Source organism: Novosphingobium naphthalenivorans NBRC 102051 (assembly GCF_001590985.1).
Taxonomy (GTDB): Bacteria; Pseudomonadota; Alphaproteobacteria; order Sphingomonadales; family Sphingomonadaceae; genus Novosphingobium; species Novosphingobium naphthalenivorans.
The window spans coordinates 1-55,830 of record NZ_BCTX01000021.1 but is presented as its reverse complement, the minus strand read 5'-3'; the positions used below and the strand labels follow the sequence as shown (position 1 = coordinate 55,830).

The 55,830-nt window shown below is 61.8% G+C and carries 58 protein-coding genes (1 of these 58 only partly in view); 24 read left to right on the top strand and 34 right to left on the bottom strand.

All coding sequences use genetic code 11. The features are described from left to right. From NN5_RS09005 to NN5_RS08980, 6 genes are all read left to right on the top strand, one after another. Positions 1 to 586 carry the 3' portion of an XdhC family protein gene (locus NN5_RS09005; RefSeq protein ID WP_084384838.1) on the top strand. Its footprint begins 356 nt before the window's first position, so the window shows 586 of its 942 coding nt (coding positions 357–942); its start codon lies beyond the left edge, outside the window; the stop codon is at positions 584 to 586. A gap of 1,057 nt (positions 587 to 1,643) precedes the next feature. After that, the gene (locus tag NN5_RS09000; RefSeq protein WP_169800970.1) at positions 1,644 to 2,525 is read left to right on the top strand and encodes an FAD binding domain-containing protein; all 882 of its coding nucleotides are present in this window, start codon (positions 1,644 to 1,646) and stop codon (positions 2,523 to 2,525) included. Between the two features lie 17 nt (positions 2,526 to 2,542). Next, positions 2,543 to 3,016: a (2Fe-2S)-binding protein gene (locus NN5_RS08995; RefSeq protein ID WP_067733934.1), complete on the top strand. Its 474-nt coding sequence runs from the start codon at positions 2,543 to 2,545 to the stop codon at positions 3,014 to 3,016. Further along, a complete protein-coding gene (locus NN5_RS08990; RefSeq protein ID WP_084384836.1) occupies positions 3,013 to 5,373 on the top strand; it encodes a xanthine dehydrogenase family protein molybdopterin-binding subunit in 2,361 nt (786 codons plus the stop codon). Before NN5_RS08995 ends, NN5_RS08990 begins: the two co-directional genes overlap by 4 nt. A gap of 20 nt (positions 5,374 to 5,393) precedes the next feature. Then, positions 5,394 to 5,951 carry an SRPBCC family protein gene (locus tag NN5_RS08985; RefSeq protein WP_084384835.1) on the top strand — a complete coding sequence of 186 codons (558 nt, stop codon included), beginning with the start codon at positions 5,394 to 5,396 and terminating at the stop codon, positions 5,949 to 5,951. 78 nt (positions 5,952 to 6,029) lie between these two features. Continuing rightward, positions 6,030 to 7,880, top strand: a complete 1,851-nt coding sequence (locus NN5_RS08980; protein ID WP_084384834.1) for an FAD-dependent oxidoreductase — start codon at positions 6,030 to 6,032, stop codon at positions 7,878 to 7,880. A 202-nt stretch (positions 7,881 to 8,082) separates the two neighbouring features. Here the strand turns inward: NN5_RS08980 and acs are convergent, their stop codons facing one another. Further along, entirely contained in the window at positions 8,083 to 10,026 is a 1,944-nt protein-coding gene (gene acs, locus NN5_RS08975) for an acetate--CoA ligase (RefSeq protein WP_067733930.1), read from the bottom strand. A gap of 555 nt (positions 10,027 to 10,581) precedes the next feature. Between acs and NN5_RS08970 the strand changes: the two genes are divergently transcribed. The 7 genes from NN5_RS08970 to NN5_RS08940 all read left to right on the top strand — a co-directional run bounded on the left by NN5_RS08970 (position 10,582) and on the right by NN5_RS08940 (position 17,726). Beyond that, entirely contained in the window at positions 10,582 to 11,748 is a 1,167-nt protein-coding gene (locus tag NN5_RS08970) for an FAD-dependent oxidoreductase (protein WP_084384833.1), read from the top strand. Between the two features lie 48 nt (positions 11,749 to 11,796). Then, entirely contained in the window at positions 11,797 to 12,663 is an 867-nt protein-coding gene (locus NN5_RS08965) for an alpha/beta hydrolase (RefSeq protein WP_067733929.1), read from the top strand. Positions 12,664 to 12,848: 185 nt separating this feature from the next. Further along, positions 12,849 to 14,066, top strand: a complete 1,218-nt coding sequence (locus tag NN5_RS08960) for an MFS transporter (protein WP_281190409.1) — start codon at positions 12,849 to 12,851, stop codon at positions 14,064 to 14,066. 648 nt (positions 14,067 to 14,714) lie between these two features. Beyond that, a complete protein-coding gene (gene tnpA / locus NN5_RS27270) occupies positions 14,715 to 15,077 on the top strand; it encodes an IS66-like element accessory protein TnpA (RefSeq protein WP_067733952.1) in 363 nt (120 codons plus the stop codon). Next, positions 15,074 to 15,433 carry an IS66 family insertion sequence element accessory protein TnpB gene (tnpB, locus tag NN5_RS08950; protein WP_373280331.1) on the top strand — a complete coding sequence of 120 codons (360 nt, stop codon included), beginning with the start codon at positions 15,074 to 15,076 and terminating at the stop codon, positions 15,431 to 15,433. Before tnpA ends, tnpB begins: the two co-directional genes overlap by 4 nt. Before the next feature lie 119 nt (positions 15,434 to 15,552). Then, positions 15,553 to 17,082: an IS66 family transposase gene (tnpC, locus tag NN5_RS25060; protein WP_217998626.1), complete on the top strand. Its 1,530-nt coding sequence runs from the start codon at positions 15,553 to 15,555 to the stop codon at positions 17,080 to 17,082. After that, positions 17,079 to 17,726 carry a YecA/YgfB family protein gene (locus tag NN5_RS08940; protein ID WP_067733927.1) on the top strand — a complete coding sequence of 216 codons (648 nt, stop codon included), beginning with the start codon at positions 17,079 to 17,081 and terminating at the stop codon, positions 17,724 to 17,726. Before tnpC ends, NN5_RS08940 begins: the two co-directional genes overlap by 4 nt. A gap of 86 nt (positions 17,727 to 17,812) precedes the next feature. Here the strand turns inward: NN5_RS08940 and NN5_RS08935 are convergent, their stop codons facing one another. Continuing rightward, positions 17,813 to 18,304 carry a MarR family winged helix-turn-helix transcriptional regulator gene (locus NN5_RS08935; RefSeq protein ID WP_245656369.1) on the bottom strand — a complete coding sequence of 164 codons (492 nt, stop codon included), beginning with the start codon at positions 18,302 to 18,304 and terminating at the stop codon, positions 17,813 to 17,815. A 112-nt stretch (positions 18,305 to 18,416) separates the two neighbouring features. Beyond that, positions 18,417 to 19,406: a DODA-type extradiol aromatic ring-opening family dioxygenase gene (locus NN5_RS08930; RefSeq protein ID WP_217998624.1), complete on the bottom strand. Its 990-nt coding sequence runs from the start codon at positions 19,404 to 19,406 to the stop codon at positions 18,417 to 18,419. Positions 19,407 to 19,828: 422 nt separating this feature from the next. Between NN5_RS08930 and NN5_RS08925 the strand changes: the two genes are divergently transcribed. Next, positions 19,829 to 20,848: a carbon-nitrogen hydrolase family protein gene (locus NN5_RS08925; RefSeq protein ID WP_067733925.1), complete on the top strand. Its 1,020-nt coding sequence runs from the start codon at positions 19,829 to 19,831 to the stop codon at positions 20,846 to 20,848. Positions 20,849 to 20,918: 70 nt separating this feature from the next. Then, a complete protein-coding gene (locus tag NN5_RS08920; protein WP_067733924.1) occupies positions 20,919 to 21,680 on the top strand; it encodes a maleate cis-trans isomerase family protein in 762 nt (253 codons plus the stop codon). A gap of 47 nt (positions 21,681 to 21,727) precedes the next feature. On the opposite strand, the gene NN5_RS08915 is transcribed toward NN5_RS08920, so the two are convergent. Beyond that, positions 21,728 to 22,396, bottom strand: coding sequence for a flavin reductase family protein (locus NN5_RS08915; RefSeq protein ID WP_067733923.1), 669 nt, complete (start codon positions 22,394 to 22,396; stop codon positions 21,728 to 21,730). Between the two features lie 208 nt (positions 22,397 to 22,604). On the opposite strand from NN5_RS08915, the gene NN5_RS08910 reads away from it, so the two are divergent. Genes NN5_RS08910 through NN5_RS08900 form a run of 4 tightly spaced genes read left to right on the top strand, consistent with a single transcriptional unit; the run spans position 22,605 to position 26,165 of the window. Further along, positions 22,605 to 23,732: a cupin domain-containing protein gene (locus NN5_RS08910; protein ID WP_067733922.1), complete on the top strand. Its 1,128-nt coding sequence runs from the start codon at positions 22,605 to 22,607 to the stop codon at positions 23,730 to 23,732. A 29-nt stretch (positions 23,733 to 23,761) separates the two neighbouring features. Continuing rightward, complete coding sequence (locus tag NN5_RS08905) at positions 23,762 to 24,676, top strand: fumarylacetoacetate hydrolase family protein (RefSeq protein WP_067733921.1); 915 nt, start codon at positions 23,762 to 23,764, stop codon at positions 24,674 to 24,676. A gap of 60 nt (positions 24,677 to 24,736) precedes the next feature. Next, positions 24,737 to 25,192: a hypothetical protein gene (locus NN5_RS25755; RefSeq protein WP_157081066.1), complete on the top strand. Its 456-nt coding sequence runs from the start codon at positions 24,737 to 24,739 to the stop codon at positions 25,190 to 25,192. Positions 25,193 to 25,238: 46 nt separating this feature from the next. After that, positions 25,239 to 26,165: a LysR family transcriptional regulator gene (locus tag NN5_RS08900; protein ID WP_245656367.1), complete on the top strand. Its 927-nt coding sequence runs from the start codon at positions 25,239 to 25,241 to the stop codon at positions 26,163 to 26,165. A 93-nt stretch (positions 26,166 to 26,258) separates the two neighbouring features. Here the strand turns inward: NN5_RS08900 and NN5_RS08895 are convergent, their stop codons facing one another. The 11 genes from NN5_RS08895 to trbB all read right to left on the bottom strand — a co-directional run bounded on the left by NN5_RS08895 (position 26,259) and on the right by trbB (position 35,958). After that, positions 26,259 to 26,495, bottom strand: a complete 237-nt coding sequence (locus tag NN5_RS08895) for a DUF2274 domain-containing protein (protein ID WP_067733920.1) — start codon at positions 26,493 to 26,495, stop codon at positions 26,259 to 26,261. Position 26,496: 1 nt separating this feature from the next. After that, positions 26,497 to 27,642 (bottom strand): TraB/TrbI/VirB10 family type IV secretion system protein, encoded by a 1,146-nt coding sequence (locus tag NN5_RS08890; protein ID WP_084384842.1) that lies wholly within the window; start codon positions 27,640 to 27,642, stop codon positions 26,497 to 26,499. Between the two features lie 113 nt (positions 27,643 to 27,755). Beyond that, entirely contained in the window at positions 27,756 to 28,814 is a 1,059-nt protein-coding gene (gene trbG, locus NN5_RS08885; RefSeq protein ID WP_084384830.1) for a P-type conjugative transfer protein TrbG, read from the bottom strand. Beyond that, positions 28,811 to 29,494, bottom strand: coding sequence for a conjugal transfer protein TrbF (trbF, locus tag NN5_RS08880; RefSeq protein ID WP_084384841.1), 684 nt, complete (start codon positions 29,492 to 29,494; stop codon positions 28,811 to 28,813). The genes trbG and trbF overlap by 4 nt, the downstream gene beginning before the upstream one ends. Before the next feature lie 9 nt (positions 29,495 to 29,503). Further along, entirely contained in the window at positions 29,504 to 30,838 is a 1,335-nt protein-coding gene (trbL, locus tag NN5_RS08875; RefSeq protein WP_067733917.1) for a P-type conjugative transfer protein TrbL, read from the bottom strand. A gap of 1 nt (position 30,839) precedes the next feature. Beyond that, entirely contained in the window at positions 30,840 to 31,130 is a 291-nt protein-coding gene (trbK-alt, locus tag NN5_RS08870) for a putative entry exclusion protein TrbK-alt (protein WP_067733916.1), read from the bottom strand. A gap of 9 nt (positions 31,131 to 31,139) precedes the next feature. Beyond that, positions 31,140 to 31,913, bottom strand: coding sequence for a P-type conjugative transfer protein TrbJ (gene trbJ, locus NN5_RS08865; protein ID WP_067733915.1), 774 nt, complete (start codon positions 31,911 to 31,913; stop codon positions 31,140 to 31,142). After that, complete coding sequence (gene trbE / locus NN5_RS08860; RefSeq protein WP_067733914.1) at positions 31,910 to 34,348, bottom strand: conjugal transfer protein TrbE; 2,439 nt, start codon at positions 34,346 to 34,348, stop codon at positions 31,910 to 31,912. The genes trbJ and trbE overlap by 4 nt, the downstream gene beginning before the upstream one ends. Before the next feature lie 13 nt (positions 34,349 to 34,361). Continuing rightward, positions 34,362 to 34,643 (bottom strand): VirB3 family type IV secretion system protein, encoded by a 282-nt coding sequence (locus NN5_RS08855; RefSeq protein WP_067733913.1) that lies wholly within the window; start codon positions 34,641 to 34,643, stop codon positions 34,362 to 34,364. Next, complete coding sequence (locus NN5_RS08850) at positions 34,643 to 34,975, bottom strand: TrbC/VirB2 family type IV secretion system protein (protein WP_067733912.1); 333 nt, start codon at positions 34,973 to 34,975, stop codon at positions 34,643 to 34,645. Before NN5_RS08850 ends, NN5_RS08855 begins: the two co-directional genes overlap by 1 nt. Beyond that, the gene (gene trbB, locus NN5_RS08845; protein ID WP_067733911.1) at positions 34,972 to 35,958 is read right to left on the bottom strand and encodes a P-type conjugative transfer ATPase TrbB; all 987 of its coding nucleotides are present in this window, start codon (positions 35,956 to 35,958) and stop codon (positions 34,972 to 34,974) included. Before trbB ends, NN5_RS08850 begins: the two co-directional genes overlap by 4 nt. Positions 35,959 to 36,319: 361 nt before the next feature. Between trbB and NN5_RS08840 the strand changes: the two genes are divergently transcribed. Genes NN5_RS08840 through NN5_RS08830 form a run of 3 tightly spaced genes read left to right on the top strand, consistent with a single transcriptional unit; the run spans position 36,320 to position 38,428 of the window. Then, positions 36,320 to 36,685, top strand: a complete 366-nt coding sequence (locus tag NN5_RS08840) for a helix-turn-helix transcriptional regulator (protein WP_217998622.1) — start codon at positions 36,320 to 36,322, stop codon at positions 36,683 to 36,685. Further along, positions 36,675 to 37,985, top strand: a complete 1,311-nt coding sequence (locus NN5_RS08835; protein WP_084384829.1) for a type II toxin-antitoxin system HipA family toxin — start codon at positions 36,675 to 36,677, stop codon at positions 37,983 to 37,985. The genes NN5_RS08840 and NN5_RS08835 overlap by 11 nt, the downstream gene beginning before the upstream one ends. Next, positions 37,982 to 38,428 (top strand): hypothetical protein, encoded by a 447-nt coding sequence (locus tag NN5_RS08830; RefSeq protein WP_245656365.1) that lies wholly within the window; start codon positions 37,982 to 37,984, stop codon positions 38,426 to 38,428. The genes NN5_RS08835 and NN5_RS08830 overlap by 4 nt, the downstream gene beginning before the upstream one ends. Here the strand turns inward: NN5_RS08830 and NN5_RS08825 are convergent. From NN5_RS08825 to NN5_RS08785, 9 genes are all read right to left on the bottom strand, one after another. After that, positions 38,415 to 38,882 carry a CopG family transcriptional regulator gene (locus NN5_RS08825; RefSeq protein ID WP_444543909.1) on the bottom strand — a complete coding sequence of 156 codons (468 nt, stop codon included), beginning with the start codon at positions 38,880 to 38,882 and terminating at the stop codon, positions 38,415 to 38,417. The genes NN5_RS08830 and NN5_RS08825 overlap by 14 nt on opposite strands. Next, the gene (locus NN5_RS08820; protein ID WP_067733909.1) at positions 38,882 to 40,873 is read right to left on the bottom strand and encodes a conjugal transfer protein TraG; all 1,992 of its coding nucleotides are present in this window, start codon (positions 40,871 to 40,873) and stop codon (positions 38,882 to 38,884) included. The genes NN5_RS08825 and NN5_RS08820 overlap by 1 nt, the downstream gene beginning before the upstream one ends. Before the next feature lie 27 nt (positions 40,874 to 40,900). Continuing rightward, complete coding sequence (locus tag NN5_RS08815) at positions 40,901 to 42,640, bottom strand: relaxase/mobilization nuclease domain-containing protein (RefSeq protein ID WP_067733908.1); 1,740 nt, start codon at positions 42,638 to 42,640, stop codon at positions 40,901 to 40,903. 231 nt (positions 42,641 to 42,871) lie between these two features. Beyond that, the gene (locus tag NN5_RS08810) at positions 42,872 to 43,594 is read right to left on the bottom strand and encodes a lytic transglycosylase domain-containing protein (RefSeq protein ID WP_067733907.1); all 723 of its coding nucleotides are present in this window, start codon (positions 43,592 to 43,594) and stop codon (positions 42,872 to 42,874) included. Continuing rightward, positions 43,581 to 43,928 (bottom strand): DUF736 domain-containing protein, encoded by a 348-nt coding sequence (locus NN5_RS08805; protein WP_067733906.1) that lies wholly within the window; start codon positions 43,926 to 43,928, stop codon positions 43,581 to 43,583. The genes NN5_RS08810 and NN5_RS08805 overlap by 14 nt, the downstream gene beginning before the upstream one ends. Positions 43,929 to 43,996: 68 nt before the next feature. Next, positions 43,997 to 44,554, bottom strand: coding sequence for a S26 family signal peptidase (locus NN5_RS08800; RefSeq protein WP_067733905.1), 558 nt, complete (start codon positions 44,552 to 44,554; stop codon positions 43,997 to 43,999). Then, the gene (locus tag NN5_RS08795; RefSeq protein WP_067733904.1) at positions 44,551 to 45,072 is read right to left on the bottom strand and encodes a DUF2840 domain-containing protein; all 522 of its coding nucleotides are present in this window, start codon (positions 45,070 to 45,072) and stop codon (positions 44,551 to 44,553) included. Before NN5_RS08795 ends, NN5_RS08800 begins: the two co-directional genes overlap by 4 nt. 103 nt (positions 45,073 to 45,175) lie before the next feature. After that, complete coding sequence (locus NN5_RS08790; RefSeq protein ID WP_067733903.1) at positions 45,176 to 46,321, bottom strand: replication initiator protein A; 1,146 nt, start codon at positions 46,319 to 46,321, stop codon at positions 45,176 to 45,178. Positions 46,322 to 46,339: 18 nt separating this feature from the next. Further along, positions 46,340 to 46,621 (bottom strand): helix-turn-helix transcriptional regulator, encoded by a 282-nt coding sequence (locus NN5_RS08785; RefSeq protein WP_067733902.1) that lies wholly within the window; start codon positions 46,619 to 46,621, stop codon positions 46,340 to 46,342. Positions 46,622 to 46,815: 194 nt separating this feature from the next. On the opposite strand from NN5_RS08785, the gene NN5_RS08780 reads away from it, so the two are divergent. Continuing rightward, positions 46,816 to 47,157 (top strand): hypothetical protein, encoded by a 342-nt coding sequence (locus NN5_RS08780; RefSeq protein ID WP_067733901.1) that lies wholly within the window; start codon positions 46,816 to 46,818, stop codon positions 47,155 to 47,157. 21 nt (positions 47,158 to 47,178) lie between these two features. Here the strand turns inward: NN5_RS08780 and NN5_RS08775 are convergent, their stop codons facing one another. The 7 genes from NN5_RS08775 to NN5_RS26280 all read right to left on the bottom strand — a co-directional run bounded on the left by NN5_RS08775 (position 47,179) and on the right by NN5_RS26280 (position 50,538). Then, positions 47,179 to 47,694, bottom strand: coding sequence for a DUF2285 domain-containing protein (locus tag NN5_RS08775; protein ID WP_067733900.1), 516 nt, complete (start codon positions 47,692 to 47,694; stop codon positions 47,179 to 47,181). Continuing rightward, positions 47,645 to 47,932, bottom strand: a complete 288-nt coding sequence (locus tag NN5_RS26840; protein WP_281190410.1) for a transcriptional regulator domain-containing protein — start codon at positions 47,930 to 47,932, stop codon at positions 47,645 to 47,647. Before NN5_RS26840 ends, NN5_RS08775 begins: the two co-directional genes overlap by 50 nt. A 114-nt stretch (positions 47,933 to 48,046) precedes the next feature. Continuing rightward, positions 48,047 to 48,319, bottom strand: a complete 273-nt coding sequence (locus tag NN5_RS08770) for a DNA -binding domain-containing protein (protein ID WP_067733943.1) — start codon at positions 48,317 to 48,319, stop codon at positions 48,047 to 48,049. A 114-nt stretch (positions 48,320 to 48,433) separates the two neighbouring features. After that, positions 48,434 to 48,688, bottom strand: coding sequence for a helix-turn-helix domain-containing protein (locus NN5_RS08765; RefSeq protein WP_067733899.1), 255 nt, complete (start codon positions 48,686 to 48,688; stop codon positions 48,434 to 48,436). Positions 48,689 to 48,885: 197 nt separating this feature from the next. Beyond that, a complete protein-coding gene (locus NN5_RS08760; RefSeq protein ID WP_067733898.1) occupies positions 48,886 to 49,212 on the bottom strand; it encodes a DUF736 domain-containing protein in 327 nt (108 codons plus the stop codon). Positions 49,213 to 49,791: 579 nt separating this feature from the next. Then, the gene (locus tag NN5_RS08755; protein WP_444543908.1) at positions 49,792 to 50,301 is read right to left on the bottom strand and encodes a hypothetical protein; all 510 of its coding nucleotides are present in this window, start codon (positions 50,299 to 50,301) and stop codon (positions 49,792 to 49,794) included. A 72-nt stretch (positions 50,302 to 50,373) separates the two neighbouring features. Further along, complete coding sequence (locus tag NN5_RS26280) at positions 50,374 to 50,538, bottom strand: hypothetical protein (RefSeq protein WP_169800969.1); 165 nt, start codon at positions 50,536 to 50,538, stop codon at positions 50,374 to 50,376. Between the two features lie 304 nt (positions 50,539 to 50,842). On the opposite strand from NN5_RS26280, the gene NN5_RS08750 reads away from it, so the two are divergent. Further along, positions 50,843 to 51,460 carry a plasmid pRiA4b ORF-3 family protein gene (locus NN5_RS08750; RefSeq protein WP_067733896.1) on the top strand — a complete coding sequence of 206 codons (618 nt, stop codon included), beginning with the start codon at positions 50,843 to 50,845 and terminating at the stop codon, positions 51,458 to 51,460. Between the two features lie 13 nt (positions 51,461 to 51,473). Here NN5_RS08750 and NN5_RS08745 read toward each other — a convergent pair whose 3' ends face one another. The 3 genes from NN5_RS08745 to NN5_RS08735 form a co-directional block, all read right to left on the bottom strand. After that, positions 51,474 to 52,400 (bottom strand): DUF2493 domain-containing protein, encoded by a 927-nt coding sequence (locus NN5_RS08745; protein ID WP_067733942.1) that lies wholly within the window; start codon positions 52,398 to 52,400, stop codon positions 51,474 to 51,476. 307 nt (positions 52,401 to 52,707) lie between these two features. After that, entirely contained in the window at positions 52,708 to 53,742 is a 1,035-nt protein-coding gene (locus NN5_RS08740) for a DUF7146 domain-containing protein (protein WP_067733895.1), read from the bottom strand. Beyond that, a partial coding sequence (locus tag NN5_RS08735; protein ID WP_174523883.1) for a strawberry notch C-terminal domain-containing protein occupies positions 53,742 to 55,830 on the bottom strand: 2,089 nt, incomplete at its 5' end. The genes NN5_RS08740 and NN5_RS08735, both read right to left, overlap by 1 nt.

Below are 55,830 nucleotides of genomic sequence, written 5' to 3'. Positions count from 1 at the left end.
GCGGATTCCGGTCGCACTCGTCATCGGCCGCGATGGGAGCCTTGCGACCGAGCAGTTGGGGGCTACTGGAACCGGCTGGCATGGAGATGAATTCGTAGCGCGCCACCATCCCGATCTGCGCCTCATGATCGTTGGCCATGGCACTGAGACCGATGCGCTCGCGAGACTTGCTTCGGCCTATGGCGCAGAGGTCGCGGTTTTTTCGCCCGACGCAGATATCATCGCGCGACTTGCAGACTCGGGGATGTCGGCCGCGCTGCTCAAGACGCCCGCTCGGTCCGACCTTCTGAGCACTGATGCCTTCACAGCCGTAGTGATGCTGTTTCACGATCACGATTGGGAACTGGACCTGATGGGGCAGGCGCTGGAGCAAGAGGCCTTGTTCATAGGCGCGATGGGCAGCCGGTCGACGCAGGCTCGACGATTGGATGCCCTGCGGTCGCGTGGCTTGTCCGACGCGATGCTTGCGCGACTCCATGGACCGATCGGCCTGATCCCGGCGACACGCGATCCCGACACGCTCGCGCTGTCCGTGCTGAGTCAGGTCGTTGAACTCTATCAATCGCAGATTTTGGCAGCCCCGTGATCCGAAAACGAAGCCTAACTGCCCGAGGCCGGATTGTGCTCTCTTCCATCTGAGCAGTCCGCCGGAAAGGTTCCGACATCTCCGACGCCAATCGGAACCACGAATATGGATCGTGGCCACTAATGAACGATCCAAGGCGGCCAGGAGGCCCCCTGTATCGGGCGCTCAGCCATCAGGCTTATCGTAGCCGCTTCACAAAAACGCTTGCACATGCAACTTTTTTGACGTATGAATTATGATAGCAATAACTAGAGGGGGTGATGCTTTCGGCTGGCAGCGGCAGATGATGTCCTTGCCGGAAATTTTAGGCTTCAGCAGAAACGTTTCGTGCGCTTTCGTTCTTCGGTCTCAAGTGCGGCACGCTAAATGACTGTCATGCTTCTTCGAATAATCCTGAAAATGTTGAATATTGCCATTCAGGAGTGTGAAGAAACTCAACGATGGCGCTCTGGTTCAGGTGAAGGGATCGCCAGATCTTCACTGTCCATGATCAAAGCATCTTCGCAAAATTTCAAAGCATAGCTGGTTCTAGTTCCGAACATCGGCCATAGCATACCGAAGAATATATTTTATGCATAAAGCACATTGATCTCTAAAGCTTAGCGCATCGCGCATTTCTAGCATTTGGCACAATGAAGCATGGGATGTTCACATGCCAAAATTATCGGAAAAATAACGGAGAGGTTGTTCATGTCAGAAGTGCATCTCAGCCAGTCATCTCTCGCAGGCGGCGTTGTCCCTGTTGCTGCGAACTTCGCAATGCAGGCTAAGGGTCTGTTCGCAGACAGATGGAAGACGGGCAGGGAGTGGATGAGATTGCCGTCATGATCGAGACGGGCGATCGTCAAACCGGCGTTTTTGGCAACTCCCGCGCTGTGGTGATCCGGTTGTCTTCGGGATGCCGGTCACTCCTCGCCCACGCCCGTACATGGGTGCCTACCGCCCGTTGGCTATTCGGAGATGTCGAAACTGGCGCGAGGAGATGTGGGCGCCATGCCCGGATGGGCCCGTAGGTTTATCGCCATGCGATTCCAACGCCGCCATCGACCGGTGGAGATTGTCTTACCTCGGTTCGGCCGAAGGATGTGATGAGATGCAGTATTACCGACCCTCTACTCTGGAACAAGCGTTGGCGTTGCTTGCCGAAGATCCCGATGCCCGCTGCATCGCGGGTGGCGCGACGCTGGTGGCAATGATGAATGCAGATCTGGTGCAGCCCTCAGCTCTCGTCAGCTTGAAGGGAATCTCTGAACTGCAAGGGATTCGGGCAACCTCGGATGGCCTGACCATTGGTGCCATGACGAGGCACGAGGTAGTATCGAAGGAAGTTCGGCTCACCGGACGGCTGGAGGTAGTTCGCATGGCGGCCGGCAATATCGGACACCCTCCGATCCGTTCGGTCGGGACGATCGGCGGCTCGATCTCCCATGCTGATCCGGCAGCGGACTATCCAACGGCGCTCGTAGCTGCCGAAGCTCAGATCGAGATCATGAGCCAGAATGGCAGGCGGCTAGTACCTGTGCACGAGTTTTTCATCAGCTATTATACGACCGCGCTCGAGCCGGGTGAAATGGTCACGGCGATTCACCTCGCCGCCCCGCCGTCGGGTTCGGTTTCCGCTTATTGCAAGGTAGGCAGGACGGAAGGCGATTTTGCGACCGTTTCGGTCGCTTTCAGCGGGGCATTTGTCGATGGGCAGTGCACCGCCGCCAGTGTGGCGATAGGCGGTTGTGGGGAAGCCCCGATCCGAAGTCCGGAAGCCAATGCTCTGCTGATTGGCGCATTCGTAGATAGCGACTGCGTCGCTCAGGCAGCGGAAGCACTCGTAAATGCGTGCGATCCGCTGGATGATGTTCGTGGATCGGCCGACTATCGGCGCTTGCTGGTGCGACGCCTACTGCCACGAGTTTTTAGTCAAGCCTCTCAAAATGCGGCGTAGTGGACTGGATAAGCGTTATGGCCGAACGACAGAGCATTGAGCTTCACATAAACGAAGAAACGCATGTTGTTTCTCCTGATACCGGGAATACGCTGCTGCAGGTCCTGCGGAGCACATTGTCCCTGACAGGAACGAAGCGAGGTTGCAATCAGGGGGTGTGCGGTGCCTGCACTGTGTTGCGCAATGGCGTTCCGGCGCGCTCCTGTCTTACGCTTGCCGTCGAATGTGACGATGAAGAGATCACGACCATCGAGGGCCTGGCGCCTAATGGCAAGGCGTCGATCGTCCAGCAAGCGTTCGTGAAGGTCGGGGCGCCCCAGTGCGGGTTCTGCATGCCAGGAATGGTGTTGGTCGCGACTGCCCTTCTGCGGGAGCACTCGAATCCCGATCAGGCGGAGATCCGTGAAGCTCTCAGTGGAAATCTCTGCCGCTGCACGGGGTATGTGAAGATTGCAGAGGCCATCGAACTGGCGGCGGAGCAATTGGTATGACTGGATATGACAATTTGACGCCAAGAATGCCCGGGGAAGCGCCTGAACAGGAGCCGCGCATCGACGCAGTGATCGGGCAGTCGGTACTCAAGATCGATGGTCCTGCGAAGGTATCTGGCGCTGCGGTATATACTGACGATCTCAAGCGTCCGCGCATGCTCCATGGCGCGCTGCTCGGCAGTCCCTATCCCCATGCCCGCATATTGGGATACAACACGTCGGCGGCGCGGGCACTGCCGGGCGTGAAGGCGGTCTTGACGGCCGAAGATCTTCCTGTGCAGAATATAGGTGCGGCTGTTTGCGATGAGCCGATTCTTGCTCGCGGAAAGACGCGGTACGTCGGCGAACCGATTGCCGCCGTCGCCGCCGTCAGCGTCGCAATTGCGCGAGCAGCGGTGCAGCTTATCGAGATCGAATACGAAGAACTTCCGGCTGTCTTTGATGCCGAGGAGGCCATGGCTCTCGGTGCCCCCATCATCCATGAGGACGCGGGCTCCTACGCGCGGGCTACGGAGGCACCGTTCGCCGACAATATGGTTGCCCACATGGAGTTGGAGACGGGCGACGTAGACAAGGTCTGGGCCGAGTGCGACCATATCATTGAAGGCGAGTACGCTATACCAGCCATCCATGCCCAGTATATGGAGACTTGCGGCGCGCTTGCGGAACTCGACAACAGCGGGAAGCTGATCGTCTGGTGCTCGACGCAGTCGATCTTCTTGACGCAGCTCTCGATCGCCAGTGCGCTCCAGATCCCGATGAGCAAGGTCCGTTGCATCACACCGGCGGTTGGTGGCGGCTTCGGCGCGAAGTTCGGATCGGTCGAGCCGATCACGGCCGCACTTACGCTGGCAACGCGGCGACCCGTCAAGCTCGTGCTCTCACGCGACGAGGACATGAGCATGATGCGTACGCGGCATGCCGCGAAGATCCGGATGAAAACGGGTGCGCGGGCGGATGGCACCCTGCTCTGCCGCGACATCGATATCATCCTGAACGGCGGGGCCTACGCCGATCTCAGCCCGCTCGTTCTTGAATGCAGCATCCTACTGGCTCACGGTCCCTATCGCATCCCCAATGTGCGTACAGTTGGGAGAGTAGCCTACACGAACCGGTTGCGAGCCGGAGCATTTCGGGGGTTCGGCGTCATGCAGCCGACCTTTGCGGGCGAAAGCCAGCTCGATGAATTGGCAGCCAAATTGCAGATCGATCCGATCGATTTCAGAATCCGTAACGCAATGCAGTCGGGTGACTACAACATGGGTAGTCATCACATTCCCTCCTGCCATTTGGCGGAATGCTTGGAGAGCATCCAGAGCCATCCGGACTTCATTGCCGCCAGCGCGGAGCGCGTTGGCCCCACGGGGCGCAAGCGCGGTGTCGGCATCTCGAGCGTGACTCAGCAGAGTGGACTTTTCTCGTCGAGCGCGGCGGTGCGCGTGGCGGAAGACGGAACGCTGGTGCTCAACACTGGTTATATCGACATTGGCACGGGCAGCGACACTTCGCTTGCGCAGATCTGCGCGGGCACGCTCGGGTTGGGCGTCGAGCATGTCAATGTCGTCGCGCCGGACACTGACGGCGTCGCCTACGATTTCGGAACCGCTTCGGACCGAGCTTCCCGCGGCGTGTCCGAATCCGTGTACCGGGCGTCGCTCGCTGTGAAACAGAAATTGTTCGAGTTCGCGAGCGTGATGCTGCAGTGCCCTCCCGACAGGCTCGAGCTTCGGCCTGGCGGTCGCGTCGGCATCATAGAGGCACCGGAGGCCGAACTGCCTTTCAGCGCGATTGTGCAATGGGGGCTTTATGCGGGCAACGGCCCGATCATCGGCACGCATGCCTATTACATGCAGGAGCAGAAGATCAATCACGTGCAGACGCGCAGCGTCGGCTTCAGAATGGGCGGCGGCGTCTGGTATGGCTATGGCGCAACGGCCGTGCAGGTGGAGGTCAACGAAGATACCGGCCAGGTCGAGGTCATCGCCGCATGGCACGCGCACGATGTGGGCCGTGTTATCAATCCTGACGGAGCCCGCGGCCAGGTATATGGTGGGGTCGCACAAGGCATCAGCGGAGCTCTGTACGAGGAACTGGTTTGGGACAACGGCCACCTTACGAATCCGTCGCTCATGGATTACAAGATCGTTGGCGCTCCGGAGGTGCCACATCGGATCCATGCCATTCTTCTGGAAAATCGGCTCCCTGACTCCCCATACGGCGCGAAAGGGTTTGCAGAACCCACCATCATCGGTGTCGCGCCGGCTATCGCGAACGCCGTCGCCAACGCTGTCGGTGCCCGCGTCAGAACGCTGCCAATCACGGCCGAACGTGTCCTCAACACGTTATCAGTAAGCTAAATTCCGAGCGAAAGGTAAGCATGAAAATCGAAAAGCGCTTCACGGTCGCCGCTTCACCCGACCGTATCTGGACATTTATCACTGACCCAGAACAAGTTGCCCCTTGCATACCTGGATGCAAGGAGGTGGTACTTCTGTCCCCCGGCAAGTACCGCGCCGTCATCGGCGTCCAGGTCGGACCGATCAAGGCGTCCTTCGCCGGCGTCGCGGAAGTGCGCGAAGAGCGCCCCCCAGACTTTGCGGAATACGCGATCCAGGCTGAAGAAGGCGGGAATTCTAGCCGTATCAGCGCCGTGGCAAGGCTTGCTATCACCCCGCTTACCGGCGACGACTGCGAGGTCAGCTGCGTTGCTGAAGTAAATATCAGCGGACGCCTCGGTAAGTTCGGCGCAGGCGTTATGCAAAAAATCGCAGACAATCTCGGAGACAAGTTCGCTGCCGCGATGGGCAACGCTCTTCAGCAAGAACGGGGACCGACTGCGCAGGCCGAGCCAGTGGTAGATACTGCCTCAAAAAAATCAGGAAGTATCTTCGGAATCATCAAGCGTATCTTCAACGCCATTCTGGGCCGCGGCTGAGTGCCCGAGCCAGAGCACGATTACAACAGACGCCTTGCCTGAAGGTCCCTGAAGCGGGCGTGGGATGGAGGGCACCTGATGACGATGATAAATACCGAGGTTCTGGTAATCGGGACTGGACCGTCCGGCGGAGCCGCCGCTTTGGCCCTGGCTAGATCTGGTGTACCGGTCATAGTGGTCAACCGCTACGGCTGGACGTGCCGAACGCCGCGCGCGCACATCACCAATCCGCGCACCATGGAGGTGCTGCGCGACCTTGGTGTCATGGACGACGTGCTGCACTACTCCGTCCCGAACGACATGATTGGCGAAACGGTGCTGTGCCATTCGCTTGCCGGCAACGAATATGGCCGGGTGCGCACTTTCGGTATCCATCCTGACCGGCGCGCGCTCTACGCGGCGGCCTCGCCCGAAACGACCGTCGACCTCCCACAGAATTTTCTTGAGAAAATCCTGATCGGTGCGGCAGCACATCAGGGTGCGCAGGTGCATTTCCATACGGAATTCACCCGCTTCGAGCAGGACGCTGATGGGGTAACATCCTATCTATTCAACCGTTTGACGGGGCACGAGTTCACCATCCGGTCGAAATATCTGATAGGCGCTGATGGAGGCAATTCCTTAGTCGCGAAGCTGGCAGGGTTGCCCTTCCTAGGTGAGAGGGCCAAGGGGGGAGGAGCCGCAAATATCGTCTTCGATGCCGATCTAACCCACCTCACCGCATATCGCCCGAGCGTGCTCTACTGGATCGTCCGCGACCACGACGGCCAAGGCTATATAGCACCGCTGCGGATGATCCGGCCGTGGAAGCGCTGGTTAGTAATCGTTCCTTGGGATCTGACAGCGAACGGGGCAGACATGACCGAGGCTTGGGCGATCAGGACGGTGCATGATTTGATCGGCGACGATTCTATCCCATTGAATATCGATTCCTTATCGCTCTGGACGATCAACGAGCAATGGGCGACCCGGCTTCGGGAAGGTCGGGTCTTCTGCATGGGCGATGCTGTGCATCGTCACCCGCCAACCAAGGGACTTGGTTCGAACACATGCATACAGGATGCCTATAATCTGGGATGGAAGATCGCGCACGTCATGAAAGGCTGGGCCGCGCCCGGCTTGCTTGACAGTTATGATGTTGAACGAGCGCCAGTGGCCGAACAGATCGTCAAGGCGGCGTTCGGCTCGCGTGACTACTTCATCCCCACCTTCACCGCCCTTGCGGAGGCGGCACGGCGCACGGGTGGACCAGGAAATGCAAGTGACATACTGAACGACAACAGCGACACATCCGAAAATCTCCGCACCATGATGCGGGAGAGCATCGTAAACTCGCACCGTCTATATGATTCTCCAGCGCTTGAGATCGACCAACGCTATGTGTCGGCGGCTGCCTTGCCCGAGCCTGGAGAAGTGATGCCACCGCCAGTCAAGGATACCGAACTGGAATATAAGTCGACCACCTTCCCGGGAGCGCGGCTGCCGCATGGATGGGTATTCAGAAACGGCCGCAGAACGTCATTGCTCTATTTGTGCGGAGATGGCAGCTTCACACTGCTGACGGGAAATAGCGGCCTCCCATGGCGCAATGCCGCTGCGGGTCTGACGGAAATGCTAGGCGTCCCCATCAATGTGCGGATCATCGGCCCCGGCCAAGATTATGAGGATCTCTACGGCGACTATAGCCGCCTTTCCGAGGTGGAGGAGAGCGGTGCCGTGCTGGTCCGTCCCGACATGCATGTCGCTTGGCGCTCGAAAAGGTGGAATTGCTCCGCTGCCGACGATCTATTGCAGGCGATGACATCAATCCTCGGCTGGACCTCCGTCGAGCAGGCGCGGGCCGCTATTCCAGTCGGCGGCAGGCTAGGGCAGTGGAAGAAGTTTGACGAGATGGAAACAGCCGACCTTCGCGAAGGGCGCTCGCCCTGACACGCCTGGTCGCGAAGCGCGCCCGACAATTCCCATTCGCCGCTTTTCTCCAGCGAACACAACCAGCCATGCCGAGGCGATGTTTGTGCCAGCCATGGCCGACAGTGCCAAGCCACTGTCGAGTGATGTCGCGATAGAGGTTGAGGTGAGAGGCATGCCGTATCTGAGCCTTCATTTCGCATTCATATGTCGACGGCGGCTTTCACCCCTGTCGATTGGCGACCAGAATATCGACCACTGAGGGATCGGCAAGGGTGCTGGTGTCTCCCAGCGCCTGCGCCGAAACGTCACCCTCTGCGATCTTGCGCAGGATGCGGCGCATTATCTTGCCGGACCGTGTCTTGGGCAGGCCCGGCGCGAACTGGATAACATCGGGGGTGGCGATGGGGCCGATCTCTGCGCGGACCCATTGGGTCAGCGCTTGGCGCAGCGCATCGCTCGTCTCCTCGCCGCTGTTGAGCGTCACATAGGCATAGATGCCCTGCCCCTTGATGTCGTGGGGGAAGCCGACCACCGCCGCCTCGGCCACAGCCTCGTGCAGGACAAGCGCGCTCTCGACCTCGGCCGTGCCCATGCGGTGGCCCGACACGTTGATGACATCGTCGACCCGGCCGGTGATCCAGTAATAGCCGTCCGCGTCGCGCCTTGCCCCGTCGCCGGTGGTGTATTTGCCGGGGAAGGTGGTAAAATAGGTCTGGAAGAAGCGCTCATGATCGCCCCAGACGGTGCGCATCTGCCCCGGCCAGCTGCGCGCGATGACCAGATTGCCTTCCGCCGCACCGTCCAGGACGTGGCCTTCGCCATCGACGATCTGCGGCACCACGCCGGGCATGGGGAAGGTGGCGGATCCGGGCTTCAGGTCGGTGGCGCCCGGCATCGGCGCGATCATCGCCGCGCCGGTTTCGGTCTGCCACCAGGTGTCGATGATCGGGCAGCGATTTTCGCCCACGACATGATGATACCAGCGCCATGCCTCGGGATTGATCGGCTCGCCCACCGTGCCCAGCAGTCGAAGCGAGGCGCGGCTGGTGGAGCGGACAAAATCGTCCCCCTCCTTCATCAGCGCGCGCAGGGCGGTGGGCGCCGTGAAGATGGTCTGCACCTGATGCCGGTCGACCACTTCCCAGATGCGCGAAGGCGTCGGGTAATTGGGCACGCCCTCATACATCAGCGTGGTCGCGCCGTTCGCCAGCGGACCATAGACGATGTAGCTGTGCCCCGTGACCCAGCCGATGTCAGCCGCGCACCAATATATGTCGCCGGGTCGATAGTCGAAGCAAAGTTCATGGGTCAGGCTCGCCCAGAGTAGATAGCCGCCGCTGCTGTGCAGCACGCCCTTGGGCTTGCCGGTGGAACCGGAGGTGTAGAGGATAAACAGCGGGTCTTCCGCGCTCATCGGCTCTGGCGGACAGTCGGCGGACACCTTTGCCGCTTCCTCATGAAGCCAGAGATCGCGTTCCGCCTGCATCGTCACGTCGCCGCCGGTGGCCTGCACCACGATCACCTTGTGCACGCTGGCGCAATGGTGGAGCGCGGCGTCAACATTGGCCTTCAAGGGCAACTTCTTGCCCGCGCGACGGCCTTCGTCGGCGGTGATGACAATGCTGGAATCGCAGTCAACGACGCGCCCGGCGAGCGCTTCGGGCGAAAAGCCGCCGAACACGACCGAATGAACCGCGCCGATCCGCGCGCAGGCGAGCAGGGCAAAGGCCGCCTCAGGGATCATCGGCAGGTAGACGGTAATGCGGTCACCCTTCTTCGCGCCCGCACCCTTCAGCACATTGGCGAAGCGGCAGACCTCTTCATGGACCTGCCTGTAGGTATAACGGCGCGGCTCGCCCTCGGGCTCATCCGGTTCCCAGATGATCGCGGTCTGCCCCCCCCGCTCGGCCAGATGGCGGTCAATGCAGTTGGCGCTGACGTTGAGTTCACCGTCGGCGAACCATTTCACCCCGAAATCACCTTCGGCAAAGCTGCTCTCGTCGGTTTTTATCGGAAAGCGCAGCCAGTCCAGCCGCTCCGCCCGGTTCAGCCAATAGGCGTCGGCATCCTCGATTGAGCGTGCATAATCCGCAGCCCTGCTTTCCTTGTCGAGCAGCGCCGAGGCCGCCCAATGGGAAGAAACTAGGAAGACATCATCAACCATCAATGCGCTCTCCAAAACTCTCTAGCAATGTTGCAGACTAGGCATTGGTATCCATCGATGCTCTGGCATGGCATCGCCCTAGTTTTTTCTAAAAATCGTCCTGAAAATTCAAGACAAGTTATTAAAAAATAATCTTATTTGGAAGTATTTATTCAGCCTCAAAGGATCGTGTCGCATTTCAACAAAGATAAGCCCGACGCCCATCTATCGAGCGCCCCCTCATGACTGCCTCACTCCTCTGGTATAAGGCCTACCCCAGAATCGCAAGATAGTTTATGCTTAAACATGACGCGCGGATGAGTGGGAGATACGCTCAACCTCACAAACGCGCCATATTTCCCTTTTTTCGGACTTACTAGCGCATGAGCGCAAGTTGGGAACCGTAGTCCTGACAGTCGCACCTTACCTATGGGGATCTCTCGCGACGCTAGATTGTTTAAGCATAAAATTACTTGACATATGGCGCCCATGCTGGTTGCATTTAGGCCATCAAATTGACCGCAGCGTCGGGCGAGAGTGCGTCCGTTTCGTGTTTGCGGCACTGAGGATTGAGAGATGGCTCTGAAAGCGATAATCAGCGGCGGTGGTATCGGGGGTTTGACGACGGCGACTGCCTTGGCCCAGCGCGGCTGGGACGTTTCGGTGTACGAATCGCAGCCGCAACTGCGCGTGAACGGATCCGGGATCTACACTTGGTCAAATGGCCTTCAGGTTCTACGTGAACTGGGGGCCTACGAGCGAGCGATGCAGAATCCTTTCAAGGGGCTTGGAATCGAGCAGCGCGACCATAACGAAGAGGTAATCCTGCCGCCCCACCTCCCGGCGGGTGTAGAGGTGGTGACGATCCATCGCGCCGACCTTCTTGCAGCGCTTGAAGGTGCCGCGCGCAAGGCCGGCGTCCGCATCGAGACGGGTAAGAACGTGGTCGATGCCGCGTCGGACGGAACCTTCCGGTTAGCCAATGGCGATCGCGTAGCGGCCGATCTCGCAATTGGCTGCGACGGTGTCAATTCACCTGTTCGCGCAGGGCTTGGGATTGAGCTTTTCCACGAACGAACCGCAGAAGGAGCACTCCGAACGACGGTCTTGGCGACGCAGGATGAATTTCACCCTGACGATCGCAACCGGTGCATCGAGAACTGGAACGGGAAACGCCGCTTGCTGGTAACTCCGATCAACGACAAGGAAGTTTACCTCGCACTTTGTTGCCCCGAGGTCGATTCTCAAGCACGTGATATCCGCGTGCTGCCTGTTTGGGCGGAGAGCTTTCCGCATTGGAAATTCCTCCTCGATCGGATCGAGGCCGAGGTTACGTGGAACGTCTATAGCGTGATCAAATGCAAGGCGTGGTCATCGGGCCACTCCTGTGTCTTGGGCGATGCCGCTCACGCGCAGCCGCCAAACCTCGGTCAGGGCGGCGGAATGGCCATGCAGAATGGGCTGGCGCTCGCAGCTTACATGGCGAATGTTAATGACGCTCGTGACGTTCCCACCGCGCTGGCGGCATGGGAGGCGGCGATGCGCCCGCTTGTCGATACGACCCAGCATTGGGCGATCCTGTTCGGTGAACTTGCAAACATTCCGAACGAGTTCCGCCCGGAGATGATACGGAACATCGTAGCACACCCCTTTATAGATCAGATGCTTGGGCTAGCTGCCGGATCTACGCCGATAAGCGCCGTTCCGACGCCCTCGGACGGTAGCGCTGTCACCGCGGAATAACAGCGAGAGCAGAATAATTGCTCCGCTTCGGGCATTGAAAGTCATTCCATGTCATTCGAGGATTTACCGCCGCAAGTAGAGCTCGTGACCGAAGCGGGGAGCCGCTATGCCAAGGCGGTCATCAGTATGTCGAGGCCGGTGTTCGAAACTGCGGACACGGCGCTTCTCGATCTTCGCTACGGCGAGGATTATTATCAGAAGATCGACATCTACCTTCCAGAAGGCATGGATCCGATTGGCCTTCCGTCGATCGTTTTCGCTCACGGAGGGTCGTGGATCGCTGGATACAAGGAATGGATGGCGTTCATGGCGCCGACCATTCATCAGCTGCCAGCGATTTTCGTGTCGATCTCCTATCGCCTCGCTCCGGCGGCAAAGATGCCGGCCCCACTCAAGGACTGCGCCAACGCGTTTCGGCTTGCCTATAGCGAAATCCAGAGATTAGGCGGCGATCTCGACCGCATCTTTGTCGGTGGGCACTCGGCCGGAGCCCATCTGACTTCGCTTCTTGCTCTTCAACCCTCGCTTCTCGTCGAGCGCGGATTGCCGGCCAATGCGATTAAAGGCTGTCTCGCCGTCAGCGCTCCTTTCGATCTCTGCGATAATGGGTCGGGGAATGCGTTTCTCGCCACGTCACGCAGCAATCTCTTGCGGGATGAGGCTGACGCCTTGAGCGCCAGCCCGATTGCGCTCGTGGGAGCCGGAAGTCCCCCGTTTCTGATCACCGTCGGACAGAATGATTTCCCGTTCATCGTGGAGCAGGCGTCTGCGATGGCGCGGGCGCTGGAGGGGGCAGGGATTGGGTGCGAGTTTCAGGATCTCGCCGATCACGACCATTTCGAGACGAACACTCGCATGGTGGAGTCCGGGCACCCCTGGCTCCAGGCCGTGAAGCGGATCGTCGACGGCAAGTGACCCGCACAGCATAATTGGGAGCGGATGATGGCATTGTGTTTTGCAGAATGGCCCGGATATGCCCACGACTGTCCGCTGACACTCTTTCAGTTCTTCCATAGCTTTCGTCGGTCGGCCACCGACCAGACGACCGACCTTCGCGACGGGAGGAAAGATTGCGTCGCCCGCGGAGAAGGCTTTGTCGCGTGAGGGACGTCTCACATCGGGTCGCGGGCACTGCCCAGGGAATTTTGATCCTCGTCGCCGCGGCTCTGCCTGTGATGGGCGTCGTTCTCCTCTCGCCGATCGCCCCGCGGCTTTCCGCCGCAGTCGGCACCGGTCCCGGCGGCATCGACCTGGCGCCGCTTCTGCTCACCGCGCCGGCGCTCGCCATTGCTCTCCTCTCGCCGCTAGCCGGTTACTGTCTCGATAAGTTCGGCCGTCGGCACTGCTTTCTCGCGGCACTTTTCGCCTACGGCCTCCTTGGGACCATGCCGCTGTGGATCGATAATAGCTACGCGATCATAGCGTCGCGCTTCGGCCTCGGCACGACCGAGGCGATAATCATGGCAGCGACCATGGCCCTCATCGGAGACTATTTCACCGGATCGCAGCGTGATCGCTGGATCGCCTACATGACCGCCTTCGTGGCGTTTGCGGCTACTGGCTTCTACATTCTGGGAGGAATGCTGGGAAACATCAGTTGGAAGGCGCCCTTCACTGCATACGGCTTCGCCATGCTGATTTTCCTCGCCGCACTCCCAACCATTTTCGAGCCGGACAGGAGTGCCGTACCAACTGCCGCAATAGCGCGGAATGGTGCCAGAGCCGAACGGGCATCGGGAGCGCTGTTACTGGTTCTCCTGATCACCTTCTTCTGTTCGATCGTCTTTTACATCATCCCGCTGCAACTCGGACGCTTTCTCGAAACGCGGGGCGTGACATCGCCGACGCAGATCGGGCTACTTATCGCGATCGCAGGTCTGGGGAACCCGATCGGAGCCCTCGCCTATCGATTCCTACGGAACATCCGGTTCGAGGTACTGCTCGCAGCAAGCCTAGCGCTGGCGGCCGTGGGACTCGGAATCGGGGTCGCCGCCGAAGGTGTCCAGCCGCTGGTAATCGGTGGCTTCATCAACCAGCTAGGATGCGGCATGCTTCCCCCGCTTACGATGGCAGCCGTACTGCGCCTCGCTCCGCCACATCGCCGTGGAACGAACAGCGGCGGCTGGAGCACCGCATTCTTCATCGGTCAGTTCTTTTCGCCCCTCGTGGTGTCCCTGCTTGTCGCAGTTGAAGGAGGCAACGATGTGCTGCTCCTACTCACCGGTGCGAATATCTTGGTCTGCGGTTTCGCCCTCGCAATGTTCTTGAGCGACTCGATCGAACGTGGAACGGCGGATGCCGCCACAGGGGCGGCCTGACGAGCAAGGCACATATTTGACAGCCCCCAGTTTCCGGAGATCTCGGCACGAGGGCAAGCGACAGGCTCCGCGCGGATAACGCAGATCCAGGACCTCGCCAGTGCCATCAAGGCGCGTTGGATCTGCGAATAGTCTCATCAGCAACTCAAGGAAGAACTCGGCCTCCCGTGCAAACGCAGCAATGTTCTCGCAACGCTCCATCTCAGCAACCAGCGCCAGCTTCTGCTCCAGCGTCCAGACCCGCCGCCGCCTCGCCATCCCGCTCAGCAGTTCAACTCGCCGAACCGGCTTCAGAGGCGCTCCAATGTGGGTGTCCAATGCGCTCGTAAGCCTGGCGTCGTCCATTCCCCCACCTCTGCCTCAGCTACGAAATCAGGCAGCCACACCATGCCATCAGATCCTCAAGCCGGCAGGTCTGCGAACTGGTCCGCTATGAAATCGACGACATCAGGGCGCATCCCGCCGCTGCCGTTGAGCGGATGGCAGCCACCCTGGCCGAGCTTCAGCCTCCGCTGTCAGTGCCAGAAGTAGAGGGATTTTTCGTAAGCGCCGACGGAACCCGGCCTTGCGAGGGGCGGTGTCAGGGTGAAGTTCGTGAGGCGAATGGAGGCCTTGCGAGTGGAGATAGAGCAGTCAAACGAGCCTCGTATGGGCAGCTTCCCGGAAGGCGGAGCGGTTGTACGAGTGGAGCGGCGTCGGCGTTGGAGCGATGAGGAAAAGCTCGCGATCCTGAAGGAAACGACGCAGCCGGGCGCGATCGTTGCGGTCGTCGCGCGCAGGCATGGGATAGGGACTGGTCAGCTTTACACCTGGCGCAAGCAGTTGCTGCGAGGAGCGATGGCCGGATTTGCGCCCGTTGAACTGGTCTGCTCGGAACGGACGGCCCCATCGCCGCCGATCGGGCGGATCGAGATCAGGCGGGACGGCGCCTTCACGGTGTCGATTGACACATGTGTCGACCGGGAAGCGCTGAGGTTGGTTCTTGAGGTGGTGGGGGAGATCGATCGTTGAGCCTGACGCTTCCGCCGTCGGCGAAGATCTACTTGTCACTGGCGCCCTGCGACATGCGCAAGGGCTTCGACGGGCTCTCGGCGCAAGTCCGCAATATCCTGCAGCTTGATCCCTTTTCCGGCGCCGTATTTTTGTTCCGAGGGAAAAGAGGCGATAGGCTGAAGGCCCTGGTCTGGGACGGATCGGGGCTGTGTTTGTATGCAAAACGCCTTGAGCGCGGAAAGTTCGTATGGCCGCGCACCCGCGAGGGAGCGGCGGCGCGGCTCTCATCTGCGCAGTTGGCGATGCTGATCGAAGGGCTGGATTGGCGGCAGGCGATCGTGCACGACGAGATTGTCACGCCGAGCCTCGCATGAGCGATAAACCGCAAGAAAACTGCGGTTTTATATAGGTCTGCGGCGGCGGTTGCGCTACAAATCCGGGCATGCGGTTCGAGCTTGATCGCCTCCCCACAGACCCGGTTCTTCTGCACAAAATGCTGCGGGAGATGGCTGAGGTCATGGAGCGGGAGCACGCCGAACTGGAGGCGGCGAAGGCGATCGTCAAATCCCAGAAACTGACGATCGACAAACTCGAACATCGTCTGGCGCGATTGCTGCGCGTTCAATTTGGGCGCAGCTCGGAAAAGATGGACATGGCGCAGTTGCGCTTGATGTTCGACGAAGTCGACGTTCCCGAGCCGGCCAACGATGACGCGCCGCCGGCGGCCAATCAGCGGTCAGCGCGTCAGGCTGGCGTTCGTGCGCCGATCCCCGCGCATATCCCGCGCCACACGACGGAACATCATCCGGAGCCGTGCGGCTGCGGCGGCGCGGAAACCACGCTTCGCGAGGACGTCACCGAGGTTCTGGATTACGTTCCCGCCCGCTTCCGCGTGCTGCGGCATGTCCGCCCCCGCATCGCCTGCCGGACGTGCGAGCGGATCCGCCAAGCTCCGGCGATCGATCTCCCGTTGCCCAAGGTCATGGCGAGCAGCGCCTTGCTCGCGCATCTTGTCGTCAGCCGCTTCGTCGATCATCAGCCCTGGCATCGCCAGTCGGCGATCCTACGCCGGCGGGGTGTGCACATTGATCGCGACGTGATGGGCCGTTGGGCGCGCAAGCTGGCGTGGCTGATGGAGCCGCTTGGCGAACGGCTGCTCGCCTATATTCTCCAGGCGCCAAAAGTGCATGCCGACGAAACGCCAGTCACTTTGCTGGGCGGGAAAGACGGAAGCCGCACCGCCTATTTCTGGGTCTATCTGCGCGACAGTCGCTCCAGCGGCGATATGAGCCCGCCGGCCGCCGCCTACCGCTTCACCACAGGTCGCGGCGGCGAGCACCCGGCGGTCCATCTCGCCGGCTATCGCGGATACCTGCAGGCGGATGGCTATGCCGGATACAACGGGCTGTATCGCGATCCCCGCACCAAGGCCGCGCGCGCGGTGACCGAAGTGGGGTGCTGGTCCCACGCCCGGCGCAAGTTCACCGATATCCTCGACAAGAACCCGTCTCCGCTCGCGGCTGAGGCGGTTGTGCGCATCGCCGAACTCTTCGCTGTTGAGCGCGACATCAAGGGCGCGCCGCCCGATGAGCGATGGCGGGTGCGCCAGAAACTGGCGCGCCCCAAGCTGGCGGCCTTGCGGCTCTGGCTTGAAGCGCAGCTCAAAGGCCTCTCCTCGGACAGCCCGCTGGCCAAAGCCTGCCGCTACCCGCTTAACCGCTGGGCGGCGATGAACCGCTATTGCGATGACGGACTGCTCGAGATCAGCAACAATCTGGTCGAGAACGCGCTGCGCGGCGTTGCTCTCGGTCGCCGCAACTGGATGTTCGTCGGCTCCGTCAAAGGCGGCGACACCGCAGCGCTGTTCTATTCGCTGGTCGAGACATGCAAACTCAACGGCGTCGAGCCCGAGGCCTGGTTCACCGATGTCATCGAGCGTATCGCAAGCCATCCCATTAATCGGATCGACGACTTGCTGCCATGGAGTTGGCAAGCGCTACGCGATATTGCTGAGGCCGCATGACGACCCCGCAGCCTCACTCCGCCGTCCTTCCCGCGCTGAACTGGGATGCGGACCTTCTGCCACCGCTGGAAATGGACGGCTACCTGACGGGAACTTTGCTGATCCCCGACCTGGAGGCATCGGAATGGATCGCTGGCCTGTGGGGAACGGTTCCGAGCCTGGCGGATGACAGCAGGTTGCTTCAAGCTTTCACCACTGCGCTGACGCGGCGCAAGGAAATCGAGGCCGATCTTCAGCGCGGTTGGCCCGGCTTCCGCACCAGCTTCTGTGAAACGAGGCCGGGACACAAAGCCGATCACGGCAAAGTTCGCGCGTGGGTCAAAGGTTTCTGGAAAGCGATGCGGCTTGATCCGCAATATTGGTCGGATCTGGTCGATGACGAGCGCACCGCAGACCTTGTTGGTCTCTTCGTCGGCTTCATCGAAATCGGCGAAGGTATCGACGAGCGCGACGACGCCGATGCAATCCGCGATGAACATGCACAGCTCCTACCGCGGGCGCTCGTCAGCCTACGCAAACTGGCTTTGCTTCAAGTAGGAAACGCCACCGCGTTACAAACTATGCAGGCGAACAAAGTCGGCCGCAATCAGCCGTGTCCCTGCGGATCAGGCAAGAAGTTCAAACGCTGCTGCGCAGCAGACTGACAGCAACATATCAATGCCGCCTTCCGTCGGCGCTTACGATTTTTCGGCGTTCTCGAGCAGACCACGCGCAGGAACCTACCCGCAGCCTATCGAGAGAGGTCCTTCAGAAGCGTCGCCTTCAGGCTCGAAAGCAGCCCTAGGAGCTGTTCCTGCTGATACTCGGGAAAGTCGCGTAAGGCTTCCTGTACCCAGCCGTGATGCGCGGCAGCGAGTTTCGCGAAGTAGACGTTCCCTTCGGGCGTCAGCGATACGATCGACGAGCGGCTATCGTTGGGATCCGGCCGCGACCGGAGCAATCCCTGTTCCTGCAGCTGCCGGACGATAGCGGTTACATTGCCGTTCGACACGAGCAGAGCTCGCGAGAGGCTTCCCATGCTCTGACCTTCGGGAGCACGGTATAGCGTCGCCATTACATCGAAGCGTGGTAACGTCGTGTCGAACTGCTCCTGAAACTTGCGCCGCAGCGTCTTCTCGATGATCTTTGCGCAGCCCAGAAGCCGCACCCAGAGCCGCAGGTCGACCGATGCGGCGTGCGGCGGTGGGGCGGCGAACTCTAATTCCATCATTTCCCTGTCCATATCGCGTCTATTTTATCAACCACCTAGGCGAAGTGAAATGGTTATGTCATTGCCATTTCAGGCGCGACAGTGGCGCGCCGCGGGCGGAAGATCCGTGCGCGCCACCCAGATATCAATTGTCGATCGAACGAGCGTAGCTCAACAAGCCCACGCCACCCATCCACTCTTTGACTGCCTCGTAGAGGACGATGTCGGCTTCGCGGTCCTTCATCGCTCCCATGAGCGACACCCACATCAGCATCTCGGAACCGCCTGGCCCCGCAATTTCGCGTACGCTCTCGTGATCTAGAGCGGTCAGTGTGGACACATCGGCCCGCGCGAGCTGGTCAAGGATTTCCTTGTCCCACTCGATGTTGATGAGTTCGCGGCCGGATTGCGCCATCTCGCGCTCGCGCTCGAGAATCGCCCCGGCGAGCGTCGGATCCTTGTCCCAGATCGCGCGACCATGCTTGTTGAAGGCGCGAACGCGCTCAACGAACGGATCGTTCGGATCGTCGTGATCGAAGACGATGGGCGGCCAGTGAGAGATGCCGCCCGTCGCGATCAGCGCGACTCGCTCGGGACGTCGGTCGAGCACGGCTCGGACTGCCCTGCCCAGCGCGTGCGCCCGGCGGAAAGTCGGAAGCGGCGTGATGAAGCAGTTCGTGAAGATGGGGACCACGGGAATGTCGTAGTCAGGCCATATGAACTTCTTCGCGAGGAGCACATTATGCACGAGTTCCGCAGAGTCCGACCGGAAGAGTTCAAAGCCGTCCTCCATAAGCGAGCCGTAGATATCGTGCGCAAGATCGGCGTTGCCCGGAATGGGCGCGCGCTTCATTTCGATCCAGTTCTCGGTCTCGGGGGTCGGTCCCCAGTGGGTGTCGTTCAGCGCGATTGCGAACCCCGGCATGCCCTGGGTCGTGTACATATCGAAGTGATCGTTGACGAAGGCCACGACGACATCGGGCTTGGCTTCCTCGAGTCGCTGCCTGATTACGCCGAATCCTGCCTCGATGCGCTCGATCTGATCCCTGGGCGGCAAGTGCATAAGGTTGCCGAGACCAGGCGTATGGGTCATCGCAAACGCGGCGACTACGCCCCCATTCCTCTTTTCATCCACAATCGTGTTCCTCTCGCTGACGCTGTGAAGCGAGCATAAGACGGGACGCGCTACAAAGAAAGACGTTTTAGGCCTAAAGTTATTGCGTATTGTTTTGGGGCTACAGCGCGGCGGTCTCCAGCGCTCTGGCCGATAGTGTCGCGGATCTCCCCTCGTGACACCGAGAGAGCTTCTCCGATCAAACTGCTGCCGCATGATCAGGTTCGGACATGGCGATAGAGACCGGTCAACGTGGACTTTCTACGTTTTTTATGCCGTCGAGATTGTCCGGCGCGATAGGAGTCATCTGCCCCATTTACATATGCTATAGGCTTAAACTATAGTCCTCGTGCGGCGAGCAGCCATCCATCAGGAGGGGCGCGTTGCGACTTGGCGGTCGTGATTTGCATTCCGTCGCCGTCCAAAATTGCCGGAGGCCCCCGATGTTGAATATTCCACGCTTCAAGGCAGCCGCCGTTCAGGCCGCGCCGGTGTTTCTCGACGCAGATTCCACGATCGATAAGGCGATCTCGTTGATTCGGGAGGCGGCACGGCATGGGGCGAACATCGTCGTGTTCCCAGAGGTATTCGTACCGGGCTATCCCTACTGGAGTTGGATCGCGGATCCGGTAGCGGGCAGTCCCTGGTTCGATCGTCTGGTCCGAAGCTCCATTCTCGTCCCGGGTCCCGAAATCGACCGCGTCTGCAAGGCCGCCCGTGATGCGGAGGTCCATGTCGTGATCGGCGTGAACGAGCGCAGCCCTACTTCGATCGCTACGCTCTACAACACGCTCGTCTTCATCGGCCCCGACGGCTCTATCCTGGGCAAGCACCGCAAGCTGGTTCCGACCTGGGCCGAGAAGCTGACTTGGGCGAACGGCGACGGCTCCTCGCTCCGCGTCTACGATACCGCGATCGGGCCCCTGGGCGGTCTCGCTTGCGGTGAGAACACCAACACTCTCGCGCGGTTCAGTCTGCTGGCTCAGGGCGAACTCGTCCATGTGGCGAGCTATATCTCTCTACCGGTAGCCCCCAAGGACTACGATATGGCCGAGGCGATCAAGGTTCGTGCCATGGCGCACTCGTTCGAGGGTAAGGTCTTTACGATCGTTTCCTGCTCGACCGTATCCGAAGAAATTATCGCGGCGATGGAAACGCTGGTGCCTGACGCGCGCGCTCGGTTGGAACGCAAGAACAGCGCGTTCTCGGGTGTGATCGGACCGGACGGCCGGATTGTGGGCGAACCGCTGATCGACGAAGAGGGCATCGTCTATACGGATATCGATCTGGGCGCATGCATCCAACCCAAGCAGATGCACGACATCATCGGCCATTATAACCGCTTCGACGTCTTCGATCTGCGCATCGATCGAACGCCGCGCATCGCCGCAACTTTTCACGGTGACGTCGCGGCCAGCGATGCTGGCGACGACCGTCCGGCCGATGCCGGCATCGCTGGCTAACTTCGCCTCTCTTCATCCCACTGGCCGCGACGAAGCGACGGCCCAGCCTTGCCGACAGGAGAATTGTAGTATGACCGTGGAAAACATATCCTTCCGGATCGGACAGATCGTGCCGTCGTCCAACACGACCATGGAGACCGAAATCCCAGCGATGCTCCGCGCCCGTGAGGGGATATTGCCCGAACGCTTCACCTTCCACTCGAGCCGCATGCGGATGAAGAAGGTGGTCAAGGAAGAGCTTGAGGCGATGGATCGCGACAGCGACCGCTGCGCGGTCGAACTCTCGGACGCCCGAGTCGATGTTCTCGGCTACGCCTGCTTAGTGGCGATCATGAGCATGGGACATGGCTATCATCGCATATCGGAAAAGCGGCTCCACGAGCGCACGGTCGAGAACGAGGCAGCTGCTCCCGTCGTTACTAGCGCCGGTGCCCTGGTCGATGGCCTCAAGCTTCTGGGAGCGAAGAAGATTTCGGTCATATGCCCGTACATGAAGCCGCTGACCCAGCTCGTTGTCGACTATATCGAAAATGAAGGTATTGCCGTGCACGATTTCGCGGCACTCGAGATTCCCGACAATCTCGAAGTCGGACGCCACGATTCCGAACGGCTGCTGGAGATCTACAAGAGTGTCGACCGGACGGGGATCGATGCCTTCGTCGCCTCCGCCTGCGTCCAAATGCCCTCGCTCGGCATCATCCAGCGTCTGGAAGACGCGATCGGCGTGCCGGTGGTGTCGGCAGCCGTCTGCACGACCCATCAGATGCTTGATCGGCTGGGCCTCGAGCGCCGCGTTCCCGGTGCGGGCGCTCTGTTGGCGGGTTCTTGCTAAGGGATATCGGGGCGCCGGCGAGGGGCTCTCTCGCCTGCGCCCCGGATTTACGCCCCGGTCCGTTGTGCGGCGAATGCCTCCGCGCCGCCGGCCGCCACGACATCGCTCCACGCCGGCCGCAGCATCTCGAACTTGTCGGTTTGGCGACCGTACCAGCCCGCACCGTGAAGGCGCGAGACCAGCTTCATCGCCGGCACATCGATATGGATGCGCTCGCGGTCGAGAAGGAATTCGTCGCCGACATGCGCGTGCAGCACTTCGGCCAGAATCGCAACCTGATTGACGCCCGTTTCCAGATAATGCCGCACCACGCATTCGAAACTTGCAGGTGCCTCGGCAACCCGCGGTGGGGCTACGGCGATACTCGGGACCATCAAGAGATCTGCAAGTGCGATCTCGTCGATCTCCGGCGGCGCGTCGATCGACGTCAGATTCATGGCTTCGGCGGATGATTCGCCGACTAGATTCACCACGAACTCTCCTGTCTCGCGGATGTTGGCAGCTGTATCCTTTAGCCTTTTTTCCGTATGGGCGACCAAGCCAAGCGCGATGATCGGCGGGTCGCTTCCGAGCGCATTGAAGAAACTGAACGGTGAAAGATTCAGTGAGCCGTCAGCGGCCTGTGACGTGACCCATGCGATCGGGCGCGGCGTGATGCAGGCGCCGATGATCTTGTATCGATCGCCGGCCCCGAGCGCCCGCATGTCGAAAATCATCCTCTTGCTCCGTTTTTTGCCGACGCGCCAATGATGCGCGCGTAGAGACGCAGATCGCTCAAGCCTAAATGAATTTCAAGACTCAAAGCCATAGAGAGTGATCCAAAATGTCGGAATAAGCCGGTAATGCAGGCAATATCCCGAACGGGTCGAGTTGACAGGCGCCGCATTTTATTTTAGGCCTATAGCATTTCAGAGGAGGTAGAGTATGACCGATCGGAGCTACGATCAGTACCGCGAGGATGTTGCCGGACGCGCAAATGTCGCCGACACTCCCGAACTGCTGGCATATTACCGGCGCCTCCAGGCAATCGGGACCGGTGCACTCTGGACCGTCGCCAACAAGATCGAGCCCTGGGAGCCGGTCTCGACGTCGGTTCCGATGCTGTGGCGGTACGACGATCTGCGTGAGGACGTCCTCAAGGCCCTTGATCTGGTCACGCCCGAGCAGGCGGGACGCCGCGTAATTTACCTTGAGAACAACGGACGAAGCGACGTCGTCGCGGCGGTCGGCTGGCTCTATTCCGGCCTTCAGGTGATGCGCCCCGGCGAGTGCGCGTCGAGCCACCGGCACAGCGCGTCGGCGCTCCGTTTCATCATGGAAGGATCCGGCGCCTTCACCAATGTCGACGGTCACAAGATGACGCTCGGTGCTAATGACTTTGTACTGACCCCGAACGGCACGTGGCACGAGCATGGCGTTGCAAACGATGGCACCGTGTGCATCTGGCAGGACGGGCTCGACATCCCGCTGATGAATGCGCTCGAAGCCAACTTCTACGAGGTGCATCCTGATCTCAGCCAGGCGATTTCCTTCCCGGTCAACGATTCGACGGCAATCTGGGCGAACGGGGGACTCCGGCCTGCCGGCCAGCCCTGGTCGAAACGATATTCGCCGCTTCTGAAATATGAGTGGGGGCCGACCTACGAAGCGCTCAACCGATATGCGCAAATGACCGATGGATCGCCGTACGACGGCGTACAGATGGACTATGTCAATCCGCACGACGGCAGCCCGGTCATGCAGACGATCGGCGCCTCGATGCAGCTGCTGCGGCCAGGCGAGCGCACCAAAGCTCACCGCCAGGTCGGAAGCTTCGTCTATCAGTGCGCCAAGGGCTCGGGCTGGTCAGTCATAAACGGGAAGCGCTTCGACTGGAAGGAGCGGGACATCTTCGTCGTCCCGGCCTGGATGTATCATGAGCATGCGAATGGTTCTGACAGAGAGGACGCGTGCCTCTTCTCGTTCCACGACCTGCCCACGATGCGCGCGCTCGGTCTGTATCGGGAAGAAGCCTTCGGAGAAAACGACGGCCACCAGCCGGTAATCGCCTGACATTTAGCCAACAGATAAGAGAGAGATTCATGCGCCTAGTCACATACCGTTCCACTGTCGAATCCGAAGCCAGGCTGGGTGCCATCGTCGGCGATCTCGTCGTCGATCTCGCCTTGCTCGGGGCAGCGGACGGCATCGTCCTTCCCGCGACGATGCTGGAGTTCATCGACCATGGCCCTCAGGCGGTAAAGGCGGCTGACGCGCTCGTCGGGAAATTCGCGGATGGTTTCCCGGTCGGGACAGCTTGGCCGCTCGCCAACGTGACACTGCTGGCGCCGATCCCTCGCCCGCGCAAGAACATCTTCGGCATCGGACTCAACTACACCGAACATGTCGCTGAGTCGGCCAAGTCTCTCGACACGTCGCCAGACCTGCCACGTCAGCCGGTCATCTTTTCGAAGCCGCCGACGACTGTCGTCGGGCCTGGCGACCCGATCCTCCACAACAAGAACATCACCCAGCAACTCGACTGGGAGGTGGAGCTTGCTACGATCATTGGGACGCGTGCTAAGGGCGTTTCGCGCGAGAACGCCCTTGCCTATGTTTTCGGATATACCGTCCTCATCGACATGAGCGCGCGAGATTGCCGTCGTGCGGGTCAGTGGATTTATTCGAAGGGGCAGGACAGCTTCGCACCAATGGGTCCGTGGATCGTGACAGCAGACGAGATTCCCGACCCGCAGACGCTCGATCTATGGCTCACCGTCAACGGGGCTGAGAAACAGCGGAGCAACACTGCCTACATGCTGTTCAAGGTCGACGAGCTCGTGGCCGACATCAGCCAAGGCATCACCCTCGAGCCCGGCGACATCATCGCCACCGGGACGCCCGCCGGCGTCGGCGCGGGTCGCGAGCCTCAGGAATGGGTATGGCCGGGCGACACCATCGTCGCGACCGTCGAAGGCATCGGCACGCTCCGGCACCCCGTCGTCGACGCTAGCTGACCGCACGGCGCTTTTTTCCGCATCAGTGAAGGGGTGCCTCGGTCGAGGCACCCTTTTTCAATGAAGGTCTATATGCAGGACGGCTTGGCGGGATGCGATCTGCTCGGGCCGCAAAATCGTCGCTTCCGAAACGCCCGTCACGTGGACCATCCCGACGTACGCAGCCTCTCTGGCAACCCGATGCCCGACACACCGGTCACCCTTCGCGGCGGTATCAACCAGATCACCAACCGGGTGCTTGTGGGTGGCAGCGACGTACTCCTGCCTGCCTATCTATGCGCTTGCCTCATCCTCGTTGCCAGTATTGCTGCTGGCCTGACCCTCTGGTGGAAGCGCAGGCCGCAAGGGAGGCTTGGTGAGCCACAGCTTAAAGTGGGCGACCGGATACCGGGCGGTGTGAAGGCGCTGATCGCTACCCTTGCCATCCTGTTTCCTCTGGTCGGTGCGACCATGGTGCCGGTCTTGGCTTGGGGCATGTGGCGTCAAAAATGTCGGGCTAGCAGTCGAACGGGCTGAAATCAAAGCGAGGGAGGAAACGGCACTGCCCGGATCGCGAATTGAATTGCGGCACATCCGCTATGTGGTCGCTGCTGCGGACCATGGCAGCTTTCGCCGCGCTGCGGCCGCTCTTGGCATTCAGGAGTCGGCTGTAAGCCGCCGGATTCGTGATCTTGAAGATCGACTGGGCACGGCCTTTTTCATCCGCTCTCCGGGCGGCGTAAAGCTCACACATGCAGGCAAGCAATTCGTCCAGCGTGGGCGCAAAGCGTTGTCCGAGATTGGCATGGCGAAGGCTGAAATCTCGGCGATCGGTCGCGGAGATGACGGCCACCTGAAGATCGGTATCTTCTCGTCATTGGCTTCGGGGTTTCTTTCAGAGCTCGTCCAGGCCTTTGGCGAGCAACATGCGGCAGTCCAACTCACTTTCATCGATGGCAATCCGGCTGAGCATCTTGCGGCAATCCGCCAGCACCAGTTGGATGTCGCCTTCATTACCGGCTCCGGCTCTTGGCCGGGATGTACCAGTCAGCATCTCTGGTCGGAACGAATTTTCGCGGTTCTGCCCACGCATCATCCCCGCGCAGGCGACCTCAAGGTCAATTTCGAGGATCTGGCCCATGAGCCGTTCATGGTGAGCGAGGCTGCGCCGGGCGAGGAAATCCACGACTATCTGGTGCAGAGACTCGCCAGCCTCGGAAGACATCCTGACATCCATCAGCATCTGGTTGGGCGGGACAATCTGATGCAATTGGTTGCCTTGGGGCGCGGGCTTACGGTCACGAGCGAAGCCACCGCGGGAGCACAGTTCCCTGGCGTGGTGTTCAGACCCATCGAGGATGAAGTACTCCCCTTCTGCGGAGTTTGGTCGGGAAGCAATGACAACCCTGCGCTGGCGGGCCTACTGGACTTGGCCCGATCGATGACCAGCGCCGTCGAACAATCCGCCTTCAGTTTCCTGTTCCCTGACAAGGGGGACGGCGATCCTTAGGATCTTTTGGTCTCGAGGGGGTCAACAGTGCGCGTACCGATTGCGCCATGTCCGAAATATGTATGCAAATTTCGGACATGCCGGTCCAGACTATCATTCGCCGGTTCGGCGTTCGGCATCGCGCCGGGCTTTGGCAAAACCTCGGTCCGAGGCGACGAAGCGCTCGAGCATAGGAACGATCAGGCGGATGGGGTCGCCGTTCGCGTGCCCCGCTTCGCGACCCAGAATAGCCGCATAGGCTACGAGGTCGCGGTGTAGGCTCGCCGGCAATTCCAATGTGACCTTGACCGGCTTGTCGTCTGCGATCGGCCCAAGTTTCAGCTTTGCCATCTCAGCCTCCGTAGGGTTCAAGGACAAGGTCGTGGGTCACCATCACCCGGACTGGAAATCCGGGCCTGATGGTCAAAGTGGGCGCGATTCCGAGCTGCCGGCTGACAATCTGCTGGCCAGTTTGGCTGATGCTGTTCGAGGCCCCCGAGCGCAGCGCCTGCACCAGGCTGCTCTCGTTCTGGCTGGTGCCCGCCTCAGCACCCACCGAAAGCAGCGTCGAAAGCGCCGCTGCCTTGAACATCTCACCCCAGTGGAAATCGACGCCATCTTCGAGGCCCGCATAGCCTTCGGCGTTGGCGCCGGGTTGCCGTTCAAGGACGATGGAGCGTCCGTCTGGCATGATGAGGCGGCTCCAGACCAGCAGGACCCGGCGCTGGCCGAAGCCGACGCCGCTGTCATACTGGCCGATGATCCGCGTTCCTTGAGGCACCAAGAGGATGCGACCAGTGGGGCTGTCATAGACGTTTTGCGTGACCTGCGCGGTGATCTGGCCGGGCACGTCGGAGCGGATTCCGGTGATCAGGGCAGCGGGAATGACCGCGCCCGCCTGAAGGACATTGGCAGAGGCAGGCGCCATGACCCGGTCGGGCGCAATGGTGCGCTTGTCAGGTGTTTGCCCGAGGAACGCGAGTTGGCGGTCCTGCGCCGTCGGTGTGGCCGGTTGCGGCGCAAGACCGAGACCGGCAAGGTCGGTCGGGGCTGCACCGGACTGCGGGGCAGGCGAAGCATTCCCGGTGACCGACTGGGAAGCCGAGAACAGGCGAGCCGTCCGTGCCGCCTCCAATTCCTGACGGCGGCGTTGAATTTCAGGATCGGGACCGGTTGGCGCGGCAGCCTGCGGCGCCATGCCAGGTGCAGGAACGGGCTGGCCGTTATTCTGGGCATTGAGAATTGGTCGCCCAAGGTCGCCCGGAAGCGGTGGCCCAAGCCGCGGGACCGCACTGTAGTCCTTGGGTAGCCCCGCCAAGCCATCCGGAGCGCTGCGACCATCCGTCGTGTAGAGTTCCTCGGTCGCCTTGCCGCCGTGCTGGGCCTGGAGCGCGTAGATCAGCGTGCCCCCAATCCCGAGGCCGGTCACGATTCCGACGCCGGCCAGCACCTTGCGCGACAGACGTGTCACACGAGGCGGTTCGGGCCGCAGTCGCATGCGGGCGACCGGCTCGCCGACAAGCGGCAGTGCGTTATCATCAACGTCCGCGTCCGGCAGGGCAGAACCCTGCGGCGCTCCACCATCTCCTTTTCCGGGTTCATGCTGTTCGGTCACGATGCCGGCCTCCCGTCGGTACGGGAGATCCGGACCCGCTGCTGGTGCTTGCCGGACCCGAAGCGCAGTTCCGCGGCTGCAAAGAGCCGGTCAACGATCATGTAGTTGGCGCGGACCCGGTAATTCACCAGTTCGGAGGTGTCGCCTTCAGGGCCGACCACGAAGATCGGCGGCATCTCCCCTTGGGCAACACCGCGCGGGAATTCGATGAAGACCTGGCGACCATCGTCAAATGCCCGCAGTGGCTTCCACGCTGCCCGATCGCCCACGATCTCGTAGCGGAAATTGACGCGGGCAAGATCAATGCCCGACGCGACGGGCTCGGCGGCCCTTGCCTCGGCATTCTGGCGGCGGAGCGCAATGAGCTGGTCTTGCGGATACTGCCACGAGACCGACGCCATGTAGGTCTTCTCGGTGGACCGCAGCTCGATGTGGTAGGTGCGGGAGGTGGTGTTGATGACGAGGTTGGTCATCAGCGAGGCGCGCGTCGGCTTGACGAGGATGTGGACCTGCCGGGATGCGCCGACGCCGCTCTCGGTATCGCCGATGATCCAACGAACGGTGTCGCCAGCGGCAACGGGGCCTGTGCCGACGAGTTGTTCGCCCGGTTGCAGGCTGATGTCGGTGATCTGCCCTGGCGCGGTATAGACCTGATAGAGCGCCCCATCGACGAACGGGTAGACCTGAATGGCATTGATGAAGCCGTTCCTGACCGGCTGCATGCGCGCGGCGGCATTGGCAGCGTTCACGCGGGAGGCTGGATTAGTAAGCTCGGACGGGGACGGCCCGTCCCTGCCGACCGGCTTCAGCTGTCCTGGTAGCGGCAGCACCTGCGGCAGTTCGACGACGCGGACGGGTGCCGGTGGTTCGACCGCTTGCACGGCGGCGGGCGCATCGTCGAAATTGATGGTAGGCGGTTTCTGCACCGTGGCGCAGCCGCCCAGCGTGGACGTGGCCAGCAGTACAGCCAGCGCAGATCTGCGAACGGCGGGCATGGCTGCGAGCAGGAAAGCCGGGAACCCCCGGCTCGCGGCTAGGCGCAAGGTGGGTATCATTGTCCAAGCTCCTTCGACCAGTTGATGGCGTTGACGTAGATGCCGAGCGGATTGGCCCGGAGTTTCTCGGGATCGCGGGGCGGTTGCACGGCGATGGTGAGGATGGCGGTCCAGCGTTCGGTCGCTGCGAGCGCGCTGTCCTGATAGGTGCGCTGGACCCAGGCGACGCGGAACGAGTTGGGCGAGGCCCTGATCACGCTGGAGACGTCGATCGCCACCTGCGTCTTGCCGACTTTGGCGAAGGGATCGTTGGCACGGGCATAATCGCCCAGCGCCAGTGCCCCGGCCTGAGTGGTGAAGTCGTAGGCCCGCAGCCAGTTCTGGCGCACGATGATCGGGTCAGCGGGGATGCTCCTGACCTGCTCGATGAAGCGCGCGAGATAGAACGCGATCTGTGGGTCGCTCGGCTGATAGTCGGCGGTCGCTGGAGCAACAGCCTGAGCCTGTCCCAGATGATCGACCTGCACCACCCAGGGCACGATCGAGCCGCTGGAGGTCTGCCAGACCAGTGCCGCAGAAAGGCCCACCGACAGGGTGAGTGAGCCGAAGGCCATGAGCCGCCAGTTGCGGGCCTGGACGCGGGCCGACCCGATGCGGTCGTCCCAGATCTGCGCTGCGCGCTGATAAGGCGTCTCGGACGCGGGCGATTTGCCATAGTGGGTCGAGGGTCGTTTGAAGATGCTCATGGGTCAGTCGCTTTCGGAGAGGTTGATGGACGCGCCACCGCCGTGGCTGTCGCCGGCTTTGACGGCGTGCGCGGCGACCTGGACGCCTTGGGAAAGTTGCTGATTGCGCTTCATGCGCTTGGCCCAATCGGGCTGACTTTCCGGGGGCGGCGATGAAGCAGTTGCGGCGGGGGCGCCTTCGGTGGCTCCGCCAGCGATCCCGGCAGTAGCATCGGCGCCCGCCTGATAGCTGGACTTGAAGCTGTCGGCAGTTTTCGAAGCGGCCCGTTTAAGCGGCGAAGCGGCGGCTTGAGCGCCAGTGCTGACGACATTGGCGAGACCAGAAGCCACGCTGGCAACGCCGGTCTTTTCGGCCGCACCCAAACTATAGGCGGTCGATGCTCCTCCTGCGAGCGCTGCACCGCCGCGCGCGGCGGCGGCGGCCCCGCCTGCCAATGCGGCTCCGCCTGATGCGACGGCTCCTGCAGCGCTGGCCCCGGCAACGACCATGCCGCCAGCGGCAAGGCCAGTCCCCACGGCGGCGCCGGCGCCCAACTGCGGTCCGCCCGAGACGATGCCGTTCGCAATGCCCGGTCCGAAAATGCCAAGGCCGAGCAGCGACAGGGCGGCAAGAACGATGGCCATGGCCTCGTCGATCGTTGGCGTCGCACCGCCGAAGCCTGCTGTGAACTCGGAGAACAGCGTCGAGCCGATGCCGACGATGACGGCGAGCACCAGCACTTTGATGCCAGACGAAATCACATTGCCGAGCACGCGTTCAGCCATGAAGGCGCTTTTGCCGAAGAGGCCGAAGGGTATGAGCACGAAGCCTGCGAGCGTCGTCAGCTTGAACTCGATCAGGGTCACGAAAAGCTGGATAGCAAGGACGAAGAAGGCGAGCAGCACCAGCGCCCAGGCGAAGAGCATGACGGCGATCTGGATGAAGTTCTCGAAGAAGGACCAGTAGCCCATCATGTTGGAGATCGAGTCGAGCAGCGGTCGCCCGGCATCGAGCCCTGTCTGCGCGACCTTGCCGGGGCTGAGGAGGTCGGCGGTGCTGAAGCCCGACCCGCTAGCCTTGAGACCAAGGCCGGCGAAGCTTTCGAAGACGATACGGGCGAGGTTATTCCAGTTGCCGATGATGTAAGCGAACATGCCAACGAACAGCGTCTTCTTGATCAGGCGCGCCATGATGTCGTCGTCGGCGCCCCACGACCAGAACAGCGCGGCAAGCGTAACGTCGATAACCACCAGCGTTGTCGCAATGAATGCGACTTCGCCGTGCAGGAGACCGAAGCCACCATCGATGTAGCGGGTGAAGACCTCGAGAAAATGGTCGATGACGCCGGTGCCGCCCATGTCAGCGGACCTCCGTGGGATCGGATGCAGACTGCTCCGGCTCAGATCCGAGGAAGCGACGGCGATTGTCGGCCCAAGCCTTCAGGCATTGCGGATCGTGTGCACCGGCCTCGCCCGCTTGCCCGCAGCGGGCAAGCTGCGCGTCGAGCGGATCTTGGGTAACGATGGACGGCACCTTTGCCGGTGCTGTTTCCGGCGCTGAATCGCGGCGGCTCATATCGATCGCGGTTGCCGTGACCGCGAGGGCCACGAAAACAACGGCGCCGATGCGTGCGAGGGTCTTGCCGTCCATCGTCCGACCTCAATTGCCTGACTGGAACATCTTGGCGTTGCCGGGCTGGTAGCCGCTGCCGGGCGTCAGGAACCGGCGGCGCTGTTCCTGACCCTGTGCCGCCGCGGCCGCCTGTTCTGCGGATTGGAGCGCCTGCGCCCGGCCATTGGCCGCGATAAGCGCGGTGAGGTCGGCCAGTTGCTGTGCCTGAAGCGCGAGGAGCTGGTTGCCGGCTTGTGCTGCCTGCAAGGCTCCGGTCGCGCCCTGGCTCTGGCCGATGAGCGCCGACATCTGGGTACGGTTGGTGTCGATATTGCCGACGACACCAGCCTGCACGCGCATGGCATCCTGCAAGCCGCCGACCGTATTCTGCCAACGCGTGCGCGCATCGGCGATGAGCTGGGTATCGCTCGCCGACATGGCGGTGCTGCCATATTTGAGCTGAAAAGCGCGGTCGATCGACTGCACGTCATAGGCGATGTTCTGGGCCTGGCTCAGCAGCGACTGGGTGCGCTGTACCGACTGCTGGAGCTGCTGGAGCGCTGAATAGGGCAGGCTCGCGAGGTTGCGGGCCTGATTGATCAGCGACTGCGCCTCATTTTGGAGCGAGGTGATCTGGTTCGTGATCTGCTGGAGGGATCGCGCCGCTGTCAGCACATTCTGCGCGTAGTTCGAGGGATCGTAGACGATCCCACCAAACCCGAATTGTGCGTAAGCCGGCGCTGCCAGCATCGGAGTGAGGGCCACAGGGGCGATAAGCAGCGCGGCAATGAGCCGAACGCTGCGCGTGCGGCGCAGTTTCATGGGGCTTTGTCCTGGTTTGTGAGGTTGGGGACGAGGTCAGCGGCCCAGCCGAGCCCGTGGTGCCGAAGCCATTGGATAAGGAAGGCTTCGCGTCCGTGCTCGCTGAGGATCTTGGCAATGGCGGCCTGATCGGTCTTCGATGAGGCAGCGCAGAGCGCCAGTGCGACGTCGGACAGACCCAGCTCGAAGAGCCGGTTGCCGCGCCGGGACTGGCAGTAATAGTCGCGCTTGGGGGCTGCCCTCGCGATGATCTCGATCTGGCGATCGTTGAGCCCGAAGCGGCGATAGATGGCCGTGATCTGTGGTTCGATCGCGCGTTCATTGGGGAGGAGCAGCCGGGTCTGGCAGCTCTCGATGATGGCGGGCGCGATTGCCGACCCGTCGATGTCGGATAGCGACTGGGTAGCAAAAACGACGCTGGCGTTCTTCTTGCGCAGTGTTTTCAGCCATTCGCGCAGCTGGCTGGCGAAGCCCTCGTCATCGAGCGCTAGCCAGCCTTCATCGATGATGATGAGAGTTGGCGATCCGTCGAGGCGGTCTTCGATCCGGTGGAAGAGGTACGCCAGGACCGCCGATGCTGCCCCGGTGCCGATCAGTCCCTCGGTCTCGAACGCCTGCACCGTGGCGCTGCCGAGATATTCGGCCTCGGCATCGAGCAGGCGGCCGTAGGCGCCGCCGACGCAATAGGGACGCAGCGCCTGCTTCAGATCATTGGACTGGAGCAGGACCGCAAGGCCGGTGAGGGTCCGCTCGTCGACGGGCGCTGAGGCCAGTGAAGTCAGCGCGGTCCAGACGTGCTCCTTCACGTCGGGAGTCATTGCCACGCCTTCGCGCGTCAGGATCGCGCCGATCCAGTCAGCAGCCCAGCCGCGTTCGGCGAGATCATCGACCCGCGCGAGCGGTTGCAGGTTGACCGAGGTGTCCGCTGCGTCAGTGAGACCGCCACCGAGATCGTGCCAGTCGCCGCCCATGGCGATCGCGGCTGCCCGGATCGACCCTCCGAAATCGAAGGCGAAGACCTGTGCTCCGGCATAACGGCGGAACTGAAGCGCCATGAGCGCCAGGAGAACGGACTTGCCCGCGCCGGTCGGGCCGACGACGAGCGTGTGCCCGACATCGCCGACGTGAAGGGAAAACCGGAACGGGGTCGAGCCTTCGGTCTTGCCGAAGAGCAGTGGGGGCGCTGCAAAATGCTCGTCCCGTTCCGGCCCCGCCCACACCGCTGACAAGGGTATCATGTGGGCGAGGTTCAAAGTGCTGATGGGCGGCTGCCGGACGTTGGCGTAGACATGCCCCGGCAGGGAGCCGAGCCAGGCATCGACCGCGTTGATGGTTTCCGGACTGGCGGTGAAATCGCGGCCCTGGATGATCTTCTCGACAAGGCACAGCTTTTCATCGGCGGTGCGCGGATCGAGATCCCAGACCGTCACGGTCGCTGTGACATAGGCCATGCCTGCATAGTCCGCCCCGAGTTCCTGGAGCGCGAGGTCGGCGTCGGCGGCCTTGTTCGCCGCGTCGGTATCTACGAGGACCGATGCCTCGTTGGTCATCACCTCTTTGAGGATCGCAGCGACGCTTTTGCGCTTGGCGAACCATTGCCGCCTGATCTTGGTCAGCAGCTTGGTCGCATCGGTCTTGTCGAGCAGGATCGCCCGTGTCGCCCATCGGTATGGGAATGCCAGGCGATTGAGCTCGTCGAGCAGACCTGGCGTGGTGGCTGTCGGGAAGCCGGTGATGGTGAGAACCCGCAGATGCGAAGCACCAAGGCGCGGCTCGAGGCCGCCGGTCAGCGGCTGATCGGCAAGCAACGCATCGAGATACATCGGCGTTTCGGGCACGCGGACGCGGTGCCGCTTCGTCGATACGCAGCCGTGGAGGTAGGTCAGCGTCTCGGCATCATCGAGCCAGCGACATTCGGGCATGAAGGTTTCGATCAGCCGCAGGATGCGATCGGTGCGGTCGGCAAAGCCGGCGAGCACTTCGAACGGCGCGATGCCGGAATGCTCCCGACCCTCGTAAAGCCAACTTTCCGCGCGGGAGGCGTCTTCCGCTGGCGGCAAAAAGCAGATGGTGAGGAAGTAGGCGGACTCGTAGTGTGCGCCAGCTTCCTCGAAATCGGCCTTGCGCTCGGCATCGACCAGCGCTGAGGCGGCGTCGGGGAACCGGCAGTCGGGGTAATGGGCCGCGGTATGGCGATCGGCCTCGACGAAGATCGCCCAGCCCGATCCGAGGCGGCGGAAGGCATTGTTGAGCCGCCCGGCTACGGCGACCAGTTCGGCAGGCACTGCGGAATCGAGGTCCGGCCCGCGGAACCGAGCCGTGCGCTGGAAGCTGCCGTCCTTGTTGAGGACCATCCCTTGGCCGACCAGCGCTGCCCAGGGCAGGAAATCGGCGAGCCGGCTGTTGCGGTTGCGGTATTCGGCGAGGTTGAACACGGATGGGCGCTCCTCAGACGGAAAGATGGCCGGGGATGCGCAAATGGCGGCGCACCACATCGACGAAGAGCGGATCGCGCTTGGCGGCCCAGACGGCGACGACATGGCCGATTGCCCAGATGCCAATGCCGACGAGCCAGAGGCGCAGGCCGAGACCGACGGCGCCAGCGAGTGTGCCGTTCAGGATGGCGAGGCCGCGCGGTGCGCCGCCCAAAAGGATCGGCTCGGTCAGTGCCCGGTGAACCGGGACCGTGTAGCCTGCGATCTCGCCGCCCTGTTCGACACCGCCGATCATCAGACGAGCGCCCCGCCGCCGAACGAGAAGAACGAGAGGAAAAAGCTCGATGCAGCGAAGGCGATCGAGAGACCGAAGACGATCTGGATCAGGCGGCGAAAACCGCCCGATGTATCGCCGAACGCGAGCGTCAGGCCGGTGGTAATGATGATGATCACCGCGATGATCTTGGCGACAGGGCCTTCGATCGACTGGAGGATGGATTGCAACGGGGCTTCCCAGGGCATCGAGGAGCCGGAAGCGTGGGCCGCAGGCGCCATCACGGCACTGAGGACAAGTGCAGACAGGGCCGTTGTCAGGCGGTGACAGGAACGATGGGCAAGCACATTCATGGGCAGGCTCCTTCTTTGGGCCGAGGGATGATGGGTGTGACGTGGTAGTCGCCGTCCGGACCCAGACCCTCGACGCGGGCCAGTTCGACAAGGCGGCGAGAAGCACCGCGACCGGCGAGGACGGCGATGAGATCGATCGTTTCCGCGATCAGCGCGCGGGGCACGGTGACGACGGCTTCCTGGATGAGCTGCTCCATCCGCCGCAGTGCGCCGATGGCGCTGCCGGCGTGGATCGTGCCGATCCCGCCGGGATGGCCGGTCCCCCAAGCTTTCAGGAGATCGAGGGCCTCGCTCCCGCGCACCTCGCCGATAGGAATGCGGTCGGGACGCAGGCGGAGCGACGAGCGCACGAGTTCGGACAGTGAGGCGACACCATCCTTGGTGCGCATGGCGACGAGGTTCGGCGCGGCGCATTGCAGTTCGCGCGTGTCCTCGATGATGACGACCCGGTCGTCAGTCTTCGCGACTTCGGCCAGGAGCGCGTTGGTAAGCGTGGTCTTGCCGGTCGAAGTGCCGCCCGCGACGAGGATATTGGCGCGTGCGGCAACACCTGAGCGCAAGGCCTCGGCCTGATCGCTCGCCATAATCCCGGCCGCGACATAGTCAGCCAGCGTAAAGACCGCGACGGCGGGTTTCCGGATGGCGAAGGCGGGCGCGGCGACGACAGGCGGGAGCAGCCCCTCGAACCGCTCCCCCGTTTCGGGAAGCTCGGCGGATACGCGCGGCGAACTGGCGTGCACTTCGACCCCGACATGGTGTGCGACCAGGCGGACGATACGTTCACCATCGGCGGCAGAGAGATGCTCGCCGGAATCGGAAAGCCCTTCCGACAGGCGGTCGACCCAGAGTCGTCCGTCTGGATTGAGCATAACTTCGACGACGGACGGGTCTTCGAGCAAGCGAGCAATCGCGGGACCGAGCGCTGTGCGCAGCATGCGCGCGCCGCGTGCCGACCTTTGCGAATTGTGGTGTGAAGCCGCCATCGGGTTCCCCGTGTCACCGGGGGGAACAGGCGCTCCCCGGCTTGGGGATGATTAAGAGAGCCAGAAATTCGGTCGATTCAACAGCTTTCGGTCGTAGTAGAAGCGTGGCGTGCAAATACAGGCAAACGGCGGAGTTCCGGGGATCTGGGAAGGCAGCGGAGCGACGCGCAGTGCCTTGGTCGCCTGCAACAGAGCACGGACAAGCGCTCGGCATCGCCAATAGCTTTAAGTTCTGCCGGAAGGTCTAAAAATGACCGCTATAACCATCAGGAATGGGCTTCATGACTGCCTACGCGGTCATTCCATTGTTTTTTAACATCGCCGCTGGTATTGACCGTTATCGCGGTCGAGAAATAGCCTTATGACCGCCATAACCGGCATTGAGGTTTATATGACCAACCACCCCCGCCCATATTCCCGCGTGACGCGTGAAGCACTGACCATGATGGGAGGGCTCATTCGCCTCGCACGCAAACAGCGCAAGATGTCGGAGGCTGACCTGGCGGCCCGCGCAGGTATCGCGCGCAGCACGCTGCAACTGATCGAAAAGGGGCACCCCAAGGTAGAAATTGGGCTGGTGTTCGAGGCTGCGACGTTGGTGGGTGTCCCACTCTTTGTCGACGAGCCATCGCGGCTTGCTCCCGAGATTTCCAGGGTCAACGACAAGCTGGCGCTCCTTCCGCAGTCGGTGCGGCGTCCTCGCTCGGAGGTGAAGGATGACTTCTGATCGCCCTCAGCCCACCACTACGACTCACGATCCGATCGCGCCCGCCACGGAGGCTTTCGTGTGGATATGGCTGCCGGGCGCGCTTGAGCCGGTCATTGCCGGGAGGATCGAGTTGGATGGTGGCCTCTATGCCTTCAACTATGGCCGTTCCTATCTCGAACGCGCCAACGCCGTACCGATCTATGCACCGGAGCTGCCACTCCAGCGCGGCAGGATATTGCCCGAAGCACCGCTCGACATGGCCGGGTGCTTGCGCGACGGCGCGCCGGACGCATGGGGGCGCCGGGTCATCATCAATCGTCTGACGGGCCTTGGCGGCGAGGCCGCGCACAATGTCGAGTTCGACGAACTGACCTTCATGCTCAATTCGGGTTCCGATCGCATTGGCGCGCTCGATTTCCAGACCTCAGCCGACAAGTATCAGCCCCGTGAGCAGGACAATGCGACGCTTGAGGAACTGCTGGAAGCAGCCGAACGGGTCGAGCGAGGCGAACCCATCCCCCAGGCTCTGGACAAGGCGCTGTTCCACGGGAGTTCCATCGGCGGCGCACGTCCCAAGGCCTTGATCCAGAATGGCGAAGACAAGTTCATCGCCAAATTCTCAGCCACCAATGATACCATGGCCGTGGTGAAGGCCGAATTCGTTGCGATGCGCCTCGCAGCAGAAGTGGGGCTAGATGTCGCGCCCGTGCAACTGACGAAGGCAAGCGGCAAGGATGTCCTCCTGGTGCGCCGCTTCGACCGCGAATGGAACGGGACAGGCTGGACTCGCCGGGCGATGGTCTCTGCCCTGACGATGTTCGGCCTCACAGAAATGCAGGCCCGTTACGCGAGCTATGTCGACCTCGCAGAGATGGTGCGCGCACGCTTCACCGATCCGCAAGCGACTCTGCGCGAACTGTTCGGGCGGATGGTCTTCAACGTGCTGACGGGCAATACCGACGACCATGCCCGCAACCATGCCGCCTTCTGGGATGGTGCCAGCCTCACGCTCACCAAGGCATACGACATATGCCCGCAGCCACGAAATGGCCGGGAGGCCAATCAGGCGATGCTGGTGAATGGTGAGGACAAGCGCAGCCTGCTGGAAAGCTGCCGCCTATCGGCGCCGAATTTCCTGCTCAGCGACCGCGATGCCCGTGATCTGATCAACGACCAGATCGTCAAGATCGCCCGGTTGTGGCCCAATATCTGCGAGGAAGCCGCACTGAGCGAAGTTGATCGCGGATATCTGTGGCGCCGCCAGTTCCTCAATGATTACGCCTTCGAAGGGTATGTCGATGGAGTGCCGCAACTTTGAGTGCAATTCACCGCAGAAATGGGAATCCAAAGGTCCGCAAAACCGACATCGACGGCTCAGCGACCAAGTTGCTGGGGTTTTTGGAGAGAAACAGGCTCGAAAGGATCTTCGACTACCCCTTCGGATATTCCTACCCGCAGAATTGCTGCGAGAGCGTGTCGCTCATGCTGACCTACCTCCTCGAAGAGAAATATCGGCTCGACAACGTCTGCATTATCAAGGGATCGAAGGCTTGTGGATATGAGCACCATTTCTGGGTCATGGTAGGTGACTGGAACTACGATCTGACCGCACACCAATTTGCCGGCCATAAGCCGAGGATCGGCGTTCTCGCCGATCCCTTATTCCTCTCCTTTCCTCAGTGGAACGTCGAGAATAAGCGGGAGTTCGTGGATCGGTCAGAAGTCGTTGCCGCATTCCGCAGTGGGGTCATTCCGTTTTGAGCGGATGAGATGGCGAAGCACCGCTACCTTCAACCGCGCGTTCCTCTGGGATTTCCTGACGCAGCCTCGGTCCCTTGGCCAACCGTCGGCCGAGTGCCGTGACGAAGGCGTCGTAGCGTTCGCCGGCTTTGGCCCGGGCAGCATGGGCCGCCGGTTCTGGTAAGGCAGGTGTGGTCGCCAGCCAGAAGCGGATGAATACCGCCAAGGTCTCGATCCCGATGCCCACATCGCGTTCCGTTCGCGCCATACGACGATCGAGCTGATCGAGCCGTTTAGCGAAAGCCGCTTCGCGTCGGTCGGCAGCATCCGGCGAAAGAAACGAAGCGATAGCCGCTTCTGCCACTAACGACTGCGACTGATTGCGACGTGCGGCATAATCCGCCAGCATCGTCATGACATCCGGATCGAGATAGACGGAAATCTGGGCCTTCTTCTTGCGGAGGGTCATAGCCATCAGATCTCCATGCCGTCGCCGAAGTCGAGCGATGCCTGCCGTGCCACGCCCTGCATGATCCCGGTCAACGTGCGGTTTCGTGCCGCCAGATCGTCTCCCTCATCATTGTGGTCGCTGTCGATCTCGAACTCATTGGGGATGGGTTGCGGGCTCTCCACCGGCTTGGCCAGACTCAATTCGGGCTGATGGCGGCGCTCGGAATCGGTGGGATCGTCATCATCCCCGCCGCTCGTCAGCATTGCCTCAGCGGGCGCCGGCGGAGGCGGCACGGTCAAGCCGGTCCAGTCGTCTGCCTGCTCTTGCTTCGAGATGACCAAGGCAGGCGGCGGCAGGAGCCGCTCCTTGAATCGCGCATCCTCGAAATAGCGAGCTTTCTTGGCCCGGATCGGCGGAATTCCGGCAACCATGACGATTTCATCGGTGGGCGGAAGCTGCATGATTTCGCCCGGTGTCAGCAAGGGACGCGCGGTTTCGGATCGCGACACCATCAGGTGCCCGAGCCAGGGCGAGAGGCGGTGCCCGGCATAGTTGCGCATGGCCTTCATTTCAGTCGCTGTGCCCAGTGCGTCCGACACACGCTTGGCGGTGCGCTCGTCGTTGGTCGCGAAGCTCACCCGGACATGGCAATTGTCGAGGATCGAGTTGTTCGGACCATAGGCCTTCTCGATCTGGTTCAACGACTGCGCGATGAGGAAGCTCTTCAGCCCGTAGCCTGCCATGAACGCCAGCGCACTTTCGAAGAAGTCGAGGCGGCCAAGCGCGGGAAATTCGTCAAGCATCAGAAGCAGACGGTGCCTGCCGCCTTTTGCCTGCAAGTCTTCGGTGAGACGCCGGCCGATCTGGTTGAGCAGGAGCCGGATGAGCGGCTTGGTCCGGTTGATGTCAGATGGCGGGATGACGAGATAGAGCGTCGTCGGATGCTGTCCGCTGACAATGTCGGCGATCCGCCAGTCGCAGCGCCGGGTCACTGCGGCGACCACCGGGTCGCGATAGAGGCCGAGGAACGACATGGCGGTCGACAGCACGCCCGATCGTTCGTTGTCCGATTTGTTGAGCAGTTCGCGGGCAGCGCTGGCGATGACGGGATGTGGGCCAACCTTGCCCAGATGCGTCGTCGTCATCATCGCGGCGAGCGTCGATTCAATGGGGCGCTTGGGATCGGACAGGAACGCGGCGACGCCGGCGAGCGTTTTGTCGGCTTCGGCATATAGGACGTGGAGGATCGCGCCGACCAGCAGGGCGTGGCTGGTCTTCTCCCAGTGGTTGCGCTTCTCAAGGCTGCCTTCGGGATCGACCAGAATGTCCGCGATGTTCTGGACGTCGCGCACTTCCCATTCGCCGCGCCGAACTTCGAGCAGCGGATTGTAGGCGGCGGACTTCGCATTGGTCGGATCGAACAGCAGCACCCGCCCGAAACGCGCCCGAAAGCCCGCAGTAAGTTGCCAGTTCTCGCCCTTGATGTCGTGGACGATGGCTGAACCCGGCCAGGCCAGCAACGAGGGGACGACCAGACCGACGCCTTTCCCAGAGCGGGTCGGTGCGAAGCACAGCACATGCTCAGGCCCATCGTGCCGCAAATACTCATGCTGAAAACGACCTAGGACGACACCATCGGCACCAAGCAGGCCTGCGGAGCGAACCTCACCGGGTTCTGCCCAGCGCGCCGAGCCGTAGGTCTCGACCTTCTTCGCTTCGCGCGCACGCCAGACCGACATGGCGATGGCAACGACAACCGAAATCAGGCCGCCGGAGGCAGCGATATAAGCCCCCTCGACAAAGATGGCCGGTGCATAGGCATCGAAGCCGTACCACCACCAGAAGAACGAGGGAGGCAGATAGAAAGGGAAACCGAAGAGGCTGAACCATGGCGCCCCCAATTCTGGCTGGAATGCCAGGCGCCAGGCCACCCATTCCGTCGCTGCCCATGTCGTAGTGAGCACGATCAGGATGACGGTAATGACCTGGCCCCACAGGATCTTGGTCGCGGACATAAAAATGCTCCTTTCGAATGTGATGGATCAGAGACCGAGCCCCCGCTTGCGGGCAAAGCTCCAGTCGATGCCGCCGTCGGTGCGAGCCACGCCCGACACATGGCGACCGAGGTGCTGTTCAAGGGCGGGCGTCCAGGGCACGAGTTGGAAGCCGAGGCCATCGTCGAGCATTGCGAAGCGGCCAGACGCCAACGTCATGCGCTGTCGGTAAGTCCCGGCTACATATTCGCCGTTGCCGGTGTGGTTGAATGGCTTGCCCATCTCGGCGGAGAGCCTGTTTCCAAGAGCGTCCAACTCTTGCCGCCGAAGCGTGTCGATGAGATTGCGTGCAAACCGAATCTGCACACCGTGTCGCTCGGCGAGCCCCTGGCGGACCAGATGTTCGGCACGGCGGCCCAGTGCTTCACGCACCTCGCCACCGAAGCCGCCTTCTGACAAGCCGGCTGGTTCCCGGGCGATGGCTTGTCGGTCGAGCCAAGTCGCACCGATGGCTTTAATCTGCTGGGCGATATCGAGGTCTGAGCGGGTGGCTAATGCCACGCGCCGTATGCCTCGTGCGTCATCGAAGGCGCGCAGTTCGACGATGGAGCCCGGGGCGCTGTCACCGGCGGCATCGAGGTCGGACAGCCGGAGGTGATGGGTTCGGCCATCGATGCCGTCTACCACCGCATAGGCGGTGCCCTTCAATTCATCGTCGAGCCCGCGCGTCACCAGACGGCCCACAATCGGCTGGTCGAGATGCTCGGCTGCAAGCACGTAACTAGCAGCGGCGCGTTCGATGCCCCGTTCGGTCAGTGCCCGGTGCATGCGTTTGATGATGTCGCCGCGCTCACCGATTTCGCGCAAGGTTGCCTCGGCCCTATCGTCGATGGACCATTGCCCGGGACCGATCTGTGCCGCGAGCCCGAGCGTCTCCAACTTGCGGAGGCGACCGATCTTGTGGGACTGGAACGGATCAGGCTCCCCGCCGGGCAGCGGCGCCACGTCGATGACACCGTTCCTTCTGCCATCACGAACCAATTGCCGGTCGAGCTGGGTCCACCGCTCCGCGCCGATCTGATGTTCGAGGGTCCGACGAATCTCAAGATCGGTGCGCGGCCCCAATTCCTGGGTGATGAGGTCGCGCGCCCGATCGCGCACGCCTTCCTTGATATAGTCCCGGGCGATGACCAGATCCTGCCCATCGTCACGTACACCGCGCACGATAAGGTGGACATGGGGATGCTCGGTATTCCAATGATCGACGGCAGCCCAATCGAGCCGGGTGCCCAGATCCTTTTCCATCTGCGCTACCAACTCGCCGGTGAAACTTTGGAGATCCGACATCTCCAGTGCGTCATCGGGTGAAACGATGAACCGGAAATGGTGACGGTCATCCCGGCAGCGGTCGGCGAACGACCCGCCTTCGACGTTGCTCGTATCCGGACCGAACAGACGGGCTTTCTCGCCATCGCGGGTAACGCCTTCGCGGCGCAGATAATCGAGATGGGTCGTAAGCGGCGCGCTACGCGCAGTGTGCCGGACGATGCGCGCCTTGACGACGGCGCCGCGTGTGCGTGCGGTTATGAGCCTGTTGGCCTGGATGCTAGCGCGCTGTCCTCGGCCGAAACGCGAGGTATTTCTCGTCTTGATGCGACCTGCGCGTGAAATACCCCCGCCAGCTCGCTCGGCTGCCGCCAAGGCCTGGGCGATGAATGGCCGTGCGCGCTGCGAGCCCGATGAACGAATGCGGCCAGGGCGGATGCGAAATTCGCGGTCATCGGCCATCGGTGCACCGAACAATGTGTAAAAGGCGATGGAGAAGCAGACTGTTAGGTAGGTTCGGCACCTTGCCGATACCCGGCGCAAGGTGCGCAAAGGCCACAAAAACCTCGGAAAAACAACCAACCGACCGAGGCGCAACGTGCGCCCTTTTATCCTGCCCTCCCTCGGTTGTGGGCGCAGCCTCCCCCCATCTCCCGCTATCCTTCGAGAGAATGCGATTGGGTGAGGTGTCGATCATTGAGGTCCTGCCCCCGCAGTCCGCGCAACGAAGAGGCCGTGGGTTTGCTTGGCAGGAGCGGTGTCGGCACGTTGCAGAGGCTCGATACCTTGCGCGTCAGCTGGCTCTGCCGTCAGCGCACCGGAGACGTCACGGCGACCGACGAAGATCGGCGAACGTGTCCAAGCGAAGCGATCGACCATCGCAATTGTCGGAGTGCTTGCAACGCGATTCTGCCCGATCGCGGGTGCGACCACAGCGACGTAGGCGCGAGTTTCGGCGGGCAAAGGTCGCCCCCTGAGCGCAGCTTCATATCGCCCGGGGCCGGCATTGTAGGCTGCTATCCAGCCCGGCGACCCGTAGCGATCATACAGCTCACGGATGTATCCAGCGCCTGCGATGATGTTGTCGTGCGGATCGAAAGCGTCTGGTCCAAGGCGATGCCGTGCGCGCAAATAGTCCCATGTTGCAGGCATGATCTGCATCAGGCCCATCGCCCCCATTGGCGAAACGGCGCGAGACTTTCCGCGACTTTCGGCATGCATGACGGCGTGCAGCCAGGCTGGAGGAAGCGCAAAGCGTGACGCCGCCTCGGTGATGAATTCGCTGAACGGAACTCCTGGCATCGCGCGTTCGGTCGCAGCCGATTGCGCGAGCGTGGCCGTTGGCATGGAGCAGGCGCAAGTCAGGCCGGAAAGGAAGAGGAGTGCAGAGCGGTGCATGGCATCAATCCCGCGCATCACGTCTGGATATGCGATTCCAGTGCAGCGACCAGCACGCACCGTCGTCGGCGTCGCGGAACAGATTGGCGCGAATGGGCTGCGGCAGGGCGGGGTCGTCGATGATCAGCGCGATGTAGGTGCCGGCGCGCTCGCCAGTACGTTTCCAGCCCGCGCCAATCTCCGGTCCGACCTCGATGCCGTCGTCAAGACGGAGATGAATGCGAAAGTCCGGCGCATTTTCAGCATCAGACGGCTCGGCGGGCAGGATGCCGACCTCCTGGCAATGCGAGAAAGTATGGATACGTCCGACAAAGCCGTCCGCCGTTTCAGTGAAGGTGCCGATCTGTGGCATTGCAGGTCTCCTCGCGTTGCCGGTTGAGATGCTGGTTGGTGAGCGATGACCCGGCCAAAGGGGCGCGGTCAGCGCGCCGCCGGATGGTCGGCTGCGCGCCAGACGAATTGGCCGTTCGCCGCTTCATCGATGTAGATCGGCGTTGCTCGACCAATAATCGTGCGAGCCGAGATCGGGCCGAAATAGCGACCGTCGAGACTGTCCCGCACGGCGGAATTCATCAGGAAGACGGTGCCTACTGCGATGCGGCGGCAACCCTGCCAGACCGGCAGTCTCCGCCCTTTGCGGTCTCGGTCGAGCACATCGCCAAGAGGCATGCCGTCGACGGTGATCGTGCTTCTCAGCCGACAAACAGTTTGGCCGGGCAGTGCTGCCACGTGCTTCATCAGCGGCACGCCCCTACCGAGGTAACCGCGCTCCACCATGAAATCGGCCAGCGGCCGCTGCGGTGTCACGGCGACCAGATCGCCGACGCGAAGATTGCGCGGCGGCTCAAGCCCATAGAGACCGATGGGAACGCTGGCCGATGCATTCCAGACCAGCCGGAGCGGCAAGGGCACGAACGAAGCGATGCCGATGCCCAGCACGCAGAAATACGTCGTCATGACGTAGCCGAAACGGGTCATCCCTCGATCTCCCGGCGCTTGAGCCATGCCTGATGACGCTCTGGCGTGTATGCACGGGGTGCCTGACCGACGCTCATCCGGTTCGCGACATGGCGCCAGTGATCGGGGGCTACGTCGCAGGCATCGAGTCCGACGGCTTCCACATCATCGATCATACGAAGGATCTGGCAAACCTTGGGCCAGCCATCGGCAGTCAGCAGGATCTCGCCGCCGGGTCGGATGAAAGGCAGCGTCTGATGGTCCTCACCAGGTGCCACGGCACGGACGATGTCGATCCGCGAAGCAAGGGTGCCGAAGTCGTTTGCGGCCCAGCGAATGAAGCCGAAAACGCTGCCCGGTCGATAGCTAAGCACGCGCCGTCGTCGATCGAGGATCTGTTCGTGGACATGGCGGCCGAACCTGATCCAGTTCTCGATCCGCTTCTCGATATGCGTCAGTTCGACGTGGGTCAGGGCATCGGCAGCGTGCGTGAGCGGCGCGGGGCCGAGCCGCGCACCGGAGGCCGTGGCGCTGTTCATGATGGATCTCCAAAGAAGTTTGCAGAGGGTCGGTCAGCAGCGCGAGAACAGCCGATTGAGGGGCCACAGGTCCGCTGCGGTCGCGCGAGATGGAGCCGTGGGATCAGCATGGCTGCTCATCCGGCGGCGACTTGAAGGGAAGTTCGGGTGTGCGGGCAAATTCCCGCTCGTTGTGGAGATGAGATCGCCGCTGCCGCGCATTGACCGTGAGGCTGTTGCGGACCGTGTCGATGAGGCCGCGCACATCGCGCGCGCGTTCTTCAATGTTAGATTCTTGGTTAGAATCTAAGTTACGGGTGCGATTTCGGCTTACCCTGTCGAGAGTTAGCCCCTGTTTTGGTTCCCGTTGGCACGAGGCCGGGGTTCCTGATGGCACGGGCGCTCTGGTTCCCGATGGCACGACGCCATCCACAGGCTTTCCACCGGGCGTCGACGGCTTGAACGCGAGCAGTGTTCGGCCGCGGGCTTCCACTTCGAGGAACAGGACATAGCCCGGGAGCGGCTGGCGACGGACGATGTCCCGCAGCTCAAACGCAAACCGCTTGAAGGGCGACAGGCTGCCGGACTTCAAGTGAAGGTGGCGAAAGTCGAACCGCCAGCCATGACGCTGCTTTCCGCCATGTTTGCGGACCAGACGGTAGAGCCAGCGATCAAGGCCGCCGGTGAGATCGAAATAGGACCGGTCGATGGTCAGCACGAGGGCGTCGTCAAGCACGGCTTGATAGAACCAGTCGGGCAGGATCATCTCGATACCGTCGGGTCGGCCATTGCTGTCCCGACGTTCCTTCCATTCATTGATCCATGAAAATCGGTGCCGCCGTCCCTCGGCGTGTTGGCGTATGGAAGTGGCCACGGTAGTCGATTGCAGCCGGTCCAACGCTGCTTTCAGGCGCTGGTAGTCGCGCATGGACGTGCCGCGTCCGATGAACTTCAGCACCTCATAGGGCGTGGCGACGATCAGCCGGGACGTTTGAAAGCCGGCGTCGCGCGCCTCGACGATCTGGCTGGCGGCCCAAATCAGGATATCCGCATCCCAAATGGTGGCCATGCCATGATCCGGCACGGCCTCGACCCGGATCGAAACATTGCCAGCAGCAAAGTCGATTGGTGTGACGCGGTGGGTCTTGGACAGGGAAAAGAATGGATAGGCCATGAGGTCCTGCGCGTCTCGGGGGGCGACGTCGCCTGGGATCGTGCGGAACAGATCGAGCTGTCCGCGCTCCGGGAGGGATTGAAGGCGTGGTGCCATGTGCAAATCCGGCGCGGGTCAGCGCGCCAGACGGCCAGCCAAAGGAACGACATCGTCCGGATGCCACTTTGCTGGCAGCACGGTGCCGCGGGGGTCGGACGTCGAGGTGACGGCACCGCGCTCAGCCCAATGCTGCAAATCATCGACCGAGTAGACCACCCGCCCACCAAGCTTCTTGTAGGCGGGGCCGGTGCCGTAGGTCCGATGCTTTTCGAGAGTTCGCGGCGAAAGGCTGAGAAACGCGGCGGCTTCCTTGGTACGCAAGTAGCGTGGCGGCAGAACGGCGAGATCGGGTCGCATAGGTCGGCCTTTCGTGGGCTTCGTTGGTGCCGTGGGAGATCGACGGCGGGCGAAGGCCACAATGGCGAAGCGAAATCGGCGAGTTGCAGCGGGATTTTCCCACCCTGCGAATTTCCACACCGGTAACGGGCAGTGGATCGGGGCGACCAAGTTCATTTTGCCCAAGTCACCAGAGGTGATACGGGCAGCTTCCTATGATTGTGCTTTGCCTTGCGCTGATCTTCGGATTGATCGTTGCCGCCTTGTCGCTGCGAGCAAATGGTCGTTTTCGGACTGCCGATCGGTTGCCGATGCAGTGGTCTTTGTCAGGATCGGTAAACTGGTGGGCTCCACGCATTGTCGCGCTGAGCTTCATTCCGGCGACAGCGGCGGTGATCCTTGGCCTTTTCGTGTTCCTCGCACTGACTGTGAGGCCGAGGGCCGGACAAGAAGATATGGTTTTGCCGATGCTGATAATCATCGGCTCGGCGTTCACCGCAGTGCAGGTCTTGCACCATTGGTTGATTGCCAGAACCCTGCGCGACAGTCGTGGCTAGCCAATCACCATCCACATGACGTTATGTGCGTCGGCGGTGCCGCAATAGATTGCGATATCCGCCCGCTATCATGGCTCGGGCATCACGTAGCAACGCCATGACTGCATGGCGTGAGGCAGACGCCTGCCATTCGTCCCGGCTGACAGGGCCGATGCGGAACAGAGTTCGAGCGATGTCCTGTTGGGTGGCACCACTGCGCGCCCCATCGAAAGCCTGCAACATTCGGCGCGATCGCATCCGTTGCTGTCGGGTCAACCGAGTATCAGGCGGAATGGCCCGCCCATGAAGCGCTGCTAGGAGGCGATGCGTGGCCTCCAGCCTACCAAATCCATCAATATCCAGTGGAATCAAGGCCACCGCCTGGCCGGACCCGGAGGTCAAAAGCTGGATCTGGATATGCTCGCCGTTGGCTAGCGGGAGGGTGATGCTGCCATCGCTTCCGGTGATCGCCTCAGGCAGCGAGTGCCCGCCAGAACGGGCGGTCAACTCAGATGGAGCATCGGCAACCACGACGATGCTGGTGTCGTCCTGGGGCATCCAGATAACGGTAGTGGCGGCCTGATCGAGTGCTGGGTCGACCGCGAAATCGTAACCTCCAGCGCTGACGGATCGCGTCCGTCAGCATGGGGATGTTGGCATCTTTCGCCGACAATTCGTCGAAATCGCGGTTATAGGCTTCGTTTCGTCGAAGCCATTCCCACGCAAGGCCCGAGGCGCTCATGCGTTCGACGGGTTCGTAGCGTGCAGCGGAACGCCATTGAGAAGCATCCGGCATCATCTCGATTCTCCCCCGGCCTCAGACGATTACGGGAGGGCGATGATTCCTTTCTGTGACGGGAGCCGGAAGTCCCCATCTCGGCAACAGGCGATGCCGCAGCGGCATCACCTGTCAGTCGGGCTGCCCCTTGCGCAGCAGTTCGCGGTAGCCGTGTTCGGTCATCCATCGCGCGCGCGCAAGGTGGGCGTCATGCACCTTGCGGGTTCTTTCCGGATCGATCGCCGCGTTTAGTCCGAACAGGATCTGCGCGGCTTCACGCCAGTCGGCGCCGTCCCGATGCGCATCCAACAATCGGAGATACAGCACCATGTGCTCACGATCGTAAGAGGTGAGTTGCTGGCCCTGCGGCGGTTGATCAAGAAACTGCGGTGTAGACTCGTCCATCACCGGCCACCACGTTGTTCTAGGTGTTTTTGCGACTTTCCATCGGCCCTAGCATTGATCCTGAACAGCGGCTCGCAGAATTTTTCCGGTCGAAGATAGCTGTGACAGCCGACCTCATGGCCTGGCTGATCGATCACCTGGTTGATGGAGTCGCAGAACACCTTCGCCCTTCTCCGTGGACAGGAGAACGACACCGGCGGATTCAAGCGCCCTGCGCACCTGATCGCGTGTGGATTCGTACACCTCGAGCCCGCTTTCGGATTCGAGGCGCTTGAGCGCGGTCAGAGAGACCTGGGCCTTGTCAGCGAGCGTCTCCTGTGTCCATCCCAGCAACGCGCGTGCGGCCCGCGATTGGCGAGCGGTGATCATGCATGATCGCCTCCCACCACCGCGGATGAACGCGCCAGAACTACGACTATATTAGTCGTCCTTGGCGCAAATGCCACCTCCATCGTGCGGCAATCAAGCTTTGGATCTGCGAACTAGTGGCGAGGCGGCCGGAACTGATTCGGTCGCTCGAATGCCAAAAGGCCCCGGCCGTTTCGGCCGGGGCCTGGCTGCGGGCCTCAGTCGCCCCGGCGACCATTGGGGCGAGACCAGATCAGCGAATAACCTTCGCCGTCTTCGTCGTCGAAGAGGTTGGCGTAGATCGGGGCATTGAAGCTTGGATCATCCAGCTTGAGGCCCAGGTAGTCGCGGCCTTCGCCCGAACGCTTGGACCAGGCTGCACCGATTTCCGCGCGGCCGACCACGACCCGGTGGCTGGGGGCGTTTTCGCCGGTGGCGCGCAGGTCGGGAATGATGCGCACACCCTTGGCCTGGACGCTGAGGGTGATGATGTCGCCGGTGAACTCGTTCGAGCCGGTCTTCTTGAAGGTGCCAATGGTAGCCATGAGAAATCTCCGTTCATTCGTCTTCGAACCCGCACCATTGCGGCCTCGATGGCGATCGAGAGGCCGGAGACGACCGACGCCGCACAGCTTGCTGCCGCAGCGAAGCGCAGGACGGCGTGAAGCCAGCTTTCTTGTCTCGCGAGGAATGACGGCCCTGGCCGGCAGGGGAAGAAAGTTGGCGGAACGCGGTTGCGGCATAGGCGGTCGAGGCGCAGCCGGTCTTCGGCCAGATCAGCCCATGACAGAGGCCGTTTGGAGCGGGCGCGAGCGAACTGTTATGGGACAATCGTGGCGATACGCCTTCGCCCTTCAGACCGGCGCGGCCCACCAACACCGCGATCTCGCCCTCGCCAGACAGGCTGGCGCGCTATCAAACGCAGCACGCATCACGAAACGCCCCGGGCCACGTGCTGGTCACATACCGCGTCAATCGGGCAACCCTTGGTCGTTCGGACGGTGGAGCCTTGTGGGAGTATGGGCCAGCGTGATCCGACGATGCAGCCCCGTTTTGCCGCTCTCTTCCAGCAGGACGGCAAAAGTTTCGCCTCATCGGTCGTCCAGTAAATCTATCGGCCTGCTTCAGGTGCTTGCCAGATGCCCCGGCGACGGCTTGGTGCCTGCCATGCCTGCTACTCGAACGAACGCCGTGCAGCCCACAACGATCGCGCCGATCACCGAGAATACTTGCTGCCAGGTTTCGGAGGGCATGGTGTGCTGCACGATGCCGCGGGTAGCGTGGTATCCGGCCATGACCGCAGGCGCGACGAAGGCGAGTGCAATCAACAGTCTCGCCCAAGTGGGCCGCACGAGCATTAGGCCAATCTGTCCAAAGCCGAGCGTCAGGCCTGCCGCAAGCAGTCCGATGAATGTCGCGCCCAGCCAGCCGGCGCCGGATTGATAGGCCCATGCAGCAACGCTCATGCCGACGAAAAAGGGCAGCGCGAACACCGCAAGCGTGAACAGCAACCAGCAAAAGAAGCTGATCGCCGCAATCGACAGAAAAATACCAAGAATAATCATGGTGGCGGTCTCCCGTGACAAAAGGTCTGACGGTTGCGCCTCCACCACCACCACAGCGCGGGTAGCCATATAGCGGAATTCAGGCCCCAGCGGGAGCGGAAACCGTTGCAGTTTCCACGCCGCCGGAGCGATTGGGCGCGGTCAGAGCGCGAAAGGATCGATTTCCGCGATGACTTCGGCATCGTGATCGAACTCGGTGGCCGGTATGACCGACAGGCTGCCGTCACCAGCGCGGAAAATGACGATGGCGACCATCAGGGTTGCAGCGAGGCTGAAGGCGAAGGCTTGTGCATCGTTGAGGGACATCGGACCTGCTCCTGTTCGAAGCGGAGGCTCATCCCCCGCTGACAGGCGCCCGACGTGACTGGCCAAGGGCTGCAATCACCGGGCTGGCGAAGCCAGTTCGGCGGCACGCTTTGCGTAGTCCGACCCTTTACGGGTTGATGGCGTCAGGCCCTGGGCCGGGCCAAGGATCAGCGCATTTGAAGCGGGGGTGAGCAGTTGCCGAATGGGAGCGATGTGGCTGAGGATCATGGCTCAAGCGAAATTTGCATGCCGCGCGTCTGTGACAAAGCTTGACGCCGCCCTATTGGAACGGCTTGTTGCCAGTATGTTCGAACCGTTCAATGCCATTCAGATTCGTGTGTCGATTGACGACATAGAGCCTCCGGTCTGGAGGCGGCTGATCGTCCCGATTCACTGGAATCTCGAACAACTCCATCTGACGATCCAGGCCGCATTCAACTGGTGGAATTACCATCTGCACGAGTTTCAAATCGGGGGGCTGCGCTTCGGCGATGCTGCCGCCGCCTACGAGGGTTCCTGCGAAGACGACCCTCAGGTCTTTGAGCAGACCGACGTGCGCCTGCGGGACTTCTCGAGATCTGGGACGAGGTTCAACTACCTCTATGATTTCGGCGACAATTGGATGCACACTGTCGAATTGGAGCAATGGCTTTCCCTCGATGCTGCGCCGAAGAAAGCCCAATGCGTAGATGGATCGGGTGCTCGCCCTCCAGAAGATGTTGGCGGAATTCCCGGCTATGAACGGTTTCTCGAAATCATGAGGGACCCCGATGATCCAGAACATGGCGAAACCAAACAATGGTGCGGAGGCCATTTCGACCCGGACTGGTTTGACCTGGCGATCATCGACAAGGACGTTGGCAATGCACTGAAACCCAATGTCAAACGGCGGCTGCACCAGCCCAAGCCTCGAAAGAGCTAGCGTCCGGCGGCGCTCAGGCGCCGCCGGAGCCGAACCGATAGACAGGAATCCCGAGCTTGCGGGCCTTATCGGCGAGGTTGTCCTGAATGCCAGAGCCGGGGAAAATGATGACCCCGATCGGCATGATGGCGAGCATCTGATCGTTGCGCTTGAAGGGCGCTGCCTTCGCATGGCGCGTCCAGTCTGGCTTGAAGGCGATCTGTGGCACCTTGCGGGTATCTGCCCAGCGTGATGCGATTTTCTCGGCCCCCCTGGGTGAGCCGCCATGCATCAGTACCATGTCGGGATGCTTGACCTTGATCTGGTCGAGCTTGGCCCATATCAGCTGGTGATCGGCACATTCACCGCCGGAGAAGGCGATCTTCGGCCCTGCTGGCAGGAGCACTTCGGTTTCGGCGCGGCGCTTGGCGTTGATGAAGTCGCGGCTGTCGATCATGGCGGCCGTCAGGTGGCGATGGTTAACCATGGAGCCCGAGTGCGGTTTCCAGCTCGACCTGGTTTGCCGCTCGAATTGCTCTGCGGCCTGATCGCGCATCAGTTCGAAAGCATCGCGCCGTTCAAGGAGGCTTTGCCCCTGGGCGGTCAGGCGCTCCAGTTCGACGGACTTCACCTCGCTGCCATCCTGTTCGTTCTGGAGGCGGCGCTGGCCCACCTCGTTATCGTCGAGTTCGCGTTCGATCCGCTGGCAGGCGCGGTGGAAGAGATTGACCGTCGACCAGAGGAGGTCGTCGAGGTCGGGCTCGAGGCGCGTGTCTTCCATGCTGGATATCAGGGCATCGAAGATGTCGGCGATGGCACCGGCGACCCGGTTGCCTTCGGGCAATGGGCGGGGATCGGGTTCATCGTCGAAGGGGCGGTAACCGTAGAGCTGAAGTTCCTGCAAAACGTGATCGGTCGGAGAAGAGGTGTGATGCGGTTCAAAGTCGTCATGCTCGTCCATCGGATGCTCCATCGATTGGACCGCGCCCTCGCGGCCTTCATGGCGAGGAAGCCCACGAACGGGCTGGCTCTGCACCCGTAGGGCCGCAGCGGCAGCGGAGGATGGCGCAAGGCCGGCTATTTTGCTTCGCGATGGAAAGGCGGGCGAAGCGCGCCGCCGGAAAATAGCTGGCCTCAGCCATTGCGGGGCCGGAACGCTTGTGGGCCTATCGCCCTCTCGAAGGCCGGGCGCGGCCCTTTGTCGATGGTGAGAGCAATCGCGATGCGAGCATACCCGTAGGACCGCAGGATATTCACCGGACCGATGATCAGGCTGAATAATCGAGAAAACGAGCCTCGTCCTGCGGGGCGATCTGGCCCCGGATATTTGCCCGCAGCGCGTCAAGGCCGTGGGCGCAAAGGTCCTCGTTGAAATCCCCCCGCTCTGGCGACAGCACGAACGCCTCGATCCCGGCTGCATGGGCTCGCTCGACCAAGCTATCGCCGGCCCAATCGCCTGCCGGATCATTGTCGCGGATGATGTAGAGGCGGCGCAGCGCATCGGGGAATGCGATGGCAGCGAGGTGCGCAGCCGAAAGTGCCGCGGCCATCGCCATGCCGGGGACGGCTTCGCGAACGGATAGCACGCTCTCGATGCCCTCGCCTGCAGCCATGACTTCGCCGGGAATGCCGAAGCGAACCGCATGACCGAGCAGGTTCCCCATCGCCTTGCGCGGAGTGTTGATGGGTGCCTTGTCGGCCCCATCGGGGGCCAGCCAGGTACGGTGCACTCCGGTGATCAGGCCATCGAGATCGGTGACGGCGGCGATCATCGCCGGCCATGTCTGGGTGGCTTCGCCTTCCCCCGCTCGATAGTAGCAGCGGGGATGGAAGCGCAGGGTTGCCGGCCCGGGCAATGACGCAATGCCGCGATGGTGCAAATAGGTGCCGACGACGGATCTGCCGATTGGCTGTGACATGGCAAAGAGCCGCTTTGCGGCATCGGCCGAACCTTTCGCCGCTCGCACCAGCTTGTTCGGTAACGGCGTGGGTTCTGGATGCGGCAGGCTCAGGAACGCGCAGGCTTCTTCGGCAACATCGGCGAACTCAGTGAGCCCCCGTGCCAGTCGGATTAGGTCCAGCAAATCGCCGTGCTCGCCGGTGGCCGCGTCCTGCCACTTGCCCGCCGCGCCCTTGGGGGAATCGTGGAGCCGGACGAAGAGGGAGCGCCCCGGCGTATTGTTGGTATCGCCGACCAGCCAGTAGTTGCCATGCTTGCAGCCGGCACTGAGGTAGCGGCGGCACACCGCCTCGGCCTGGCGGCCGAGACGATGGGCAACATCGCCTGCATTGACCCGGGCCATCAGGCAGCCTCCCGTTCCAGCAGGCGCTGGGCTGGATAGGTTTCAAGCAGTCGTGCGAGAACGGTGGGGCCGCTTGCGTCGACCGGGACGAAGAAGCGCAGCTTCCACGAGATGATTTCGGTGAACAGCCCGTAGGCGCGCAGGCGTTCGCGCATCGCCTCGGTAAAGCCGGTCAGCTCGATGCGGTTTGCGGCCATGACCTTGACCCGCCGCAATTGCAGGCCTTCGGCAAGGTCGATGATTGTCTGCCCGTCGAGGAGAGCACCGTAGGCGGCATCGCCGGTCAGGTCGGGCGAGCTCGAAGTGTCAGCATTGGCCGCCCATGCAGGCGAAACGCGCCGGCCAATGATGCGCTCGCCGTCGTCGGTCTGGAGCCGATAGACCCGGGTCGATTCATCGGGCAATCGCTTCCACACCGGCAGGAGCAGACCAGCCACGATGTGGATCGTGCTCTCCGTGAAGGTCGGCACGTCTGTCAGCTCGCGTTGCCAGGCATGGGCGAAGGCATCGCGGTCCACCTCCTCCCAGTGGCTGTCAGCCATCATGGCGTATGAGGCGTGATGGTGTTCCATCGGACGGATCAGGCGAACCCGGCGCTCGATCTCGCCATCGTCCAGCATCAACGATGGTGCCGGGACCTGGACGGCGGCGCGGCCCGACTTGGTGTTGACCAGTAAACGACCATGGTCATTTCCCAGCCAAGCCAATGCATCGGCGAGCGACAGTGGCCGATTGCGCTCGCGCTGGGCGATGGTCAGCAACCGAGTTTGGGCGCCGGTTGCCGGGTGGGTGTAGATGCTAACCCTATCCGTAACGACGAAGCTTTCTGCGGTGAGGGTTTCGAGCCCCAGATCATAGGTGCCGCTCGCCACGGCGCCAGCAACCTTCGCGTCGAGCAACTGCTCAAAGGCCGAGAACAGGATGCCCTGCAATTCGATGGTGAGTGCGAGAAGCCGGTTCAGGAAGGTCGTGATCGGCGGCAGTTCGTCCTTGTTTCCATTGGTGTCGGTCAGTTTCAGGCCTGTGGCATTCTCGAACCGCTCGAGCGAGCAGCCCTCGATCTTGCCGCGGATGACGAGAAGATAGAGCTGTCGCAGCGCCGCGCGGGCATAGGGGCTTTCGAGATTGTCCTCGGGCCGGAACAGGCCCTGGCCTCCGGTCTGCCGCTGGCCGCGCGTGATTGCCCCGAGCGTGTCGAGCCGGCGCGCGATCGTGCTGAGGAACCGCTTCTCGGCCTTCACATCGGTCGCGATCGGCCGGAAAAGCGGTGGCTGGGCCTGATTGGTGCGATTGGTCCGCCCCAGACCCTGGATCGCGGCATCCGCTTTCCAGCCCGGTTCGAGAAGATAATGGACGCGCAGGCGCTGATTCCGGGCGGAGATGTCGGCATGATAGCTGCGTCCAGTGCCGCCGGCATCCGAGAAGACTAGGATGCGCTTGAGGTCGTCCATGAAGGCGGCGGTCTCTGCCAGATTGGCGCTGGCGGCCCGGTTTTCGACGGCGAAGCGCTCGCCTTTGCGCACGATCCGCCGCGAGCGCCCGGTGACTTCCGCGACCATTTCGGTGCCGAACCGCTGGACGATTTGGTCGAGGGCGCCGGGCACCGGTGACAGGGAGGCAAGCCGTTCGATGAGGTCGTCACGCCGTGCGACAGCTTCACGGCATTCGACCGGCTGGCCATCGCGAACGACTAGGCGCGACGCCAGATTGCCCTCGCTGTCGGTGTAGGGCTCGTAGAGCTGCACCGGGAAGGAGTGCTGCAAGTACGAGAGAACATATTCGCGCGGCGTGATGTCCACGCACACATCGCCCCATTCTTCAGTCGGGATCTCGGCGAGCCGCCGTTCCATCAAGGCCTCGCCGGTGGAAACGATCTGAATCACGGCAGCATGATCGGCCTCGAGATCGCGTTCGATGGAGCGGATCAGGGTGGGCGTCTTCATCGAGGTCAGGAGGTGACCGAAGAAGCGCTGCTTGACCGACTCGAAGGCGCTGCGGGCGGCGGACTTCGCCTGGCGGTTGAGCGTGCCATCGCTGCCGGTGATATTCGCGGCTTCCATTGCCGCATCCAGGTGGTTGTGGATGATC

Bases quoted from the DNA above. Each gene is read 5' to 3' on its own strand.
- NN5_RS08995 (WP_067733934.1), top strand. From the start codon at position 2,543: ATGGCCGAACGACAGAGCATTGAGCTTCACATAAACGAAGAAACGCAT.
- NN5_RS08990 (WP_084384836.1), top strand. From the start codon at position 3,013: ATGACTGGATATGACAATTTGACGCCAAGAATGCCCGGGGAAGCGCCT.
- NN5_RS08985 (WP_084384835.1), top strand. From the start codon at position 5,394: ATGAAAATCGAAAAGCGCTTCACGGTCGCCGCTTCACCCGACCGTATC.
- NN5_RS08980 (WP_084384834.1), top strand. From the start codon at position 6,030: ATGACGATGATAAATACCGAGGTTCTGGTAATCGGGACTGGACCGTCC.
- acs (WP_067733930.1), bottom strand. From the start codon at position 10,026: ATGGTTGATGATGTCTTCCTAGTTTCTTCCCATTGGGCGGCCTCGGCG.
- NN5_RS08970 (WP_084384833.1), top strand. From the start codon at position 10,582: ATGGCTCTGAAAGCGATAATCAGCGGCGGTGGTATCGGGGGTTTGACG.
- NN5_RS08965 (WP_067733929.1), top strand. From the start codon at position 11,797: ATGTCATTCGAGGATTTACCGCCGCAAGTAGAGCTCGTGACCGAAGCG.
- tnpA (WP_067733952.1), top strand. From the start codon at position 14,715: ATGGGCAGCTTCCCGGAAGGCGGAGCGGTTGTACGAGTGGAGCGGCGT.
- tnpC (WP_217998626.1), top strand. From the start codon at position 15,553: ATGCTGCGGGAGATGGCTGAGGTCATGGAGCGGGAGCACGCCGAACTG.
- NN5_RS08940 (WP_067733927.1), top strand. From the start codon at position 17,079: ATGACGACCCCGCAGCCTCACTCCGCCGTCCTTCCCGCGCTGAACTGG.
- NN5_RS08935 (WP_245656369.1), bottom strand. From the start codon at position 18,304: ATGGACAGGGAAATGATGGAATTAGAGTTCGCCGCCCCACCGCCGCAC.
- NN5_RS08925 (WP_067733925.1), top strand. From the start codon at position 19,829: ATGTTGAATATTCCACGCTTCAAGGCAGCCGCCGTTCAGGCCGCGCCG.
- NN5_RS08920 (WP_067733924.1), top strand. From the start codon at position 20,919: ATGACCGTGGAAAACATATCCTTCCGGATCGGACAGATCGTGCCGTCG.
- NN5_RS08915 (WP_067733923.1), bottom strand. From the start codon at position 22,396: ATGATTTTCGACATGCGGGCGCTCGGGGCCGGCGATCGATACAAGATC.
- NN5_RS08910 (WP_067733922.1), top strand. From the start codon at position 22,605: ATGACCGATCGGAGCTACGATCAGTACCGCGAGGATGTTGCCGGACGC.
- NN5_RS08905 (WP_067733921.1), top strand. From the start codon at position 23,762: ATGCGCCTAGTCACATACCGTTCCACTGTCGAATCCGAAGCCAGGCTG.
- NN5_RS25755 (WP_157081066.1), top strand. From the start codon at position 24,737: ATGAAGGTCTATATGCAGGACGGCTTGGCGGGATGCGATCTGCTCGGG.
- NN5_RS08895 (WP_067733920.1), bottom strand. From the start codon at position 26,495: ATGGCAAAGCTGAAACTTGGGCCGATCGCAGACGACAAGCCGGTCAAG.
- NN5_RS08890 (WP_084384842.1), bottom strand. From the start codon at position 27,642: ATGCGACTGCGGCCCGAACCGCCTCGTGTGACACGTCTGTCGCGCAAG.
- trbG (WP_084384830.1), bottom strand. From the start codon at position 28,814: ATGATACCCACCTTGCGCCTAGCCGCGAGCCGGGGGTTCCCGGCTTTC.
- trbL (WP_067733917.1), bottom strand. From the start codon at position 30,838: ATGGGCGGCACCGGCGTCATCGACCATTTTCTCGAGGTCTTCACCCGC.
- trbK-alt (WP_067733916.1), bottom strand. From the start codon at position 31,130: ATGGACGGCAAGACCCTCGCACGCATCGGCGCCGTTGTTTTCGTGGCC.
- trbJ (WP_067733915.1), bottom strand. From the start codon at position 31,913: ATGAAACTGCGCCGCACGCGCAGCGTTCGGCTCATTGCCGCGCTGCTT.
- NN5_RS08855 (WP_067733913.1), bottom strand. From the start codon at position 34,643: ATGATCGGCGGTGTCGAACAGGGCGGCGAGATCGCAGGCTACACGGTC.
- NN5_RS08850 (WP_067733912.1), bottom strand. From the start codon at position 34,975: ATGAATGTGCTTGCCCATCGTTCCTGTCACCGCCTGACAACGGCCCTG.
- trbB (WP_067733911.1), bottom strand. From the start codon at position 35,958: ATGGCGGCTTCACACCACAATTCGCAAAGGTCGGCACGCGGCGCGCGC.
- NN5_RS08840 (WP_217998622.1), top strand. From the start codon at position 36,320: ATGACCGCCATAACCGGCATTGAGGTTTATATGACCAACCACCCCCGC.
- NN5_RS08835 (WP_084384829.1), top strand. From the start codon at position 36,675: ATGACTTCTGATCGCCCTCAGCCCACCACTACGACTCACGATCCGATC.
- NN5_RS08825 (WP_444543909.1), bottom strand. From the start codon at position 38,882: ATGGCTATGACCCTCCGCAAGAAGAAGGCCCAGATTTCCGTCTATCTC.
- NN5_RS08820 (WP_067733909.1), bottom strand. From the start codon at position 40,873: ATGTCCGCGACCAAGATCCTGTGGGGCCAGGTCATTACCGTCATCCTG.
- NN5_RS08815 (WP_067733908.1), bottom strand. From the start codon at position 42,640: ATGGCCGATGACCGCGAATTTCGCATCCGCCCTGGCCGCATTCGTTCA.
- NN5_RS08810 (WP_067733907.1), bottom strand. From the start codon at position 43,594: ATGCGCGGGATTGATGCCATGCACCGCTCTGCACTCCTCTTCCTTTCC.
- NN5_RS08805 (WP_067733906.1), bottom strand. From the start codon at position 43,928: ATGCCACAGATCGGCACCTTCACTGAAACGGCGGACGGCTTTGTCGGA.
- NN5_RS08800 (WP_067733905.1), bottom strand. From the start codon at position 44,554: ATGACCCGTTTCGGCTACGTCATGACGACGTATTTCTGCGTGCTGGGC.
- NN5_RS08795 (WP_067733904.1), bottom strand. From the start codon at position 45,072: ATGAACAGCGCCACGGCCTCCGGTGCGCGGCTCGGCCCCGCGCCGCTC.
- NN5_RS08790 (WP_067733903.1), bottom strand. From the start codon at position 46,321: ATGGCACCACGCCTTCAATCCCTCCCGGAGCGCGGACAGCTCGATCTG.
- NN5_RS08785 (WP_067733902.1), bottom strand. From the start codon at position 46,621: ATGCGACCCGATCTCGCCGTTCTGCCGCCACGCTACTTGCGTACCAAG.
- NN5_RS08780 (WP_067733901.1), top strand. From the start codon at position 46,816: ATGATTGTGCTTTGCCTTGCGCTGATCTTCGGATTGATCGTTGCCGCC.
- NN5_RS08775 (WP_067733900.1), bottom strand. From the start codon at position 47,694: ATGCCCCAGGACGACACCAGCATCGTCGTGGTTGCCGATGCTCCATCT.
- NN5_RS26840 (WP_281190410.1), bottom strand. From the start codon at position 47,932: ATGCCGGATGCTTCTCAATGGCGTTCCGCTGCACGCTACGAACCCGTC.
- NN5_RS08770 (WP_067733943.1), bottom strand. From the start codon at position 48,319: ATGGACGAGTCTACACCGCAGTTTCTTGATCAACCGCCGCAGGGCCAG.
- NN5_RS08765 (WP_067733899.1), bottom strand. From the start codon at position 48,688: ATGATCACCGCTCGCCAATCGCGGGCCGCACGCGCGTTGCTGGGATGG.
- NN5_RS08760 (WP_067733898.1), bottom strand. From the start codon at position 49,212: ATGGCTACCATTGGCACCTTCAAGAAGACCGGCTCGAACGAGTTCACC.
- NN5_RS08755 (WP_444543908.1), bottom strand. From the start codon at position 50,301: ATGGCTACCCGCGCTGTGGTGGTGGTGGAGGCGCAACCGTCAGACCTT.
- NN5_RS26280 (WP_169800969.1), bottom strand. From the start codon at position 50,538: ATGTCCCTCAACGATGCACAAGCCTTCGCCTTCAGCCTCGCTGCAACC.
- NN5_RS08750 (WP_067733896.1), top strand. From the start codon at position 50,843: ATGTTCGAACCGTTCAATGCCATTCAGATTCGTGTGTCGATTGACGAC.
- NN5_RS08745 (WP_067733942.1), bottom strand. From the start codon at position 52,400: ATGGACGAGCATGACGACTTTGAACCGCATCACACCTCTTCTCCGACC.
- NN5_RS08740 (WP_067733895.1), bottom strand. From the start codon at position 53,742: ATGGCCCGGGTCAATGCAGGCGATGTTGCCCATCGTCTCGGCCGCCAG.